The 57,671-nt window shown below is 39.8% G+C and carries 49 protein-coding genes (1 of these 49 running past the window's edge); 15 read left to right on the top strand and 34 right to left on the bottom strand.

Annotation, left to right across the window (positions count from 1 at the left end; translation table 11 throughout):
* A protein-coding gene (locus tag Q0162_RS12735) for a CPBP family intramembrane glutamic endopeptidase (RefSeq protein ID WP_297892410.1) crosses the window boundary here: on the top strand, positions 1-187 show its 3' portion. Its footprint begins 620 nt before the window's first position; only the last 187 of its 807 coding nucleotides appear in the window; its start codon lies off the left edge, out of view; the stop codon is at positions 185-187.
* Positions 188-197: 10 nt separating this feature from the next.
* On the opposite strand, the gene Q0162_RS12730 is transcribed toward Q0162_RS12735, so the two are convergent.
* A complete protein-coding gene (locus Q0162_RS12730; protein WP_297892408.1) occupies positions 198-794 on the bottom strand; it encodes a peroxiredoxin-like family protein in 597 nt (198 codons plus the stop codon).
* Between the two features lie 345 nt (positions 795-1,139).
* Between Q0162_RS12730 and Q0162_RS12725 the strand changes: the two genes are divergently transcribed.
* The 8 genes from Q0162_RS12725 (at position 1,140) to Q0162_RS12690 (ending at position 5,959) form a co-directional block, all read left to right on the top strand.
* A complete protein-coding gene (locus Q0162_RS12725; RefSeq protein ID WP_297892404.1) occupies positions 1,140-1,418 on the top strand; it encodes a hypothetical protein in 279 nt (92 codons plus the stop codon).
* An 82-nt stretch (positions 1,419-1,500) separates the two neighbouring features.
* Complete coding sequence (locus Q0162_RS12720) at positions 1,501-1,821, top strand: hypothetical protein (RefSeq protein ID WP_297892401.1); 321 nt, start codon at positions 1,501-1,503, stop codon at positions 1,819-1,821.
* Between the two features lie 67 nt (positions 1,822-1,888).
* The gene (locus Q0162_RS12715; protein ID WP_297892398.1) at positions 1,889-2,503 is read left to right on the top strand and encodes a CDP-alcohol phosphatidyltransferase family protein; all 615 of its coding nucleotides are present in this window, start codon (positions 1,889-1,891) and stop codon (positions 2,501-2,503) included.
* 3 nt (positions 2,504-2,506) lie between these two features.
* A complete protein-coding gene (locus tag Q0162_RS12710) occupies positions 2,507-3,838 on the top strand; it encodes an NAD(P)H-binding protein (protein ID WP_297892395.1) in 1,332 nt (443 codons plus the stop codon).
* A gap of 4 nt (positions 3,839-3,842) precedes the next feature.
* Complete coding sequence (locus Q0162_RS12705) at positions 3,843-4,709, top strand: NAD(P)H-binding protein (protein WP_297892392.1); 867 nt, start codon at positions 3,843-3,845, stop codon at positions 4,707-4,709.
* A 43-nt stretch (positions 4,710-4,752) separates the two neighbouring features.
* Positions 4,753-5,019, top strand: a complete 267-nt coding sequence (locus Q0162_RS12700) for a hypothetical protein (RefSeq protein ID WP_002679686.1) — start codon at positions 4,753-4,755, stop codon at positions 5,017-5,019.
* Positions 5,016-5,462 carry a PIN domain-containing protein gene (locus Q0162_RS12695; RefSeq protein WP_297892390.1) on the top strand — a complete coding sequence of 149 codons (447 nt, stop codon included), beginning with the start codon at positions 5,016-5,018 and terminating at the stop codon, positions 5,460-5,462. Before Q0162_RS12700 ends, Q0162_RS12695 begins: the two co-directional genes overlap by 4 nt.
* Positions 5,463-5,725: 263 nt before the next feature.
* Entirely contained in the window at positions 5,726-5,959 is a 234-nt protein-coding gene (locus tag Q0162_RS12690) for a hypothetical protein (RefSeq protein WP_002679563.1), read from the top strand.
* 61 nt (positions 5,960-6,020) lie between these two features.
* Here the strand turns inward: Q0162_RS12690 and galE are convergent, their stop codons facing one another.
* The 4 genes from galE to Q0162_RS12670 all read right to left on the bottom strand — a co-directional run bounded on the left by galE (position 6,021) and on the right by Q0162_RS12670 (position 12,428).
* A complete protein-coding gene (gene galE, locus Q0162_RS12685; protein WP_297892387.1) occupies positions 6,021-7,046 on the bottom strand; it encodes a UDP-glucose 4-epimerase GalE in 1,026 nt (341 codons plus the stop codon).
* Between the two features lie 92 nt (positions 7,047-7,138).
* Positions 7,139-8,755, bottom strand: a complete 1,617-nt coding sequence (locus tag Q0162_RS12680) for a DUF6377 domain-containing protein (RefSeq protein ID WP_297892384.1) — start codon at positions 8,753-8,755, stop codon at positions 7,139-7,141.
* Positions 8,756-8,824: 69 nt separating this feature from the next.
* On the bottom strand, positions 8,825-9,982 hold the full coding sequence (locus tag Q0162_RS12675; RefSeq protein WP_297892381.1) for a hypothetical protein: 1,158 nt from the start codon (positions 9,980-9,982) through the stop codon (positions 8,825-8,827).
* Positions 9,983-10,241: 259 nt separating this feature from the next.
* Positions 10,242-12,428, bottom strand: coding sequence for a glycoside hydrolase family 97 protein (locus Q0162_RS12670; RefSeq protein WP_297892380.1), 2,187 nt, complete (start codon positions 12,426-12,428; stop codon positions 10,242-10,244).
* A 213-nt stretch (positions 12,429-12,641) separates the two neighbouring features.
* Between Q0162_RS12670 and Q0162_RS12665 the strand changes: the two genes are divergently transcribed.
* The gene (locus Q0162_RS12665; protein ID WP_297892377.1) at positions 12,642-13,004 is read left to right on the top strand and encodes a hypothetical protein; all 363 of its coding nucleotides are present in this window, start codon (positions 12,642-12,644) and stop codon (positions 13,002-13,004) included.
* A gap of 216 nt (positions 13,005-13,220) precedes the next feature.
* Here Q0162_RS12665 and Q0162_RS12660 read toward each other — a convergent pair whose 3' ends face one another.
* The 14 genes from Q0162_RS12660 to hutH all read right to left on the bottom strand — a co-directional run bounded on the left by Q0162_RS12660 (position 13,221) and on the right by hutH (position 34,819).
* A complete protein-coding gene (locus Q0162_RS12660) occupies positions 13,221-14,960 on the bottom strand; it encodes a glycoside hydrolase family 66 protein (RefSeq protein ID WP_297892375.1) in 1,740 nt (579 codons plus the stop codon).
* Positions 14,961-15,151: 191 nt separating this feature from the next.
* Positions 15,152-16,591, bottom strand: coding sequence for a SusF/SusE family outer membrane protein (locus Q0162_RS12655; protein ID WP_297892373.1), 1,440 nt, complete (start codon positions 16,589-16,591; stop codon positions 15,152-15,154).
* 66 nt (positions 16,592-16,657) lie between these two features.
* Complete coding sequence (locus tag Q0162_RS12650) at positions 16,658-18,142, bottom strand: RagB/SusD family nutrient uptake outer membrane protein (protein ID WP_297892370.1); 1,485 nt, start codon at positions 18,140-18,142, stop codon at positions 16,658-16,660.
* A gap of 87 nt (positions 18,143-18,229) precedes the next feature.
* The gene (locus tag Q0162_RS12645) at positions 18,230-21,268 is read right to left on the bottom strand and encodes a TonB-dependent receptor (protein WP_297892368.1); all 3,039 of its coding nucleotides are present in this window, start codon (positions 21,266-21,268) and stop codon (positions 18,230-18,232) included.
* A gap of 397 nt (positions 21,269-21,665) precedes the next feature.
* Positions 21,666-22,148 carry a hypothetical protein gene (locus Q0162_RS12640; RefSeq protein WP_297892366.1) on the bottom strand — a complete coding sequence of 161 codons (483 nt, stop codon included), beginning with the start codon at positions 22,146-22,148 and terminating at the stop codon, positions 21,666-21,668.
* Between the two features lie 23 nt (positions 22,149-22,171).
* Positions 22,172-23,023, bottom strand: a complete 852-nt coding sequence (locus Q0162_RS12635; RefSeq protein ID WP_297892364.1) for a GyrI-like domain-containing protein — start codon at positions 23,021-23,023, stop codon at positions 22,172-22,174.
* A gap of 347 nt (positions 23,024-23,370) precedes the next feature.
* Complete coding sequence (locus Q0162_RS12630) at positions 23,371-25,653, bottom strand: hypothetical protein (protein WP_297892363.1); 2,283 nt, start codon at positions 25,651-25,653, stop codon at positions 23,371-23,373.
* A 156-nt stretch (positions 25,654-25,809) separates the two neighbouring features.
* Positions 25,810-26,442 (bottom strand): hypothetical protein, encoded by a 633-nt coding sequence (locus Q0162_RS12625; RefSeq protein WP_297892362.1) that lies wholly within the window; start codon positions 26,440-26,442, stop codon positions 25,810-25,812.
* 19 nt (positions 26,443-26,461) lie between these two features.
* Positions 26,462-26,857 carry a hypothetical protein gene (locus tag Q0162_RS12620; RefSeq protein WP_297892360.1) on the bottom strand — a complete coding sequence of 132 codons (396 nt, stop codon included), beginning with the start codon at positions 26,855-26,857 and terminating at the stop codon, positions 26,462-26,464.
* A 339-nt stretch (positions 26,858-27,196) separates the two neighbouring features.
* Positions 27,197-27,604, bottom strand: a complete 408-nt coding sequence (locus tag Q0162_RS12615; RefSeq protein ID WP_297892358.1) for a hypothetical protein — start codon at positions 27,602-27,604, stop codon at positions 27,197-27,199.
* A gap of 113 nt (positions 27,605-27,717) precedes the next feature.
* On the bottom strand, positions 27,718-28,266 hold the full coding sequence (locus Q0162_RS12610; protein WP_297892356.1) for a hypothetical protein: 549 nt from the start codon (positions 28,264-28,266) through the stop codon (positions 27,718-27,720).
* A 210-nt stretch (positions 28,267-28,476) separates the two neighbouring features.
* Positions 28,477-32,364, bottom strand: coding sequence for an AAA domain-containing protein (locus Q0162_RS12605; protein ID WP_297892516.1), 3,888 nt, complete (start codon positions 32,362-32,364; stop codon positions 28,477-28,479).
* A gap of 148 nt (positions 32,365-32,512) precedes the next feature.
* Complete coding sequence (fabG, locus tag Q0162_RS12600) at positions 32,513-33,247, bottom strand: 3-oxoacyl-ACP reductase FabG (protein WP_002681301.1); 735 nt, start codon at positions 33,245-33,247, stop codon at positions 32,513-32,515.
* A 63-nt stretch (positions 33,248-33,310) separates the two neighbouring features.
* On the bottom strand, positions 33,311-34,819 hold the full coding sequence (gene hutH / locus Q0162_RS12595) for a histidine ammonia-lyase (protein WP_297892352.1): 1,509 nt from the start codon (positions 34,817-34,819) through the stop codon (positions 33,311-33,313).
* A gap of 141 nt (positions 34,820-34,960) precedes the next feature.
* On the opposite strand from hutH, the gene Q0162_RS12590 reads away from it, so the two are divergent.
* From Q0162_RS12590 to Q0162_RS12570, 5 genes are all read left to right on the top strand, one after another.
* Complete coding sequence (locus Q0162_RS12590) at positions 34,961-35,689, top strand: YggS family pyridoxal phosphate-dependent enzyme (protein WP_297892349.1); 729 nt, start codon at positions 34,961-34,963, stop codon at positions 35,687-35,689.
* Positions 35,690-35,802: 113 nt separating this feature from the next.
* Entirely contained in the window at positions 35,803-36,225 is a 423-nt protein-coding gene (locus Q0162_RS12585) for a hypothetical protein (protein ID WP_297892346.1), read from the top strand.
* 27 nt (positions 36,226-36,252) lie between these two features.
* Positions 36,253-37,155, top strand: coding sequence for a histone deacetylase (locus tag Q0162_RS12580; RefSeq protein ID WP_297892345.1), 903 nt, complete (start codon positions 36,253-36,255; stop codon positions 37,153-37,155).
* 459 nt (positions 37,156-37,614) lie between these two features.
* On the top strand, positions 37,615-38,910 hold the full coding sequence (locus Q0162_RS12575; RefSeq protein ID WP_297892342.1) for an MFS transporter: 1,296 nt from the start codon (positions 37,615-37,617) through the stop codon (positions 38,908-38,910).
* 88 nt (positions 38,911-38,998) lie between these two features.
* Positions 38,999-39,556, top strand: a complete 558-nt coding sequence (locus tag Q0162_RS12570; protein ID WP_297892339.1) for an RNA polymerase sigma factor — start codon at positions 38,999-39,001, stop codon at positions 39,554-39,556.
* Here Q0162_RS12570 and Q0162_RS12565 read toward each other — a convergent pair whose 3' ends face one another.
* The 15 genes from Q0162_RS12565 to Q0162_RS12495 form a co-directional block, all read right to left on the bottom strand.
* On the bottom strand, positions 39,557-40,663 hold the full coding sequence (locus tag Q0162_RS12565; RefSeq protein ID WP_297892337.1) for an acyltransferase family protein: 1,107 nt from the start codon (positions 40,661-40,663) through the stop codon (positions 39,557-39,559). It abuts the gene before it with no gap.
* A 5-nt stretch (positions 40,664-40,668) separates the two neighbouring features.
* Positions 40,669-41,646 (bottom strand): hypothetical protein, encoded by a 978-nt coding sequence (locus tag Q0162_RS12560; protein ID WP_297892334.1) that lies wholly within the window; start codon positions 41,644-41,646, stop codon positions 40,669-40,671.
* Positions 41,647-41,658: 12 nt separating this feature from the next.
* Complete coding sequence (locus Q0162_RS12555) at positions 41,659-43,017, bottom strand: DUF5016 domain-containing protein (protein WP_297892331.1); 1,359 nt, start codon at positions 43,015-43,017, stop codon at positions 41,659-41,661.
* Between the two features lie 11 nt (positions 43,018-43,028).
* Positions 43,029-44,486, bottom strand: a complete 1,458-nt coding sequence (locus tag Q0162_RS12550; RefSeq protein ID WP_297892328.1) for a RagB/SusD family nutrient uptake outer membrane protein — start codon at positions 44,484-44,486, stop codon at positions 43,029-43,031.
* 12 nt (positions 44,487-44,498) lie between these two features.
* On the bottom strand, positions 44,499-47,735 hold the full coding sequence (locus tag Q0162_RS12545) for a SusC/RagA family TonB-linked outer membrane protein (protein ID WP_297892324.1): 3,237 nt from the start codon (positions 47,733-47,735) through the stop codon (positions 44,499-44,501).
* Between the two features lie 162 nt (positions 47,736-47,897).
* Positions 47,898-49,184 (bottom strand): histidine-type phosphatase, encoded by a 1,287-nt coding sequence (locus Q0162_RS12540; RefSeq protein WP_297892321.1) that lies wholly within the window; start codon positions 49,182-49,184, stop codon positions 47,898-47,900.
* Between the two features lie 156 nt (positions 49,185-49,340).
* The gene (locus tag Q0162_RS12535; RefSeq protein WP_297892318.1) at positions 49,341-50,579 is read right to left on the bottom strand and encodes a porin; all 1,239 of its coding nucleotides are present in this window, start codon (positions 50,577-50,579) and stop codon (positions 49,341-49,343) included.
* 12 nt (positions 50,580-50,591) lie between these two features.
* Positions 50,592-51,368 carry a phosphatase PAP2 family protein gene (locus tag Q0162_RS12530; protein ID WP_203083854.1) on the bottom strand — a complete coding sequence of 259 codons (777 nt, stop codon included), beginning with the start codon at positions 51,366-51,368 and terminating at the stop codon, positions 50,592-50,594.
* A gap of 145 nt (positions 51,369-51,513) precedes the next feature.
* Positions 51,514-51,885 carry a hypothetical protein gene (locus tag Q0162_RS12525; protein WP_297892316.1) on the bottom strand — a complete coding sequence of 124 codons (372 nt, stop codon included), beginning with the start codon at positions 51,883-51,885 and terminating at the stop codon, positions 51,514-51,516.
* A 242-nt stretch (positions 51,886-52,127) separates the two neighbouring features.
* Positions 52,128-53,135 (bottom strand): hypothetical protein, encoded by a 1,008-nt coding sequence (locus tag Q0162_RS12520; protein WP_297892313.1) that lies wholly within the window; start codon positions 53,133-53,135, stop codon positions 52,128-52,130.
* Between the two features lie 20 nt (positions 53,136-53,155).
* Positions 53,156-53,836, bottom strand: a complete 681-nt coding sequence (locus Q0162_RS12515) for a hypothetical protein (protein ID WP_297892311.1) — start codon at positions 53,834-53,836, stop codon at positions 53,156-53,158.
* An 87-nt stretch (positions 53,837-53,923) separates the two neighbouring features.
* Positions 53,924-54,373, bottom strand: a complete 450-nt coding sequence (locus Q0162_RS12510) for a hypothetical protein (RefSeq protein WP_297892309.1) — start codon at positions 54,371-54,373, stop codon at positions 53,924-53,926.
* On the bottom strand, positions 54,361-55,149 hold the full coding sequence (locus Q0162_RS12505) for a hypothetical protein (protein WP_297892307.1): 789 nt from the start codon (positions 55,147-55,149) through the stop codon (positions 54,361-54,363). The genes Q0162_RS12510 and Q0162_RS12505 overlap by 13 nt, the downstream gene beginning before the upstream one ends.
* Positions 55,150-55,234: 85 nt before the next feature.
* Positions 55,235-55,924 carry a hypothetical protein gene (locus Q0162_RS12500; RefSeq protein WP_297892304.1) on the bottom strand — a complete coding sequence of 230 codons (690 nt, stop codon included), beginning with the start codon at positions 55,922-55,924 and terminating at the stop codon, positions 55,235-55,237.
* A 597-nt stretch (positions 55,925-56,521) separates the two neighbouring features.
* Complete coding sequence (locus Q0162_RS12495; protein ID WP_297892301.1) at positions 56,522-57,538, bottom strand: hypothetical protein; 1,017 nt, start codon at positions 57,536-57,538, stop codon at positions 56,522-56,524.
* Between the last annotated feature and the right edge of the window lie 133 nt (positions 57,539-57,671).

The raw sequence follows: 57,671 nt of genomic DNA, 5'->3' as shown, positions 1-57,671 counted from the left end.
CAACTGGCTGTATTACAAATCGGGGCGCAACGTGCTGGTAGCCATATTATTCCATTTGGTAGCCAATATTTCCAACGAAATCTTCGCCACCCACCCCGATAGCAAACTGATACAAACAGGCTTGTTCGCCCTACTGATGGGCTATATATTAGTGAAAGAGAGACGATTGTTTTTTAGTAAAGAGTGAAGATTTTTGTTTACTTCATTTCCTTTAACTTTTTAATAACCTCTTCAGGATTAGCTCTTTGGGTGTAATCGGGATTGACAAAAGCATATTGTATCACCCCTTTTTGATCAATAATGTAAGTAGCAGGCATAGGTAGTTGGTTCAAATGATTACCATTATAAACTGATAAACCAAAACCTTGCTCATAGCGAGTGGCAGTGGCTTCATCTAAAGTGAAAACCAATCCGTAAGAACGCGCAACCTCATTATTAAGGTCCGTCAGAACTTCAAATTGCAAGTGATGTTTTTCTTTGGTTGATAAGCTATAATCAGGAAGTTCAGGGGTTAAAGCTATAAAAATAGCCCCTTGAGCTTTGAGTTCGGGTAAGGCTTCTTGCCAGCTTTGTAACGCACGATTGCAGTACGGACACCAACCGCCGCGATACCAAGTAAGTACCACATTTCCTTTTTTTAACAAAGCAGAGAGTTTTACTTTTTTGCCTAAAGCATTTTTAAGTGTAAAATTAGGTGCTTTATCGCCTACTTTTAGTGCTTTGGAAGCATCTTGCCCATAAATAGGCACTACTGTCAATAGGACAGCAAATAATAGTGTTTTAAGTATTTTCATTAGTTAAATAAAATTAAAAATCTGTAAAATATTATCAAAAATTATGCCGCTGATCTAACTTTCTTAGGTAGATTTTTATCTATTTTATGGCAAATATTTAGCTGAAATGATTTAAATTTTAGTATATTTGCGTATTCATTTAATGTGAGTTGCAATTTAAGTTGTACCCCCACTGGCGCGAGTCACATACTCGCTTGCAGGGACTCAGCGACTTTAGCTCGTGCCTATCATCCCAAGAGCTTGTAGCTCTATTACAAATTTACACTTTAGCTCGCGCTAGCGAAGGAAATAAGCAACATTTTTATCTTGGACTTAAAAGATAAAGATGTATAAAAAATAAGTAATATGAAACCAAAAATAGAAGTAAACTTTAATGAAATAATTAATGACTTCAAAATATTGTTATCTCAATCAGATATGATAATAGATAATGAAGGTAATGAAATTTTATTAAAAGAAGGTTTAGAAATAGATATTTTTGAGCCTGATTATGATGAACAAAATAATAGAGATGATATTGTTGCAAGTGGTTTTGTTACAGAATGCATCAATCCACTTTATAAACAAGTGAAATGGTGTTGTAAAATTGATAAAAAAGGAATGAAGCACATATCAGATGAGTAATGTATGCTGGTGCGAGTCAGTGAGAGAAATCCTTTAGACTTTATACCTAATATAACACACAGAAACAAAAACTATTTTCAATATGACTATTATAGATCTTATAAAACTTATCAAACCTATTCCTGAACTGTTCATTAGAAAACATAGTATATTCAGCCTTGAGGTATTTATTGATGGATGGTGTTACCGTGATATAGAAGAATATATCAAAGAAGAAGCAAAAGAGCAAGTCTTGTACACAGAATTTTATGAATGGCTACAAGAAAAATATAAAGTAGGAGGTAGTGGAGGCTGGGCTGATATCCTTTATTATAAATTTGAAACTGAAGAAAAGGCTTTGGATGAGTTTTTCGTCTTATTCAATACTTTTTATAAAGAAAAATACAAAACAAGTCTATGGTAAAGGGTAATATTTAAAAATGCAACATACTAATACAAAAGATTTCTATTGGCAAAATCGTATTTGAATAATGAAAACACTATTAAAAAAATCCCCCTACCTACTGATATTATTTCGGTTTTTGTTAGCCCCTACTATTCTGTGGGTGGCGTATAAGGCAGAAGAACCCACCGCAAGGCTATGGATAGTAGTTTTTATCGTTTTAGGACTATTGTCGGATATCTTCGATGGGATTATTGCGCGCTATATGGGGGTCTGCACTGTGGCAATGCGGCGAATGGATAGCCAAACAGATTTGATATTCTGGCTGTGCGTGGGCGTGGCTTGTTATCATCTCAACCCCACTTTGATAGCAGCCTATCGGTATGAAATTATTGCCCTTTTTGTAATGGAAGGACTCTGCTATGGGGTGAGTTTTTGGCGATTTGGCAAAGAAACTTGTACACACGCTTTTCTTTCCAAACTGTGGGGCGTATGCTTATTAGTAGCTTTTATCTCGCTCATCGGCTTTGGTTACGGAGGTTTCCCCTTGCCCTTGGCGGTCTATTGGGGACTTTTCTTGCAATTGGACGTCATTCTTATCATTTTGTTACTACCCAAATGGCAGAACGATATCCCGAGTAGCTACCACGCTTATCTGCTGAGAAAAGGAAAAGAAATTAAGAAACACAAGTTGTTTAATTAACAAATGAAAACAGAGAAAATATTATTAGCAGGAGCGACCGGCTATTTAGGTCAGTATATATTGGCTGAGCTCCTAAAAAAAGAATACCCTACCCGTATTGTGGTGCGCAATAAGGCAAAAATAGCACCCGCCCTACTCACGCACCCGCTATTGGAAGTCGTAGAAGCCGAAGTAACCCAGCCTGACACCCTACAAGGAGTATGTAAAGGGGTGCATAAGGTGATTTCAACCGTAGGGATTACCCGCCAAAAAGATGGACTTACCTATGAGCAGGTAGACTTTCAAGCCAACAAGAACCTACTTGATGAAGCCTTACGCGAAGGAGTACGTAAGTTCATATATGTATCCGTATTCAAAGGAGAAGCCATGCGACATATAGCCATTGGAGCCGCTAAAGAACGTTTTGTTGATGCTCTTAAGGCTAGTGGATTAGACTATTGTATCATACGCCCCAGCGTTTTCTATAGTTATATGACTCTATTTTTCAAAATGGATAAGAAGGACATAATACACCTATTTGGCAAAGGACAATATGCCATGAATCCCATTCATGGGGAAGACTTGGCTGAGGTCTGTGTCGCCCAATTGGAGCGTTACGAACGGGAAGTCAATGTAGGAGGAGCTGAGATTTTTACACAAACGGAGATTGCTTGTTTGGCTTTTGAGGTACTTCATAAACCTGCCAATATAAGTTATTTGCCTGATTGGGTACGGCGTTTGATCCTAAAAATGGGCAAATACCTCCTCCCTAAAAGTATCTATGGTGCTATAGAATTTTTCCTTACCACTATGGCGATGGATGTTGTAGCTCCTATGCAAGTAGGCAAACATCGGTTAAAGGCGTTTTTTGAATCTATAAATTCATCAGCTGATAGATATTATCTAAAACGATTAAAACAGAGTGGAGAATTTGAGTATTCTCTAGGGGCTAATGCTGAAGAAATTAAGCATATAGAAGAGGAATTGGGCATCTTGCTTCCTGAAGTATATGTAAATTTTCTTTCAGAATGTGGGTCGTGTAATTATGGAGATGTCTATATCAATGGTATTTACAAAGAAAAAGACTCCATATCTTATCCTGTTGTGGAACTAACTAAACAACTAAGAGACGATTTACATCTCTCAGAGGATTTTATCGTACTAGATTACGAGGTGGACGAGTTCCTAACCTTATATAAAGTTTCTAATGGGGTACGCCTGAAAGATGCTGAGGTCTTCGAAGCAGAGGTTTATTACAATGATAAGGGGGACTTTGAAATCGACGAACCTACGCCTATATTTGATTCCTTTGAGGAATATTTTGAAGACTTTTTAGACTTAGCAGAAGAAGATTAACCCAATGAAAACAGAAAAAATATTATTAGCAGGAGCAACCGGCTATTTAGGTCAGTATATACTGGCTGAGCTCCTAAAAAAAGAATACCCTACCCGTATTGTGGTGCGCAATAAGTCAAAAATAGTACCCGCCCTACTCACTCACCCGCTATTGGAAGTGGTAGAAGCCGAAGTAACCCAACCCCAAGCCTTACAAGGTGTATGCAAAGGGGTGAGCCAAGTAATTTCAACTGTGGGAATTACCCAACAAAAGGACGGACTTACCTGCGAACAAGTGGATTATGGAGCCAACAAAAACCTCCTCGATGAGGCTTTGCGCGAAGGCGTGCAGAAATTTGTGTACGTATCGGTATTCAAAGGTGAAATGATGCGGTATATTGCCATTGGGGCTGCCAAAGAACGCTTTGTCGATGCTCTTAAAGTCAGTGGGATAGACTATTGCATTGTGCGACCCAGCGGTTTTTACAGCGATATGGGTAACTTTTTAAAGATGGCAAAAGGGGGAAAAGTGCGTTTGTTTGGCAAAGGACAATACGCAATGAACCCCATTCACGGTGAAGATTTAGCCGAAGTGTGCGTGGCACAATTAGAAAGTGCTGAAAAAGAAGTGAATATAGGGGGTGCTGAGGTCTTTACGCATACCGAGATTGCGCGTTTAGCTTTTGAAGTGCTGCACAAACCTGTGAAAATATCCTATTCACCCGACTGGTTACGACGTTTTATTTTGAAAATAGGCAAATATTTGATGCCAAAGAGCGCTTATGGTACTGTAGAGTTTGTTTTCACTGTAATGGCAATGGATTCAGTAACCCCTCTAAAGGTAGGGAAACACCGATTAAAGGCGCATTTTGAAGCGATAAAAGATTGTTAATCAAAAAAATAATTGTATATTTGCCAAAAAAATACTGAATATTATGCCTTATACCCTTACCATTACCAATGATAGCCCAACAGCTATGAATTTTGTAAAATATGCAAAAAGTCTTGATTTTGTAAAGGTTACCAAGATAAAAGAACCTAAAGAAGTAGCTCCTATTACAGAGGAGCTTGAGGAAGACGAGTATGGTATTCCTATAAAATTCCGTGAAGAAATAATGGCTATGTCTAAAGAATCCAACAGAAATATTGCACGCCGTTGGAGAGAGGATCTTGCTAAAAAGAAAGAAAAACAAGCGATATGATAGTTATTTCAGATACTAATATTATCTATAGTTGTTTTTATAAACCTGATGGAGCAATCGCTAATATTTTGAAAGACAAAAAGAAGAGAATTCAGTTTATAGCTCCAGATTACCTTTTAGAAGAAATAGAAGAACATTTGCCTAAGATTATGAAAAATAATAATCTTACTAAGAAACAAGCAACAGCTCTTCTAAAAGAATTTATTCAAAACATTACTTTTTTCAAAGTAGATGATATTTCTCAAAAGTATTTAGACAAAGCTGAAGAGATAGCTCAGTTTGTTGACCCCGATGATTATCCTTTTATAGCTCTTCATCTTGAAAAACGACATAAAATATGGACTTGTGATTTTGAACTTATTAAAGGGTTAAAAGAAATGGGGTACGATATATGTGTAACAACAAAAGACCTTAAAGCTAAATGTTATAAAAAGAGTGTCTAAAATAACACTTCTTTAAAACAAAAACCTCCCCTTGCAAATCTTTTGCAAGGGGAGGTTTTTTTATATCTTGAGAATTAATATATTAAAACTATCACTCTAATATTTTTAGAAAAATACTCTAAAAATATTTGTTATTTAGAGATAAAGCCTATATTTTTGCAGGGTTAATAAATCGCAAAAACTATGAATAGATCACCACCTTTTTAGCGTTTCTCTATGTGTTACAATTATTTATAGAATAATCAATAACAATTTATACAACAATGAAAACAACAATGAAATCTAAAGGCAACGGGAGTCGGGAGACTTGCCGTCGCAACCAACTACTGCGCTACCAAGCGGTAATGAATGAGTTCAACGCTCACGATGCGCGTTATATCCCTATTACGGTGATTTGGCGAGAGTTTATCTATCCTAAATTCTTTATTTCACGCAAAACGCTTTATCATATCCTCAATATTGATGTAGAGCAGGAGTTGAAAAATTTAAACCTTTAAACAACAATGGCTGTTCAGTCCTCGCCTGAACAGCCATTTTTCACTTTTCACTTTTAATTTTTCACTTCTCACTTCTCACCTTCTGTTCCCATTGCCAAGCCGAGCGCATTGCATCGTCTAAAGTGCTTTGGGCTTTCCAACCGAGTACCTTATTGGCTTTATCAGTATTGGCGTAAGCAGCGGTGATATCACCAGCGCGACGTCCTACGATTTGGTAGTTCAGTTTTTTGCCCGATACGCGTTCAAAACTTTGGATGACTTCCAGAACGGTACTTCCTGTTCCTGTTCCTACATTGAATACTTCATAGTTTTCGGGATTTTTGCTTTCTAATAAGCGTTGGAGAGCAATTACGTGGGCTTTAGCCAAATCTACTACGTGAATATAGTCGCGAATGCAAGTGCCATCGGAGGTAGGGTAGTCGTCGCCAAAAACGGAGAGTTTTTCGCGCAAGCCTATAGCCGTTTGGGTGATATAAGGCACTAAGTTTTGAGGTACGCCTAAGGGAAGTTCGCCTATTTCGGCTGAAGGGTGTGCCCCTATAGGATTGAAGTAGCGCAAGGCAATTGCGTTGAGCGAAGGGGTAACCTTACAAGTGTCGGCAATAATCTCCTCACAGATTTGTTTGGTGTTACCATAAGGCGATTCGGCTTTTTTCACAGGAGCGCTCTCAGTAATAGGCAACTCGTCCGCCTGACCATATACGGTACAAGATGAACTGAAAATGAAGTGTGATTTAGGCAACTTGCTGAGTTCTTGCAACAGATATACCAAAGAGGTAAGGTTATTTTCGTAGTATAAAAGCGGTTTTTCCACGCTTTCGCCTACCGCTTTAGAGGCAGCGAAGTGTATGAGTCCTTGTACATCGCGATGACGTTTGAAGAAGTCTTGCACATCGGCTTTGTCGCGGAGGTCGAATTTCTCGAAGAGAGGCTTTTTGCCAGTGATTTTAGTAATGTGTTCTAACACGCTTTCTTGGGCATTGGAAAGGTTATCGATAATAACCACATCAAAACCAGCGTTTTGCAATTCTACTACAGTGTGAGAGCCTATAAAGCCCAATCCACCGGTTACTACTATTTTTTTCATTTGTTTATTAATTTCTTCTGGTTGTATTTCTTTATCGCTACAAAATTACAAAAAAGAAAATGATTAGCAATAAAGTAGCTTGTTTTTTTGCGTTAGCGTTTCCCGATTTTCATTACCATTTCTTCAAAAGTTTCTCTCGGTACGATAGCTTTGTTGCGCACACGGGTGCGATAGTTGTAAATCGTATTGGTGGAATAGTGCAAGAAAGTGGCTATTTTAGAACTATCGGTAATGCCTAAGCGGATGAGGGCAAAGATGCGCAACTCGGGGGTCATTTCGTGAGGTTTGGGGGCAAAACGCTCGTCTTCGGCTAATAGAGCGTTGAACTCAGTGATAAAGTGGGGGAATAGATGTAAGAAAATATCGTCGAACAGCTTGTAGAACTCTTTCAGCTCTTGCTCTATCATCTCGGTAGAGCGGAGTACTTTGTTGAGTTCGTCCCAATTGCGGTCTTTTGCCTTTTTGGTAAGCATTTTTTGGTATTTCTCTAATTTGCTTATATATACCGAACACAAGTTGAAAAACTCGCCTATATAGGCTTCTTTTACTTCGTTACTTTCGTTGAGTTGGGTTACTACCTCTCGCAGGTGTTCGTTGAGTTGCTCTAAATCTTGATTTTTGTGGTAGAGTTCCTTGCGTATTTTGGCAATGCGCTTCATTTGGCGGGTAACCAATACTACGGCAATGATGAGGAAAACGGCAAACAACCCGACTAACAGCAGGGCGTTGCGCAGTTTGGTATTCTGACTGTGAATGCGTTCCTGATAGGCTTTTTCGATGATGGGGAAAATCTTCATCACCTCATCGGAACGCAGTTGAGCGTTGCAAAAAGTAGCGTCTTCCATCGCCGATTTGATACAAGTGTAAGCGTTCTCTACTTCGCCTAATTGAAAAAGCGCTGAGGCAAGTTCGAGCATCGAGGCGTTTTCTTTAATAGCATCTTTGATGTCGCAACTCGCCGAAATAGCAAAGTATTCTATTTGTTTAGGGACATTCTTTTTCTTTTTGTAGAGCGTGCCCAGCACATAGCCTAATACGGCTTTTTCGTGTTCATCGGTGTGCATTAGGGCAAAGCGGTCGAGGAGGAGTTTTTCGGCTTCGTCGTAACGACCAGCATCGGTGAGCACACCGGCATAGAGGAGGATATAATGAGTGGAATTCTTATCGACTAAATTGAGGAGGAGGTCGCGATAGGCATCGCTTTTGGCGATATAGGTTTTGGCATCGGGATTGTTGAAAGCGTAGTTGTTGTAGAGGTTGAGGTAGCAGTTGTAGTACTGAATGAGCTGAGGTTCTTGTAGTTGTTCTTTATCAATAGCCCTGAGCAGGTCGGCAGCATCTAAGTAGTTGCCGGAAATGATGTAGAGAGAGGCAAGAGAAAGGCGGGAATCGTTTTGGAGGTCGGGTTTTTGGAGTTCTTCAGCGATGCGGATATTCTCTTTCACGTAGTACACCGCCGAGTCGGAGATATAAGTTTTAAACTCGTCGAAGAGGCGTTGGTTGATAGCATAACGTTGTTCAGCAGAGGCATTGGGCACTCGTAACAAGTCGATAGCTTCCTTTATTTTGCGTTCTTTTTGCTGGGTGTAGTTATCTTTCTGTTTGATAAGTGCGGTGAGGTCGTGAATGAGCGTTTGATTTTGCGCCATTTGCGCCAGAGCGCAGTAGGGGAGTAGTAGGAGGGTTATGATAAGGCTTTTGTACTTCATTTTCAAACATTAATTTTCAGAGGCAAAAGTAAGAAAAATTTGTCAATTTGCCAATTAGCAAATTAGATTTTAGTTTCCTATTCTATATGTTTGATTTCCTATTCTCAATAATTGATATTGCAAATGTTTATGGCTATACAGACTTATCCATCCAAAAGTTTCTATAGTTTCGGTATCATTTTTAAAGTAATAGGTAGGTAGAGTGCGAAGTTCTTCTTGAGATTTTACAGTTTTGAAACGAGTTTTTAGATGATAAGTAAGTGAAGGTTTCACGATATGATAATACAAAATGGTAGTATAGCCAAAGTTATCTCGGTAGGTTTGTACGTACTGCGGACGTATATAGTTGCGAGTTAAGCTTTTTTCTTGTTTAGGAAAACGTTTTTCATCAAATAGCTCAGGGTAATTGTATTGTGTTTTTAGGGTGTCTTTGCCAAAGGAAGCACGTTCTATATCGGTGTAGAAATATTGCCATTTGTCGTCTTTTAAGAAGACGATTTTATTCTGTTTTCCCTTTGTTATTTTAAAACAAGAGGCTTTAGTTTTCACATTGTTTTCAAAAAAGTTTTGTTGCTGTACTGGCGTCCATTTTTTAGATGCTTCGATAAAGGTCATTGGTAGGAAATTTTCATCATCGTTTAGGAAGAATGTGCTATAGGTATTTTTATCTATATTGATTACATAATCATCTAAAATATAAGCAGTTTTTTTATGGTCTCTATCGGTTGCAATACCCATTGATTGTTGATAGCCTAAGGTATCGAATTTCAAAATATAAGAAGACATTCTATCTTCTTTAACCATAACCACTTCATTTCGGCGATTGAGAAAACAACTTGTTAAATCTTCCGATTCATTAGTAGGAACTTCGTAAATACAATTTCCTCCTTCTTCGGCGCAAGTTGATATATCATACTCTAAATCTTTATAATCTCGGTAAGCTATAGGCAAGGTTTTTTCTGCTCTCAGTTTAGAGAAAGAAACGTCTAATTCGTCCATTATCCACGCAAAAAAAGCAATGGTGCAACCTATCGCTATAACGGAGGATATTTTGTGCTTGCAGCAGATAGCATAGAATGTCCATGTCCCTAAAATCAAGGGGATAGGGAGAAAAAGAAACCACGCTTCTGTATATAAACCTGTGGCAAACTGATTGACAAGGAAGATAAAGAAAGCAGAAAAGACAATACCAGCGATTAGTGCAGGAAAAAAGAGGGCTTTTTTCATAGTATTTTATTTTAAAGGCAAAAATAAGGAAAATTAGGAAATTAGCAAATTTGCCAATTGGTAAGTTTGTTTGGTGGTTACAAAAAAAATGTATTATCTTTGCCCCATAAAATAAAAAAGAGATAGGGCGGAGGTGGTCAGACCTCCACCCATTTACCTTACAGTAACCTAAATTTCTTTAAAGAAAATTTAACATTTAAAAAAGCTGCTAAGTACGTCGCTTAGCAGCTTTTTTTTCACTATTATATTACTGTAATTGCTATCGTTTTTTTAATCCTTTGGCTTGTGCCTTATCGGTGAGGGGATACAAGCTAATGGCATAGCCTCCGCCTGCTACTGAGTGCAGGGTGAGTTTGCTCTTGTTGGTCACCAATACTTTTTGAATGGTATAGGCTTGCGGATTGGTTTGATAGTTGGCATCTTTGGCATCGGCGTAGATAGTGGCTACATAAGTAGTTTTGGGCTCTAAGAAACTGAAATGAATCTTGGAGGTAAAATCCTTGCCGGCTGTATTGCCTACAAACCAATTGCGAGTGCCTTTGGCTTTGCGTGCCACAGTGATATAAGCCCCTGGTTCAGCTTCTAAATAGTGGCTTTCGCTCCAATCGAGGGCGACCTCTTTGATAAACTGAAAAGCATCGGGAAAACGACGGTAGTTCTCTGGCAGGTCGGATGCCATTTGTAGCGGACTGCTCATCGTTACATACAATGCCAATTGGTTTGCCAAAGTGGCATTGCAGTGTGAATGGTTGTTGGGGTTGTTCTTGCTGATGTCCATTTCAAACACCCCAGGGGTATAGTCCATTGGTCCGCCAATAAGGCGGGTGAAGGGTAACACGCACACGTGATTGGGCTTGCTACCGCCAAAGGCTTGGTACTCACCTCCACGTGCTGACTCGTTGCCTATAAGGTTAGGATAGGTGCGACACAAACCCGTAGGGCGCACTGCCTCGTGCGCATTCAGCATAATGCGGTAGTCGGCGGCTTTTTTAATAGCATAAAGGTAGTGATTGTTCACCCACTGACTGTAATGGTTTTCGCCTCGCGGAATGATATTCCCTACATAACCGCTTTTTACGGCGGGGTATTCGTATTTGTTCATCAGCTGATAGGCTTTGTCCATAAAACGCTCGTAGTTGCGGATAGACGAGGAGGTTTCGTGGTGCATAATCATCTTAATTCCCTTGCTTTTGGCGTATTGGTGAATAGCTTCGATATCAAAATCGGGGTAAGGTGTTTGGAAGTCGAATACCAAATCTTTGGAATGTCCAAACCAATCTTCCCATCCTATGTTCCAACCTTCTACGAGTACGCCATCAAAACCATTTTCGGCGGCAAAGTCGATGTATTTCTTCACATTTTCGGTAGTAGCCCCGTGTTTGCCGTGGGGTTTGAGGGTGGTGTAATCGGTTTTACCGATATGCACACTGGGCACATCGTAAGTATACGACCATTCTTTCATACCAGTAATCATTTCCCACCATACCCCTACGTACTTCATCGGGTGAATCCACGAAGTATCAGCCAAAGCACAAGGTTCGTTGAGGTTGAGGGTGATATCGGAAGCTAAAATATCGCGGGCATCGTTGCTTACAATTACTGTGCGCCAAGGCGTTTGGGCAGGGGTTTGCATATAACCTTTGGCACCGTTGGCATCGGGGGTAATCCACGATTGGAACACGAAAGTCTTGTCATTCAGATTGAGGTGCATCGCCCCGTAGTTTACTAAAGCAGCCTCGTGCAGGTTGATGTAGAGCCCATCGTCAGTTTTGAGCATCAAAGCAGTTTGTACACCTGTATCCGAAAAGCCTGTTTGTGCTAAATTTGCCTGACGCCCTTTTTGGTTGATAGCGCGTATTTCGGAGAGGCGTGACTGCTGATAGTCGTACTCTTGGGTGTCGTAATCGCCAGGTATCCACCACGCTTGGTGATCACCCGTCATTGCAAACTCGGTGCGTTCTTCTTTAATCACAAAATAAGGCATTTGCTTTTGTTCGGGGAACTCATAGCGGAAGCCCAATCCGTCGTCAAACAATCTAAAACGCAGGTTCATTTCTCGGTGGGTGTCCTTCTGTTTGAGGCTCACCAATAGCTCGTTGTAGTGGTTGCGAATGTTTTGGCTTTCGCCCCATACGGGTTGCCAAGTTTCATCAACGGTTGTATTTTGGGTATTCACCACTTCAAAATTATGGTAGAGAGAGGTGTTTGCCCCCTCTTTTTTGGTGATTTCAGCGCCAAATTTCACTTCATTGGAGCTAAATAGCTCAATGCCTAATCTACTCGGTTTAACTACTTCTTTTCCCTTGTAAAAAAGCGAATAGGTAGGTGTGCCTTCCGCGCTGAGCGAAAAAGAGAGTTTCAGCGCTTTGTTAGGCGAAAATAACTCCTGCGCTACTGCTGTAGCACAGGAGAGGATAGTTATTGTTATGAAAGTAAGAAATCTCATTGATTTGTCAATTTGTGGATTGTCCCCTTATTCACTTACTCACAATTGTTGTGTACATACTCAGTTATGAGCCTTCGCTGGTTTCCCCGAAAGGGAACAATTCTTAAAAGTGAAGGGGAATAATCTCTGAAAATAAAGATTAAAATTTAGTATAAAAATTATATTTATAGAAATAAAACAGTATCTTTGTCTTGAATTTAAAATCTATTCCTTATGAAAAACACTATTTTTTACACACTTATTACCTTGTTGTTTTTGCTTTCTTGTAAAAAAGAAAAACCTGAATTTGAAATTCAAAAAAGCTATCACACTTTTGTGATTGATGGACATTTAGAGGAATGCTCTTTTCGGATGTTTACAGGTGTCTTCGAAACAAAATGTTATAGTGTTACTGAATCTAACAATACTTTCAGGCTCGCTAAAGAATATTTAAAATTCGATACTTATGAAACGGGTTATCGCTATACTGTAAAAGTACTTCGCGAACAAAAAATTCTTAATCGAGAACCCTATCAAGATGAGACATATCTACCTCACTATACTGTTTTAGAGGTTTTAAAGAAAGAAAAACTATAACGATAATTAGCCTATTTTATTAGGAAAGTGTCCGAAAAGTTTTATTTGTGTGGGCGTTTGCAAAACGCCCACACATAACATACTTCAAAAATTGTTGATAATCAGAGTAATCAACTTTGCCAAAGGTTGTAGCACGACGAGTAATTAAAACTTTGGCAAAGTGTAGCGATGCTGTCCTACAAGCCCCTCCCCTTGGGGGAGGGGTTGGGGAGGGGATTAATACTCTATCACCACCATATCCCAATAGCTGAGGGAGGGGAGGGTGAAGGTAATTTGGTTGTTGTTATAGGTAAATTCTACGGCACGAGGAGCACCGCCAAAGAGGTCGGGGGTAGCGAACCACACTTTTTTGGGTTGTGCGGTTACAGCAACAGTAGTTTTAAGGTTGGTTACTGTGGTAGGTTTCTTTTGAGTACCGTTGGTATCACGCCAGTCCATAGAGGTTACTCCGTTGAAATTGATAAGATGCACTATATCCTTGCCGTTCACGGTTTTGGTGAGAGCCGCCACTTTATCCTTCGCTGCAGGCCAAGCCGCTATGGTTGCATTTTCGGCAGTTACCTGAGCTGAGGTATAGCTACCGCCGTCGCGCAATAGGTTTTGGTAAGCCACCAAGAAATCGTAGTAGGTGATGAGCGCTTTTTTGAGGTCGGCTTTCATTTGAAGGTTTTTATTAGGGAAATACTCATTGGCGAGGTAGTGTTCGCCTATCTCTAAATGAGCCCCTCCGAAGGCAAAAATCACTGCATTGGCAAGCAATACGCCAGGTTCGTTTACAAAACCTGCATTCTTAGATTTTTCGTAATCCATATAGGCAGCCAATACCGTTTTGAGTTGGTTGTTGCTACGATTGTAGTTATCAAGGATAATGCGAGCCAATTGGTCGTAGGTTTTTTCGTCCCATACTTCGGTATAAAGAAAATCCACTTTATTGGTACCTGCAATTTCGGTTTGACCGTATTGCCCTACTGCATTCATCACAAGGCGTTTGTTAGGGTGTGCGTTTTTCATCGCATTGATAAACGAAGCGTATTGAGGCAAGAGGTCTACGCTATTGCCATTGTAATCGTACACCGTGCCACGCCCTCCGAGTTGGTCGATATGATAACCATCGAAACCAAAAACGGCATAGACATCGCTGTTGCGCCCTGCTAAGTAGTTTTGCCAGTGCGCATTACCAGGGTTGGTGAGGTAGATACTACTGCGGGCAAAGTCGCCTAACAGGTGTGCATCTTTCTCTTTATGCTGATTGTCTTTGTAGAGAAACCACTCTTTAGCAACCCCATCGGCTTCGGCATTTTTGAGTGCTCCAAAAGCCAAATTGTAGAACATCGCTTTCATACCCTTGCTATGAGCAGCGCTGATATAGCCACGTACAGTAGAAAGAAAAGTGGGACGTTTGAAGAGGTCAGGCCACTCATTAGAAGGGTTTTGAGGGGTGCCAGCCAGTGGTTTGTGGTGGTCGTACATCCAGTCGTAGAACTGAATGCCGTTGATATGACAGCGATTCATAAAGTCGATATTCTTCTCGATAGGTTCGTTTTTGCCGTAAGAGGACAAGAAGCCGTAGCGGGGGAATTTTGTCCAATCGGAAGATACATCCACAGCGATACTGCCGTAAGTATTTTGTTTACCGCCAGCTTCTTGGTAGATTTCCACCAAATAACCTCGATAGTCATCGGCAGGGGTTACCCATTGCCAAGAGGCGCTGGTAAGGGCTTCTTCTTTAATGATTTCGCCTAAGTGAGAGTAGCGCACTTTGTAAGTACCAGAGGGCATACTCGCCAAGGTAAAGCGCACCGTGCTACCAGGGGTGTAGACCGCCTTATCGGTGCTGATATCTATTTTCAAATAAGTTTCGCCGAATGTAATAGGATTGTTGCTAGGCGTATCGTTCTTCTCGCAAGAGAAGAGGCTGAGCGTAGTGGCGAAGAATAGAGTATATAAAGCTTTCATTTTAATTGATTTTTTATCCTCACCCCCTCCGTTCTCCCCCTCCCCGAAAGGGAAGGGGAGGGAATCCGCAAAAGGGAGGAAAGAGGGTTCAACACGTATAAAGATGTTTGTTATTAATACTTGGATTTTGAGAAAATATAACGAATCGTAAGCTATGACAATTCAGTTACTTTTCTCGGATTGTTCCTTTCTTACATTTTCTTAATTACTACCGTTTGGGTAAGTTGGTTGAGGGTAATTTTGTAGGTGCCTGCCTCGCTGATTTTCCACTTGTTATCGGGGTTAGAGCCGTGGGCGCTGAAAATCATCGGTTCTTCCACACCGGCGGGAGCTTTATCGGCTTTAGAAGCTAAGAACCAGTCGCCACCCCAATCGCTTTTCTTGTCGCAAGAGAATTTGAGTTCGCCTGCTTTCAAGTCGCCTTCCCACATAAAGACATTAGGATTGCCACTATCTACAGTCATAGCGATAGGATTGTTGATATCCCAACCTGCATCGGTGGCACTACCAATCATATACATTCCTGCATAAGGAGTGAAAGGCACAATGTCAATCTTCATTGTACGAGTGTTGAGGGTAATCTTGTAAGTGCCTGCTGCAATTTTCCATTTGTAATCGGGGTCGCCTGCCCATTTCTTCACAGGGAGGTCGCTACCTTCAGCCGTATTATTTTCTTTCGGACGGAAAAATACTGCTGACCAATCGCCTTCTTTAGTACCTATTTTGAACTCACCTCCATTGCCTAAATCGGCATTGTAGTGGAACACAAATGGGTCGGCAGGGTCTACGGTCATTTTCTTGAAGCTCCAACCGGTAGGTTCACCTACGAACCACAACTCGGTATATTCAGGCGCTTCGCCTTTGGTGATGCTTATGGTGAGATTGATGAGGTTCACTTTCACGGTATAGACACCACTTTCGGCAATTGTAAATTTCTCATCACTGGTGTCGGCATCGGTTTTGCGGAAATGCAACTCACTATTATTGCTACCTTTGCCATACGATGGTATAAACTGACCTTTGGTAGTGATGAACTTGATTTCGCCAGCAGACAATCGTCCTGACCATGCAAAGGCTTTAGGAGTACCCTCAACGGGTTTCATCTCTTCGGCTTGATCGGCACTCCAACCGTGAGGGGCGGCACTACCGATGATATAGAGCGTATTGCTGATAGGGGTATGCGTTTTGAAAACGATGGTTTTTACATTGGTATGTTGTTTCATTCCCTCGCCAGAGGCTACTTGGGCAATGATGCGTACTTCCATCGTAACTTCGGTGTCTGCCGCAACTTTGAAAGTATTGAGCAATAGATTGTTGAGTTCCTCATTTTTATACACTCTCTCATAGGCTTCACGACCTACATTCTCGCTGATACCTCCCGCAAAGTTGTTGCCTTGCACATCCATTTGGAAAGTATAGGTGATAGCGGCATTGGTGCCGTGATTGGAAGCTGCCGTCCAAGTGAATTTGACCGCTTCTTGTTCGGGGTTGGCAGCGTCTAAGGCTACCATTTCTTTCTGGGCTTTCAATTCAAAAGGTTTTCCCTCTTTGAAGAGCTCCATATAGTCCTCTTTTTTACATCCCGTAAGGAGCAGTAAGAGGAAGGCGATGTATAAATGGTATGGTTTCATATTAGTTAAAAGTTAAGAGATAAGAGATAAGAGTTGTTGTAATTCGTAATTCGTCACTCGTAATTATTACCAACCAGGGTTTTGGGTGAGGTTGGGGTTGGCGTCGCGGTCTTTTTGAGGGACGGGCAAGAGCAGGTGTTTCTCGCGGGCGTTGGTTTTGCCTATGGAGTGCAAGAAATTGAGTGCATACTGACCGTTGTCCCAGCGAATCATATCAAACCAACGATGCCCTTCAAAAGCGAGTTCTATACGGCGTTCGTGGCGTATTTTCTCACGCATTTGCGCTTGGGTGAGGTTCTCTATATCGGCGCGATGGGTAAGACCCGCGCGGGTGCGCACTTTGTACAAAGGCACTTCAGCTTCCGTAGTGCGACCCAATTCGTTGAGAGCTTCCGCTTTCATTAGGAGTACATCGGCAAAGCGGAGCGCTACAAAGTTGGCAGGGTTGGTATTGAAATCGGGAGACTGACTTAGTGGCACTAAAAACTTGCGCACGTTATACCCCGTGTTAGACATTGAAGCGCGATACGCATTCCCTTCAAAATTAGGGCAACCCTCATAGAGAATCGTCTTATCTTTGCGGAGGTCGCCCGCCTCATATTGGTCTACAAACTCTTGTGTAGGCTGATTCCAACCATAAGCACCACCTACCCAACCGCTGTTGCGAGGACCCATAAAGGTACTGAGCCAAGAGGCTTGGTTTTCTTCGCCCCAGAAATCGTCTTTGGTAAGTCCGTAGTACTGAATTTCAAAGATAGACTCGGCAGTGTTTTTGTTGCGTTCGGCAGCGCCAAAACAATCGGAATAATCAGGATTAAGGGTATAACCGAGGTTTTCGACAGCGTTGCACATCTCAAGGGCTTCGCTATATCTACCCAAAGTGAGGTATACTTTGGCAAGCATACCCGCAGCAGCCCCTTTGGTGGCGCGACCTTTATCGGCATTGCTATATTGCTCGCGTGTAGGCAATAGGTTGAAAGCCTCTTTGAGGTCGGGGATAATCACCTCGTTGTATATCTTCATTTTGCTTTGGCGGAAAGGCGTTTTGTTAGTCAAACTCTCTTTAGGGTCGAGCTGAAGAGGCACATCGCCAAAGAGTTGCACCAAAAGGAAATAGTAGTGCGCGCGGAGGAATTTGGCTTCCCCAATACAGCGGTTTTTGATATCCTCAGGGATATTAGCAGAAGGCAAAGTTTTCAGAGCCGTATTGCAATAGAGAATACCAGGGTTACAACCGCGCCATATTTCGAGCGCCAAAGGGTTATCGGCAGTTGCGTTGAAGTTGGAAAGAGTGATGGTTTCGAGTCCATCGGTACCTCCTCCAGCGCCTACGATGCTGTTACCTGCTACGATGTCGAGCGTCCAGAGGCGCATATTGTAGAGGTTAGAGCGTTGCAAGGGTTTATAAGCCGAATTGGTAAGGGCAATAGCCGATGCCGCATCGCTTATGTTTTCAGCACTTGAATCTTCATAAGGGGTCTTGTCCAAAAACTTAGAACAAGCCGTGAAGAGCGGAAATGCTAATAGGGTGATGTATAATATCTTTTTCATAATTAACAATTCATAATTAACAATTAACAATTTGTAGTGATTCTTTTGTTACCTATTACCTGATGCCTGACACCTGACACCTAGCACCTAAAACTGCACGTTTAATCCAAAGCTAACTGTGCGGGTTACAGGGTAAGTACCACCATCAACGCCACCAGTGCCTACTTCCGGATCCATACCGCTGTATTTGGTGAAAGTATAGAGGTTTTGGCAAGACAGATATATGCGCAACATATCGGTGTGGAATTTTTGAGTAACCTCTTTAGGGAGCGTATACCCCAAAGTTACGTTTTTGATGCGCAAATACGAACCATCTTCTACAAAGCGGGTAGAGTGACGCGCATTTTGGTTGGGGTCGCCATAGATAGCACGCGGAATGCTATTGCTAGTGCCCTCGCCAGTCCAACGGTCTTTTACTTTGGCAATTTGGTTTTGTGGCACCGACATTCCCTCTTGCCATATACGGTTGGCATTGTAGATGTCGTTGCCTGCTACGCCTTGTAAAAATATTTGTAAATCGATGTTTTTGTAGTTGAAATTGTTGTTCATAGAGAACGTCCATTCAGGGAATGGATTGCCGATATAAGTACGGTCTTCGGCATTGATGACCCCATCGTTGTTGAGGTCGCGGAACTTCACATCACCAGGGGCGGTACCGTTTTCCACTTGGGTAGCATAGTTGTCTACCTCGCTTTGGTTTTGGAAAAGTCCGTTCATTACATAGCCATAGAAAGAATTTACAGGGTGACCCTCGGAGAGGATTTGCAATTTGGTGAGGAACGCCTCAAAACCAGTGAACAAAGGCACCCCATCGTTCATCTTCACAATTTTGTTGCGGTTGAAAGATACGTTTACATCAGTATTCCATTGGAAATCTTTTTTATTTACATTCACTGATGACACCGTAAGCTCTACCCCTTTGTTTTCCACTTTACCGGCGTTGATACTCGGTACCGCAATATCCGAATAGCCAGAGCTTACTGATACCGCCATTGGCACCAACATATCGCTGGTGTTTTTGATATAGGCATCGAAAGTGAGGTTCAAGCGGTTTTTGAGTAGCGCGAGGTCAATACCCCCGTTGAATTGCTCTACGGTTTCCCATTTCACATTAGGGTTAGGCATTACGTGAGGATAGAGGGTAGACACCAAATTGTTGTTGAACACATATTGCCCTGTGCGCAATTTGGTAAAATAAGCATAGTTATCAATACCACCTTGGTTACCCGTCATACCGTAACCCACACGCAATTTCACATCGTTTACATAGTCGTTTTTAGGGAAAAAAGACTCATTTGATGCGCGCCAAGCCAAAGAGAATGAAGGAAAAGTACCCCAGCGGTTTTCTTTGGAGAAACGCGAAGAACCATCGCGACGTACGGTAGCAGTGAGCAAGTACTTATCAGCATAGGTATAGTTGAGTCGCCCGATGAAGGAGAGGATAGCCCAATCGTTCATCGTACCGTCTACCGTAGGGTTTTCCAAGCCTTTGCTGAGTTGGTTTTGCTGGTCGCTCAAGAAGTTGCTCACACTCGCATTGATTTTGCTATACACGTTGTTTTGTGCACTGGTGCCCACCATCACATTGAGGAAGTGCTTTTGGGCAAAAGTATTGGTATAAGTGAGTGTGTTATCCCATAGGAGGGTAGTGCTCTTATTAGCATCTTGGTAGAGATTAGAGAGCGGATTAGGTATTGGTTTCCAGTTGTACTTAGGAGAGAAACTGCGATTGTCCCAATATTTGAAGTCGAGCCCCCCAGTGGTTTTGAATACCAAATGTTTTACAGGAGTAATTTCGGCAAAGATATTCCCCAAAATGTTATAGCCTTTGGTAGTGTTTTGTCCGTTGATAAGGGCAGTACCTATCACGTTGCGGATATCGCTGTACTGATGGGCAGGCGAATCAGGACCTGAGTAACTACCGTCTTCATTGTAAATAGGTTGTGTAGGCAAAGAAGCCATTGCCATACGGATGTTGTAGTCGCCAGATTTCTTTTCGTCGTGGCTGAGGGTGAGGTTGTTGCCAAACTTAATCCACGGTTTTACGCGCGACTCGCCGTTGAACTGCACTGTATAACGGCGGTAAGAAGTGTTGAGGATAATCCCATCTTGGTCGAACACACCCCCTGATACGTAGTAATTGCTCTTGTCGTTACCGCCTGAATAAGAAAGCGAATAGTTGCGCATAAAAGCAGGACGGAAGAGCGCTTTGAGCCAGTTGGTGCCTTCCCCCCAGTCCTCAGGATTGGCGAAATCAGGGCGTTGTGTAAGCGGACTTACCCCAGGGGTGCGGTTGTAGTTGGCAATCATTTCGTTGTGAAAAGAAGCAAACTCGCGGGCGTTGAGCATCACAGGTAAGTTGGTAGCTTGTTGAAGGGCTACATTGGTGCTAAACGACAGTTTGCCGTCGCCATTTTTTCCTTTTTTGGTAGAGATGAGCACCACCCCATTAGCACCACGAGAGCCGTAAATGGCAGTTGCCGAAGCATCTTTTAGCACGTCGATATTTTCTATATCATCTACGTTGAGGGCGTTGATACCGAGGTCGGTAGGTACCCCATCGATAACCAGTAGCGGTTCGCTGTTGTTAATTGTACTGATACCGCGAATGCGAAAAGACACGTTGTCACCAGGTTTTCCCGCCGAGGTTACTTGCACCCCAGCAGCACGCCCTTGGAGCGCTTCCCCAGCGTTGGCAATAGGTTTCTCTTTGAGAGCTTTGTTAGACACCGAAGTAACCGCTCCCGTAAGGTCTTTCTTGCGGACAGTACCATAACCTACCACCACTACCTCGTCTAACTGCTCTTGTTCTTCTTTGAGCACGATAGTGAGTTGGTTTTGGTTGCCTACAGCTACATTTTGGGTGTGATAGCCAATAAATGAAACCGATAGCGTGGCTTTAGCAGGTACATCTATCGTGAAATTCCCATCGAAATCGGTAGTAGTACCCTTAGTAGTGCCTTTCACCACCACCGATGCCCCCAGCACGGGCTGGTGTTTTTCATCGATTACCTTTCCGCTAATCTTTTTGTTTTGGGCAGAAAGGGCGGTAGAAAGCAAGCTAAAAAGTAGTAGCAAGGCGAGCTTGCCAATACTGTTTAATAAAGTTCTTTGTTTTCCTTTCATTTTAGTTAAAAGTTAAGAGGTAAGAGGTAAGAGTTTGTGCCTGACGCCTGACACCTGACACCTGTCCCCTAAGACCTAATTCTGCCGCAAAGATAAAATGTTAAAAATATACTAAAACACTGGATAGTAAAAATATAGACAACTAAAAATGTAGCAGTTTGATAAACAACAGAATAAAAAGAAAACAAGAGCGAAAAATATAGAAAGAATGTAAGGAAATTACGAGTGATGAATTACGAATTAGTTACTTTACTTTAGAAAAAATCCCTTGCAGTGCAAACTGCAAGGGATTTTTTACTTTTGAATAAAGTCGGTTTTATCAGAGTTATCCGACGAGTCTGAGTAGTCTGACAAGTTTGACAATGAACCGAAAGGTCTAATAAAACCTTATAGCATTTTAAGGCGTCATTTGTAACAAGTTACTAATTTCCTGGGCGTGGGTGCGGCAGTAGTACATCACAAAAGCGATGTAAGGCATAAAAAACAGTATGCTCCACAACAAGCCTTGTGCAAAACCTTTGTAATCACTGATGCGGTAAAGGGTGTAGCCTGCCCATAGCAAGTTGAGTGTCATCGTGATATGCGACAGTTGGGCAAAGATATTGGCGCCACTCCACGTGAATGTAAAGAGTCCCATAGTGCCGAAATAGTACATCGGCAGGAAGGCAAGGGGCAGCCAAAAGCTCTTTTTGGTGAGCCAAAAGGCGATAAAGCAAGCTAAATACACTAAGCTGCTGGGTGAGCAAGCGTTATAGGCAAGCCATTGCACAAAGTTTACTTTCAAAGTGAAGAAGAAATAACCACTCCCTGAAAGTGTGAGCAATAATAAGAGGATTGCCAAAACAATCCCTATGGTTTTTTCAGTTTTTGTAAGAATCATAATGTTAAAAATTAGCAAATTAGTTAATTAATGGGGATATAGATTTCTGTTTTTAGTTTTTCTTCAGGGGTGCGGCGAGCGTCGTTGAGGTATTTCTCGAACATAGGCTCATCACGCAGTTCGTATTCACTTTCTACTACCCAGCGCATTGCAGCATCGCAAACGGCAGAGAGCTGATTGTAACTGCCTTGATAAAAAAAGACGGCATACTTGCCTCCTGCTAAGGTTTTGCAACTCACCTCTCCTTCAGGGAGCGCAGGTTTGTGAATAGCCAAACTTACTTCCGAACGTTGGAGGGAGGCTTCGGTAATTTTAGGGTCATCGTACGATACGCATATCGACTCGATGCCTTTGGTAAATAGCTTTTGCGATTTTACAACCGCCCATAATTGTTCGTAGGCTTTGCCGTAGTCTAAAGAGCCATATCCGCCAGTAAGGGATACATAGATGAGGTTTTTAGGTTCGAGTTCCATTATTTTAGGAGCTTTGAGAGCCAAATTGGGATTGATGATTTCTTTTTTCATAATGTAGATATCTTTATTAGTTCTGTACTCGGTAGGGGTAATGCCATATTGGTTTTTAAAGGCTTTAGAGAGCGATGCAGGGGTTTCATAGCCTATATTGAAGGCAATTTGCTCTATAGGGAGGGTAGAGTAGCGCAGCAGTTGGGCAGCGGTTTCTATGCGCAAACGAGCGATAAAAGCGATAGGCGATTCACCTTTCAGCACTTTGAAAATCCTACAAAAGTGAAAATGCGACAAGTGGGCTATATTGGCTAATGTTTTCAGTTCGATGGGCTCATCGAGGTGACGGTTGATGTATTCAGCCACTTTGTTGATGCGCTGGGTGTAATCGTTATGAGTGATAGATTTCATAGGGTGTAATTTGAATTTCTGGTGCAAAGATACAGCAGCTTTCTCAAGGGGACTTTTCCTATATTGCTTTATTGTTTGTTATTACAATATAAGTTGGACAAGGTCAGACAAGGTCAGACAAGTCAGATAACTCAGACAACTCGGACAAGGCTGTCAAAAGTATCCTATAACCCCTGACCCCTGACCCCTAATACCTAACCCCTAATGTAGTGCCAAAAAAGAAAGTATCTAAAAAGTGAATTGATGCACTTTTTAGATACTTTTATTTTATAGACTTTGCCAAAGGTGCGAGCCGCACGGGCAATTAAGGACTTTGACAAAGTGTTCTGAAACCTGAAACCTAAAACCTAAATCTCTCCTTTCTTCATTTTTTCAAAATTGGTTTGAATTTCTGATTTTTCATCATCGCCACCATCTTCGGCTTTAGGGAGGTTTTTAACGGCTTTTTCTTCTATTTCTAAGGCTTTTTGCTTTTCACCACGTGCGTACAAAAGGTGGGCAAAAGTGTCTAAATAATAAGAATTTTCGGGTTCTAATTGTACTGCCGAACTCGACCATTGGAAAGCCTCATTCAATTTATCGGGGTTTTGCTTGTGCTCTTCAAACACTTTCCAAGCAATGTTATTGGCGCGGTTCGCAAAACGCATTTTGTAGTATTTCCAACTGTTCTCATCATTACCTTCGGAGAAAGCCTTGTCTAATGCAACGATGAGATTGCCGTCTTTTTGCAATAGATTTTTGTAGTACTCACCGAAGTACACTGCGGCTTCATCTACATTGTTATCATAGAGAAAATCGATGTAGTTGTCATCAGAGAAGAGTTTCTTTTTCAAACCTTCTTTATAAACAGTTTTTACGGGGTCAAAGAGTTTTTTGTCGTTGAAAGTGATATGCTCGAGCTGGTTAGAGAGCTCTCCGTAATTTACTTCTATGATTCCTTTTTCTAAACGTTCGTTATAGCCCATATAATAATCCTCATTACCATCAATTTTTTTGTTGTAGGCTTTGATTTCATCGGCGAATTTCACCAAATAAGCGATAGCATCTATATCGGCGGTAGTTGTGGGTTTTTCGGCGTTGAAAATGCGGTAGTAATAGTTAGCTTCGGCATTGTTGAGCGAGAGCAAGAAAGCGTACTCAGGGTCGAATTTGGTATCTTTTTTATGAGCGTTTACCACGCGTTCCCATTGGGCGATTGCTTGATCTGGGGTGAGTCGCATTTGGTAGATACCATTAGGGTTTTTAAGGTTAGAGAAATAATCTTCAGCTTCTTGTGCAATATAGTCAAAAGCTTCTTCCTCATTGCTGTCGCCTGTTTTTTGCTCTGGACGATTCTTTGCCAATAAATACACACGCTGACTGTCCTTTTTGAGGAAAGTAGTGAAAATAGCTTGTATTTCTTTTACTGATAGTTTGTTGTTGCTCAAGGCTTTGTCGAGCGCACACGCCATTGCCATAGTGCCAAATTGGACAACATTTGCGTTAGAGCCAAACAGTTCATCGTTTACAATTTCTTCGATAGTAGCAGGTTGTGAATAGATGAGATTGCCTGCAACATCTAACAAAGCCAATTGGTTACCCGCAGGAACCCCTTTAGCTTTGAGGGTTTTGAGGTCTTTGGCAGTAGCCAAATAGAACTCGTAAGGATAGATAGGAGATTCATTATCCTCTTCGTAGTTATAACCTATGCCTTCTTCTTTATATTTAGCAAAGAAGTTGTTAAATTCTTCTTTAGCTTTTGGGTTATCAGGTTGCTGGAACACTACCACCAAACGACTTTGCTTATCGGCTGAAGCGAGGGCAGCATTGAGGTTTTTAGGCACCGAAACCACAGCTTTAGCTTTTTCTTTGGTGTTTTTATCGGGGTCGTATCGAGGGATATCGCGTTCTTTTTCAAAGTCGATAAAGTGAGTCCAATGGCTTACACTTTCTTTAGAAGTGAAAGGCACTTGGTTAGGGTTAGGCTTGTCGTTAGCTTTGCTAAAGAGGATTGCATTGCTGCTATTGCCTTCTGAAACCGAAATGGTTTGTTTATCAGGATTGTAGGTACCATTGAGATTAAAGGTGCCATTTCCTACTAAAACGGTTATTTCTGCAGCATTTGTGTCTTTGCCAATAGGGAATTTTTGGATATTTACTTCCTTGTTTTTGCTGTAGGCAGCTTGGTGAGCATCAACTAAGTAGAGATTGGCAGTGCGGGGCACTTCAAAACTTTCGAGCACATAGTAAGTTTCGCCATTGCTATCCTTTTTTTCTTCAATATTCTCTAAAGAATCGATTTTGTTATAAACGCACACGTACTCCACTTCTCCTTTGGCGTTTTCATACCCTATGTAGAGATAACGCGGATCGACACCGGTGCGAGGCGGTGTTTTGAGGGTGATTTGCAATTGCTGACTGTCGCTTTGTTTTTTCTCAACAACAAAAGAAGAGGTTTGAGGTTGGAAAAGTATTTTTTTATCTTTGAGAACGTACTCACCCAAGGTAGCAATCAGTTCGTAAGTACCGTTGGGGAGGAATCTCAATTCTAAAGCGTTACCAAGTGAATTGGCTTTATAATTTCCTGAAGGAACGGGAGTTTGCGCAGCCAAAGAGAGGGGCAAGAGCGCTAATAAGGGGAGTACTTTCATTTTTAGATATTAGTTAATAAGTTAAGAGTTAAAAGATAAAAGAGTCTATCAAAAAGTGAGCCAGAGCATTTGGTGTTTGTTGTAAAATTTTGTATAATTGATTATAATTGAATTGCGATGTTTGCAAACCAAATCCAACTGTAATTTATGCTTTAACTAGAGTTTTACTTTATATTTTGCTACTAATGTTTCGAGATATGGGTATAAACTTCTGTTGATAAACAAAGTTGTTTTCTCAGGGTGCCATATCCCTATAGTTATATTTTTTCCTCGATGTTTTAAGAGAATTTCCATTTTTTCAATGGTTTCTAAAGAAATTTCAACAATTGTGTTGAATTTAAAGAGGTATAACTTTTCTTGGCATAATATGAAAGGAGGAGCATAGGTTAGAGAGCGGTTCCTTATCTCATTAAAAAAATACCAATCTTTCTCACTCATTTGCTCTAAAAGCATTCGCTGTGCTTTAGTGGTAGTTTGGGTAGCGCTGCGTATGAGATAGTAAGATCCTATCAAAAGAGGTGAGAACACTGCACAGGCATAAAACCAAAAGATAAATAGGGTATAGTAATATTGGCTATCCATATTCCTCACAACCTTAAAATCTAAACCCAATATCATAAAGAGTAAAGGTATCAACGAGAAGATGACCACAGTAACGATGAGTAACCTACGGATGAACCTTTTGCGTTTGCTGAAATAGAGTTCTCTTTCAGCAGGCAATGATTTGAGTGGGGTAAAGGATTTTAAACGTTCTTTAAAAGAATAAGGGTTTTCAAAAGAGAAATTCATATTTTTTGCAATTGATTTATTATTTTCTTCTGTTGGAATGCGTATTTCGCCACTTTTCAATGAGAGTTAGTATTAAAATTGAACCTTTTTGTAGTCCTTTTTTAAGCAGAAAACATATACCCCACCACAAACAACCCGCTACGAGAGCTCCTATACTAAAAAGAATATGATCAATAATTGGAGGAACCCCTTCTTTATTGGTTACAAAAGAAAGTGCTATGCTTAAATATCCAAAGGTATAATAAAACAAATATCCACAAGCTAAAGAATTGTTGTTTGTATGACATTCTTTTGATAAGTACCAAAAAAAGTCAAGCGATTTTCCATTTACAATGATTATTATGGTAGTAACAATCACTATAAACACTAAAAAATAGTATAAAATATTTATTATTTTATTTATTTTCTTTTCCATTTTCTCTTTTTGAGTGTAGGTCATGCGGTTTGTCAATTAGGTTGTTGTACTGCTTAGAATTCAACAAGGTATTTGATACATTACCCCAAATCTAACTAACTTTCAATGTTTCTATATATTAAAGCTGCTTAAACAAAAACAAATAATAACCCTTTAACAAGAAAAACAATATTCTACCTCTAATTATTTATTCCTTCTTAAAAGTTCATCATAATGTTCTTTAGACATAGTGCGATAAAACACTTCTCCATTTTCATAAACTTCATAATCACCTATCCTCTTAATAAACTTACCTAAATTAAGTTCTTCAACTAACTTAGAAACGAACTCTTTTCTTTATTAATTCACATAATATAGCTCTTTCTCCATTTCATAAATAATTATTTTAATAAAGTCAAGTTCTTCAAGTCCTAAATCATATTTTTCCCAAGGAGATAGAATGTCTTTATTCTTTTCAATATAGAATTTTATTAAATCTAATATGTATGGACGATTCTCAATTCTTTCATTATTATAATTTATAATTCGCTCTTGTTCCTCTTTGTTATTTATAACATTATACAATGAAAACAATTGCTTTTTAAAATTGTTTTCCCCAAAGAACACAATAGATTCCTCAAGAGAATAATCATTAGATGTTAATATGATATTAAACATTGGAGAATATTCATCATATTTTTCTCCCCAATCCATCGTTTTTTCTTTAATTAAACAAAAAGGTTTGGTATTTCTTTCTATTTTAATCATATTCTTTGTACTTCTATTTTAAACCATCGACCAAATAAATTTTTACATTTGGAAACATATTTGAAAAATCTTGAATAACTCTTTGACAAGAAATGTAATAGTTTAAACCCTAATCATCTATTCTTTTCATATTCCCACCGTCCCAATTCTTTTCTCTTTTCTAACTGGTGCAAAGCCAATTCCTTTATTTTTATATCATTAGTCTCAGATGCCAATTTTTCTAAAGCTAAAAGACTCTCAGGCTGTAGTTGAGCTCCTATAGCATAAATGATTTTTCGTATATAAGGATATTTAAAATCTTCTGGCTCTAAATACTCAGGGATATTATCTATCGCTTTTAATAGAAAAGGTATATTTTCGGTACTATTATTCCACATTGTTTGAAATAAATCAACAATATCTTCGTGGGAATTATGAAAATTCAATAAGAGTAATCTCCTTAAAGGTTCTTCGTTAGAGGGGTTAAAACAATTTAACAACCACCCCGTTAGGATAACATTCCGAACATCTTCCAAACTTTTACCATCTTCCAATAATAAAATAGCTTCGTTAAAATCTTCAATATTTATACTGTTTTTTAACATTGTTAATCTTTCTTCTCTTGTAATTTTTTTTGAGTAATACAAATTGAATATATTTGTAATCTTGTTTATATTTCTCATTTCATTGTTATTTTTTAATTTTTTTTACAAACCTAAACTCTAAGATAACGTGAGTCCGACGTAAGTAATTGTTTAACAATCAGCAAAATATTTTTAATCTCCCACAAAGCCAGCGAGGGTTCACAGCTAGGTATGTGAAACACGAATTTACATAATGAAATACCTCTCGTCCCTCGTCATTCGTCTCTCGTCTCTCGTCATTCGTCATTATCATTTCGCCCATTTTCTTTTGTAGTCAAAGCCGGCGTTGAGCAATATTTTTTCCTTGTGTAGGTCTTCTAAATAGGCTAAATCGTTGTTGTAAAGGGGTTTGCTAAGGCATTCTACAGCTACGGGCTTGCCTTCCTTGGGCTCTAACAAAATATCGATAGTATAACCGCCAAACTCGTAGTCCATTGTGATGCGCTGGTCAGGGTATTTTTCTTTGAGCTGACGGTAGGTTTGTTCTTTAAAAGCACTTTTACTTTGCTGGTCGATATCGGTGTGTTTGTGTCCATAGAGGTCGAGTTCCGATAGGATTTCACGGCGGAGGGCATCATTGCCGTCGCTTACAGCACGGGCGTAGGCGAGGTAGGCGTAGAGCACAGCGCGGCGGTTGTTAGCACCTTCTTGCGCTAAAGCCTCTTTATAGGTGGCTAACAATTCTTCGGGGATAGAGTTGCACACGTATATCTGTTCCTTGGCGCGGGTGATAATCACATTCAGCAGTTTGTAGCCTTTGGAGAAGTTTAGCGGACCAAAACTCTGTACGAACTTGCCGCCTTTCTTCTTGCCATAAGTTACCGATAAGATGATGATATCGCGCTCGTCACCTTGTATGTTCTCCAAGTTCTTAATAAAGAGTCCTGCTTGCTCTAAGGCGTTGATTTTCTCGCGGAAAGCCGTTTGCGTAGGGTCGTTTTGCTTTTGGAGTATCTGTTTGCGTATGTAGTTGCGCTGGGTGATGTTGAAGGTCGCAATCCCCACCGATGGGTAACTACCGTCAGAACGAGGTTCTATTTGTGAGAGGATACGCAATACTTCGGCAGCTTCCTCACGGTTGATATGTTCATCAAAAGTGCCATTTACCTGAGTGAAATGGATAGGGGTACGGCTTTCGGTGCTGGGTAGCGGACGCAATCGGGCGTTGTAGAAAGCGTGGTTAGAAAAATCAATCAGATAAGGGTGTTTAGAACGATAGTGAAAATCTAAATGGTTCTTACTGAATTGGTATTCCAAAGCGTAATCCAAAAGCGACTCTATGTTCAGCATCGCATTTTTGTAGGTGAGCACTTCATCTTCTTCCTCGTTATCGTCGTCATCTTCGGCAGTACCGTCGAATACTTTGCTAAAGTAGTTAGACGGCGGCATTTGGTGTTCATCACCTGCGATGATAATCGTTTTACCTTTGAGCATAGCCGGCAGGTTGTCTTCAAGTTTCAGCTGACTTGCCTCGTCAAACACTACATTGTCGAAATAGAAATTCTTGCCCTCAAACAGATTGCAACAAGCATCGGGGGTGGTGAGGATAATAGGAAAGAAACTCGTAAAGAGGTCGGTGTCCTTCATTGCTATTTGTCTCAAGGTAAGGCGGTTGTGTTTTTCACTTTTGCGCTTGTTGTAGAGGTTCGCCACAGTGAGTTCCTTGTTTGCTTCTTCAAAAGTTTTTACTGCTTTGCGTTGCTGGGCATTCCAGTATCCCTCGATAAAATCTTTTTGGGAAGAGGCAAAGTAGTGTACTTTCTTTTTAAAATCGGCGTAATCGCGCTCGTTGAAGTTTAGCGTATCATCGGCATTTTGTTGTAAGAGCAAGCTGTAATAGGCGTGGAGGAAGGAGGCTTCCCAATGGGTTACTTTCGTAAGTGATAAAACGATGCGCTCTTGGAAATCGTTGAGCGATTGGAAGAATGCAAACCACTCGTACTGAGCTACCAAAGGTTGTGCAGGGTCGGCTTGATAGCTGTTGTAGGTCGCCAAACTACGGGTGATAAAGGCTTCAAAATCGGCAAAGGTATTGCCAAAATTGAGGGAGTCGAGCCAACTATCAGCTTCTATGCGGTTTTTAAGCGATTTTACTTCGCTTGTGAGCTTGTCTAAATCGGCATTTGCAAACGAGCGATCGTAGTAATTCAGCAGGTCTAAGGCTGCGAAATCAGCATTGGATTTGCTGTCAAAATCGGTTTGTGCTTGGGCAATGGCAGGAGTGTACTCGGCGATAACAGTTTTGTTGAGCAATAAGTTATCCGAAATAGCAATCGATGAAAAATTGCGGTGTAAACTGAGCGCTTTAATCGCAGTGCAGAGTTCTTGCAAACGTTTTTGGGTTTTCAGCACCTGCTTTTTCTCGGTAGAAAAGAGTGCTGAGAGCTTGTAGAAAAATCCTTTGGTGACCTCTGGTTGATACACAGCTGAAGTAGGGGGGAGCGTAGCGGTAATGAGCTCATACTCATTGCGGTATTGCGCTAAGGTATCCAGCTGTTGTGTAAATTCTTCTTTTCGTTTGTGCAAGTAATAGGCTTTATAAACAGCTATTTGTTGCTGGATAACCTCCCACTGTTGTACGTATTGCTTAAAGGCTTCGGCTACTTGTTGCTGGGTGTTAAACAGATTGGTAGCGGTGAGTTTTTTAGGGTTGAATAGATGATTTTGAGCGTAAGGCACATAGCGCTGATAGAGCGGCTCACCTTGTTGCCAAAGGGGTGCGAGAGAGGTAAACTCTTCATTGGTAAACTGAAAAGAGAAAGCCGAGAGGTCGAGCTCTTCTCTATCTGTTTCGTAGCGCATTAGCTCCGCCATTACATCTGTCCACGACAGTTGGTTGAGGAGCGGTTGGTTGAGTTTGTGGTGAATAGCATTGATATCTGTTGTGATTTTGCGCATTGCTTGCACTTGTTCAGCAAGGAGATTTTCGGGGAAGGCAGGTGTTTCTTTTTTAAACTCGGCATTATCAATATGGTTACGCACCGCATCAACAATGAGCTTTCGGTCGGCAATGGCATCTTTTATCATTGTGCAATACCTACCCAAACCTTTGTTTTGGAGGGCGTTGTAGAGCACTTCGAGGGCAGTTTGCTTTTCACAGACTACTAATGTTTTCTGTTTGTTTTCCAAAGCATTGATGAGAATTGCCGTGAGCGTTTGGCTCTTGCCTGTCCCTGGAGGACCTTGAATAAGAATTTTCTGCTGACTTTTCAGCGATTCCAAAATCGATTGTTGAGAGGGGTCGGTTTCAATAGCGCTCAGCGATTGGAATTGTTCGTTGGCTGTTGCCTGCAAAGGTACAAATTCCTTTTTCAGCGATTCGTAATCGTTGATGATGTTCTGTTTTTGGACTTCAAATAGGGAGAGGATACCGCATTTTTCTATAAAAGCATCACCTTTGTTAGGCAAAAGTTCCTCGTACTCCGCTTTAGTTTTTAGGGGGAGAATTTCGGTATAGTTGTTCAGCAAGAAATCCAAGTTTTGGGTAACTTTCAGTTGGTTGAGGATATCCGAGCAAAGAGAGTGCAGTTCGGGTTTATCGATTTTGCCGTCTTCCAGCATCTCATCGGGGATAGGTTTGAGGCTTACGCCCGAATCGTTTTGTAGGTGGTTGGTGAGCACCTCGTTCAGGTAGATAGGGTCGTCCTCATTGCGGCTTATCACCCACGTATTCATTTGGGTAGCTGGCTTTATCTTCACCGACCAAATTAGGATAGGAGCTGCTGTGAGCTGTCCGTCGCCCATATCGCGGCGCAACAGTATAGGGAAGCCAAAACCGAGCGTGTTCACCCCTTTTTCGGAAGTGATAACCTCGCTTTGGAACATTAGGTTTTCGATGCTATCTACGAGTTTTTCGAGGGCAGGATTGCGTTCAAAGCTGTTGTTACGGCTTTCGGAAGAGGCGCTACGGCGTTCTATATCAGTACTTTCGGTATCGTGAATAGAAAACGAAAAGTTGAGGTTGCGCAGGGTAAGGAGGTCGAGGATAAAGCGTTCGGGCAAGCTTTTGAAGATAGCCGAAAGTCGTGCAATATCAAATTTATAGCGCGAAGCAGCGGGAATAGCGTTGAGATGCACGCCGCGGCGATTGCCTACTTTGAGTTTGTTCTGTAGAGCAGTGAAGATTTCTTTCATAATTGCGAATGACGAGTTACGAATAATGGGGCAAAGGTAGTTTATAATTAGCAGATTAGCAAATTAGTAGGTTAGTAAATTAGTAGGTTAGTAAATGAGAAAAACTGTCCAGCAGGATGGTGGACAGTTTTTTTCACTATTCGCTTTTCACTTAACTATATACTCCCCCGTTGATATTTATCACTTCTCCGGTGATATACGAGGCTTTTTTAGACACTAAAAACGATACGAGGTCGGCTACTTCTTCAGCTTCGCCAAAACGCCCTACAGGAATCAGTTTTACGAGGTCTTCTTCGTTGAGAGAGGAAGTCATATCGGTGCGTATAAACCCAGGAGCAATAGCATTTACAGTGATATGACGTTTAGCCACTTCTTGAGCTAAGGCTTTAGTAGCAGCAATGATAGCCCCTTTAGCAGCCGAGTAGTTAGTTTGCCCTGCAGTTCCCTTTACCCCCGATACCGATGAGATGTTGATAATACGTCCGTAGCGATGGCGTAACATTTTTTGGATAAAGAAGTTCGTTACGTTGTAGAAGCCATCGAGGGTAGTAGAGATTACTTTGCTCCAATCCTCTTGGGGCATCCACATAAAAAGTCCGTCGCGATTGATACCCGCGTTGTTCACAATCACCTCTACCACAGCATCTTTATTGTCGTGTTGCCATTTAGTGAGGGCTTCGGTAGTGCTTTGGTGATCAGAAACGTCAAAGCGGATAATCTCTCCATCACTCCCTAATTTTTTGATGTGATTAAGGGTTTCAAGGGCAGCTACCTCATTGCTTTGGTAAGTAATGAGTAGGTGATAATCGGTGTCTTGCGCGAGTTTTTCGCATATAGCGCGCCCTATGCCTCGCGAACCGCCTGTAATGATAGCGTACTTTCTCATTTTGTTTTTTTATTTAGTTTTTCCTGTCTGATAAGTCTGACTTGTCAGACTTGTCTGATTATTCTATTTTTTTAACCACGATACCATATCCTTCAAATAAGGATAAAACACCAAGTCTTCTTTGAAGAACGGAATAATACTTCTTATTTCGTCATACCATTTTTGGGTAGTGCTTGAAAGCTCGTCATAACATCCCAAAATATCGATAGCCTGAGCAATAGTAATCGCTTCAATAGCAAGCACTTGAAAAGCGTTCTCTATCACCTTTCGGGTGAGCGTTGCGGCATTCGTTCCCATACTCACGATATCCTGATTGTCGTTATTATTCGGGATACTATGCACATACATAGAGGTAGAGAGGGTTTGGCACTCGGCAGTGGTGGAGGTAGCGGTGAATTGCACCCCTTGCATACCGAAGTTAAAGCCGAGTTTGCCCGCATTTACAAATGGCGGTAAAAGCTCGTTGATTTTAGGGTTCAATAGGTAGTTGAGTTGTCGTTCGGCAAGCATTGCCATACGGGTAACCACGAGTTTGAGCTTGTCCATTTCAAGGGAAATATAATCGCCGTGGAAGTTCCCCCCATGATATACCTGCTGGGTAGGCAAATCTACGATAGGGTTGTCGTTAGCCGAGTTGAGTTCTTCTTCAAAAATGCGCTGAGTGTGTTGCAAAGTGTCTAACACAGGACCTAATATCTGTGGTACACAACGCAAAGAGTAGTATTCTTGAACTTTTTCTTTGAAAACAGTCTCGTTGTGTTCTCCTTGGTAAAGGTGTTCTGCGCGTTTGCGGGTGCGCTTGCTGTCGGCGAGAAACTCACGCATTAGCTTAGCGATATCCTGCTGACCGGTATGCTGTTTGGCGTTGTTCAATTCAGGTGAAAAATGGTCGTCATAAGTCTGCACCAGTTCATTGATAGCACAACTGAATTTTACTGTCCAGTCCAATAGTTTTTCGGCGTAATAGAGATTCACCCCTGCCAAGCCCGTCATTACCGAGGTACCGTTCATCAGCGAAAGTCCTTCGCGCAAGTGTATTTGTAGCGGTTTGATGCCTACTTCGGCAAATACTTCAGCCGTTGGTCGGCGCAAGCCTTTGTAGAACACTTCGCCTTCGCCTATGAGTACTAAGGCGAGGTGAGCCAACTGCACGAGGTCGCCACTAGCGCCTACTCCGCCGTGCTGAAAGATAAGCGGGGTAATGCGGTAGTTCAATAGGTCGCGCATCAGCTCAATAGCCTCTATATGCACCCCCGATTTACCAAGAGAAAGACTGTTTAAACGGCAGAGAATCGCTGCGCGTACTGTTTTTATATCAAATACTTCTCCACAGCCTGAAGCGTGGCTACGGATGAGGTTATACTGCAATTGCAATTGGTCTTCAGGCTCTATGCGATATTGTGCCATAGGACCAAAACCAGTATTTACGCCGTAGATAATTTTATCGTTGGCAAATTCTTTTAGAAAGTTATAACTCTCCTCAATCAAATGTTTAGCTTCTTTGCTAATCGCTACTTGTTTTTTGTGAAAAACAATGGCTTTAAAATCTTCGTAAGTACGTAGTGTTTTCAACTGGAAAAAATTTTAATATGAGCGACAAAGGTAGTAAATAATTGGTAAATTAGCAAATATGAGATATTTTTACTACTTTTGTCGCCATAGTCTGGTTTATCAGGCAACTTTTTATTTTTTATAACTTTTCAACCCTTGATAATGGAAAACATTCTGCAAAACATCGAATTAATACAACAACGCATTGCCAAAGCCTGTGCTAAAGCAGGTCGCAAACCCGAGGAGGTAAAACTCCTCTTAGCCACCAAAACCGTAACTCCTGAACGCATCAAAATAGCACTTGAGGCAGGATATACCCTCATCGCCGAAAACAAAGTGCAGGAACTCAAAGAAAAATACGAAGCTCTGAAAGATACTCCCCATACGAATCATTTTATCGGTCATTTGCAAACCAATAAAATCAAAGAAATATTGCGCTATGAAGTGAGTTGTGTAGAATCGGTAGATCGCCTTGATTTAGCCCAAAAACTCCACAATCGCCTTGCTAGTGAGGGCAAAGAACTCGATATCTTTATCCAAGTGAATACGTCTAATGAGGAAAGTAAATTTGGTGCTGACCCTTCCGAAGTGCTCGACCTTGTAAAACAAGTGGCAACCCTGCCTACCCTCCACATCAAAGGACTGATGACAATAGGCTTGTTTAGTGCCGAAACCGAAAAGGTGCGCGCCTGCTTCCAACTCCTCAAACGCATCCAGCAGGATATTATTGCCCTTAACCTCCCCAATGTAGACCCCAAAGAGCTTTCAATGGGAATGAGCGGTGACCTCGAAACCGCTATCGAGGAAGGCGCTACTATCGTGCGCGTAGGTACCGCTATCTTTGGTCAGCGCATCTACCCCGATAGCTACTACTGGAATGAGAAGGTATAGGTTTTCAGGTTTCAGGTGTTAGGTTTCAGGTGTTAGGTTTCAGGGGTCAGCGTCTGCCTTGTCTCACTTGTCCGCCCCGTCCTATGAATTTCTTTGTTAATTTTCTAATTTATATGAAATACTTACTCATACTATTTATTTTATCACCCTGTGCAGTTGTAGCTCAGGATTTTGGCTATTGGGGTGCAAGGATGGGCTATACCCATACCAATCGCTCTCATAACCTAATTTTTGCGGGGGCTTCTCTAAACACCAAACCCGATTTAGGAGGGATATCCTTGTATGGGGGTACGCATATAGGCTTTCATAGCGATATGCCTTCAAAAGTGCAAATTATCCCCGAAGTAGGTGCTGAATTTTGTGCGCTCCTTTTAGGTGGAGGTTTCGCTATCAACACCCACGCTATAGAACCTCATATAGGACTTTCGGTTTTCAATTTTGTTGATGCTAAAATAGGCTATGCTGTTCCTTTTAGAGAAAATCCCATTTTTGAAGGATTTACACTTAGACTCGCAATTAATTGTTTTGGCAAATGAAATACTTAATCTAATCTCACTCCCCTAATGTATATCGCCTATCACCCATTATACAATCATCCAGTGCCCGAAAACCATCGTTTTCCGATGGAAAAGTATGCCCTCTTGCCTCAACAACTCCTCTATGAAGGCATCGCCAGTGCGTCCAACTTCCACACCCCCGAAAAAGCTACACAAGCTACAGCCGCTTTGGTGCATACGCAACCTTACTTACACAATTTCTTACACTTAACACTTTCACATAAAGAAGCATTGCCCATTGGTTTTGTACAATGTCAGCAGTTAGTAGATCGCGAACTTACCTTGGTGCAAGGCACTGTAGAAGGCGCTTTGTGGGCATTGCGTACGGGAGAAATCGCCTTTAATATAGCAGGAGGCACCCATCACGCTTTTTCAAACCGCGGGGAAGGCTTTTGTATGCTCAACGATCAAGCTATTGCTGCCGCTTATTTGCTACATCACACAGCGGTGAAAAAGGTGCTCATAGTAGATTTAGATGTACACCAAGGCAATGGTACTGCCGAAATTTTTAGAAATACCCCCGAAGTTTTCACCTTTTCAATGCACGCACAAGCTAATTACCCTTTTGAAAAGGAACAATCGGATAAAGATATAGCCCTGCCCAATGACACAGATGACAAAACCTATTTAGATATATTGCGCAGCACTTTGCCACAGCTCATAGAAGCCCATCAACCCGATTTTGTGTTTTATCAAGCAGGGGTAGATGTGCTAGCAACCGATAAGTTAGGTAAGTTATCCCTTACTGTAGAAGGTTGCGGTGAACGCGATCGCCTTGTTTTTGAAACGTGTCATCGGTATCAACTGCCTGTACAATGCTCAATGGGAGGAGGGTATTCCCCACAACTCGCCTCGATTCTACGAGCGCATACCCAAACCTTTGCCATAGCGAGTAGTATTTACGAATGATTAAGTTTCAGTGTCAGACTTATCTGCCCCGCCCGCCTCACTTCACCTATTTAATTTCTAATTTAACAAAACACTGATTTTACAATTGTATTTGCATCATAATTTATGTAAATTTGAAAGCTATTTTTACTATTATTATCATCCTCTGTTTTTATTAGGGAAACCCTAGATAATACCACAAACTGACAAATAGAATGTTTTTAATTGATAAAAAATTTCAATTTTATTTCATCTCCTACCCTCTGATTCCTAATGCCTAATATGTATTTCTTTAAAAAAATCATAAATAAACCTTAAAAAAGTCTTCGTTTTTGTTGCGTTTTAATTTTGGTTTATTTACTTTTGCCGTCAAAATTAGGTAACAGGTGTCAGGTGTCAGGGAATAGGTAACACATTCTTATCTCTTACCTCTTATCTCTTACCTTTTTTCAACTAATTAAAAATAAATAATTAAAAATAATGGAACACCAAAATCAACAAAACAAAAGTTACGTATTGCCTATTGCAATGATGTTCGCTCTATTCTTTATGATATCATTCGTAACAGGCTTGCAAAACCCATTTGGGGTTATTGTAAAAAACCAATTTATGGCGAGCAACCTCGAGTCGCAATTGGGGAACTTAGCCAACTTCATCGCTTATGCCTTTATGGGTATCCCAGCAGGGAAAATGTTACAACGCATTGGCTATAAAAAAACAGCTTTAACCGCTATCGTGGTAGGTTTTACTGGAGTATGCGTTACATTCCTATCAGGTATTGCGGGTAGTTTTGCGGTATACCTCACAGGAGCTTTTATTTCGGGCTTCTCTATGTGTATGCTCAATGTGGTAGTAAACCCAATGCTCAACACTCTTGGTGGAGGAGGTAAAAAAGGTAACCAACTCTTGCAGTTTGGAGGGGCTATCAACTCTATCGGGGCAACCATTGTACCTGTATTGGTAGGTTACCTCATCGGTACTATTAGCGCCGGTACTTCAATTGCCGATGCTAACCCTGCACTCTTCTTAGCGATGGGTATTTTTGCTTTGGCATTTATCGTGCTTTTCTCTATGCAAATACCCGAACCTCACGCGGCTCAAGCCAATGTAAATGCTGTAAAAGACACACATAGCCCTATGTCGTTCCGCCACTTTATCTTAGGAGCGATTGCTATTTTCCTCTATGTAGGTATTGAAGTAGGGATTCCTAATATTGCCAATTTATTTATGACCAGTGGTAGTGAAGCCAATGGTTTAGGTATTGATACTACTACTGCAGGTTCGGTAGTAGGAACTTATTGGTTTTTGATGTTTATCGGTCGTTTGACAGGAGGTTCATTAGGAGCTAAATTCTCAAGCAAAGGGATGCTTACCTTTGTATCTGCTTTAGGAATTCTTTTTGTAGTTTTAGCGATATTGACTCCTACTACTCAAGTGGTGAATATGCCAGTATTTAAAGCTGATATATCTTTTGGTTTAGCCGAAGTGCCAATGAGCATTATGTTCCTTGTACTTTGTGGTTTGTGTACTTCAGTAATGTGGGGTGGCATCTTCAACCTCGCTACCGAAGGATTAGGTAAATACACTGCTGCCGCTTCAGGTATCTTTATGGCGATGGTTTGTGGTGGTGGTATCTTGCCAGCTATCCAAGGGGCTGTAGCCGATGTGGTAGGTTACATAGAAAGCTACTGGGTGATTGTACTTGCTCTTGCTTTCCTATTGTTCTACGCTCTTGTAGGTAGCAAAAACGTAAATACCGACATCAAAGTAGACTAACGAATGATTGACTATAATATATAAGAAACTGCCCAAAAGTACCTCAATAAGGTTTTTGGGCGGTTTTTCTTTAAACAACCATATACCAATGAACGATTTTGCAACATATTACGCTTCTTTGCACCAGCGTATACAACAAGGGGATAAAACTGCCTTTCAAGAACTTTTTGATAGGCTGTGGAAACCTCTATATGTATGGGCGCAATCGGTGGTGATGGATGAAGATGCCGCTAAAGATATCGTTCAAGAGGTGTGGATAGACTATTGGAAACGCTGCAAAAATATACAAAATTACGCTATTGATGCCTATTTGCGGCAGGCGGTGCGTTATAAGGTGTATAATTATCTGCGTGACCGAAAATTCAACACTATACAAATAGAAGTTATACAAGAGCTTCTTAGCGATGAACTCGCTGTAGACGAACCTATAGAGTTGCAAGAAAATCTTACTGCTACTCAAAACAAACTCAACAAGGTATTGAAGGGTCTCCCTAAGCGTTGTAAAGAAATCTTCTGCTTGAGTCGCGAAGAGGGAATGAGCAATAGCGAAATCGCTATGCACTACGGTATCTCCAAACGCACTGTAGAAAACCAAATTACCTTTGCCTTGAAAAAACTAAGAGAAGTGCTGGGCGTGTTTTTATAATTACAATTTGATGTAAATACGCTTTTTGTACAACAAAAATCCTACTGCCCATAACACAGCTATGAAAGCAAGAGCATATACTAATGAGCTTAGGAATACATCGCCTATAATAGGTGTTAAAACAGACTGATATAGGTATTCTTTAAGACTTATATTCCCTATGGGAATTCCTTCGATTATTGTAGCTAAAACTCCAGCTAAAACATATATAAACAGCGGATTTACTCCAAACACTTCAAAGAAAGGAGTCCACTTTTTGCGATGCTTAACATCTATAATTTCGATAAGGAGGGACAAGAACAAAGCGCCTATTCCACAAGAAACTAACACATAAGTAGGCGACCAAATCTTTTTGTTCAAAGGGAGGGCATAACTCATTAGAAAACCAATGAACATAATAGTTGTTCCTATGCTAAAAAGCTGAAGCATTCGTGAGCTATTCTCTTTAGTTTCTAAGAGTATTTTTCCTATCCAAAAACCTATGAGAGTATGAGCTATACAAGGGATTGTACTCAAGATGCCTTCAGGATCTAATCCGTACTCCACGAACATATGTGACAAGCCTAAAAAATGCTGATCGGTTGCTGCTAATATATTATAACCTTCCGTAGCATAACCATTCCCTAAAAGCAGCATAAAAGCATAAATTACTAATAATACGGCTATAAGTGGAGGAATGTATTTGTGTTTTACAAAAACAGCTACCAAAGCCGTTACAGCATATACTATTGCCAAACGCTGCATTACCCCCAAAATTCGCACCTCTTGAAAATTGGTAAAATCTCCTGTTTTTACAACTACTGAAAACCATGATAATCCTATCCCTACTACGAATATTAGGACGCTTCGTTTGGTGATTTTTCTCAATAACTGAGGGGAATACCGGAAGTCGAATTTTTTGAGGGCTATAAAGGTAGCAACTCCCATAATGAACATAAAGGAGGGGAATATTAAATCGGTAGGGGTAAGTCCGTTCCATTGTGCGTGTTGTAATGGAGCATATATATATTCCCACGATCCGGGGTTGTTTACCAAAATCATTGCGGCAATGGTAATTCCTCTCAGTATATCAAGGGCTAATAGACGTTGTTTCGAGGTTGTTTCCATTGTATTTATTTTTCGATAAACACACAAGCACCTAATTCGTTTTTATGGGTATTGATTTGAGGGTTGTACTCGTTCATAGAGAATACCTCACCCGATACCGTATTAGCGATATACAAATCGTATCCGCCTAAGCTACCAGTTCGAGTGCTTGAAAGGATGAGCCAATCTTTATTTACGGGGTAGGCATCGGAGTAGTTACCATCTAAGGCGTTAAAAGGTAGGCGTTTGCTCTTTAGTCCGCTCCAGAAGCCGCGGTACACTTGGTCTAAGCGGTTGTTTTCGGCATATCCTACAGAGTAGTAGAAAGATTTGTCATCGGCATTGATGGGGTAGTAATCTTGTACTTTTTGAGCGTCGTATAGGGGTTTTATACTTCGTGTTTTCAAGTCGATTACTGCGATAGAAGATGTAGGGCCGTCGCTTTTGGAGCATATTAATTTTGTGCCCGCATTGTTGTAGTAAGGCATAGAATAATCGGCTGGGCTGAGTTTAGTAACTTTTCCTGTAGCTAAGTTCATTTCGGCTATTCTAAAATCTTGTTTAAAAGCAATGCGTTTGCCGTCGGGGGAGAATTTAGGGTCTTCATCTCTAGTTCCGCCGTTAGGGGTGAGGTTCACAGGGGGCGCACTAGTAGTGAGGTCAAACAAAAATATGTCCCAAGTATTGGTATCGTTTCCTATTCCCATAAAGGTAATTTTTTTACCATCGGGAGAGAAGTGAGCATTCATAGGGTTTCGGATGTTCCATTGTTCACTGATAAGGGTTAATTTGTGAGAAGCGAAATCGAACAAGTACATTTTAGAGTCGTCGCTGGTATAGGAAGTATAATTGTGGTATACTAATTTTCCTTTTAGCTGAGGGGCTTTAACCTCTTTAGAAGGTTTTTCGTCTTGTTTAGGTTTTTCGTCGGGGGTACATCCTGCGCATATAATGTTCATAGCGATGAATGTTATCAGTTGGATGTTTATAAAAGAGCGTTTCATAATTGGGGGATTTTATAGTTTTTTAAAGGTGAGTTTTGCATTGTCTAAACCGTCGGATATATCTAAGGTGATTCGGTAATAACCTTCGACAAAGTCATCGTTACTTACCACATCGGCTTTATCTCGACCAGCTGCTTGGAATCCAGTTTTGTCGCCATAGAAACGATCGTCGCTAAAGATAGCTTGCTTGTAGTCGTCGCTATTTAGGCTTGAGTATATTTTCATATCGAGTCCCCATTGAGGTTTATTGGAGAGATATACATCGGCTTGGTATTGGTTAGGGCTAATGCGGCGCATATAGGAAAGTTGTTTGATATCAGTCCAAGACCATCCTATATCAGTAAAGTCGTTATGCCAACGAGGTACAGAGGTAAATCCTTGTCCTAATATCCAATAGGCTTGAGGGGCTATATCTTTTGTTTTGTTGACCCAAATATAGTTGTAAGTAGGAGAATAGTACACATCCCAGTTGCCTGTTTCGGCTAAGAATTTATATTTACCTGTTGCGGGGTTGTACTCAAAGAAGTCTCGGTTGTATGCTTGAGCAACGTTGTCGAGGCCTTCGATGGTAAATTCTTCACCTTGTTTAAAAGGTACTTGAGCGTATAGGTATTCGTCAGAAAGTCGCAATAGGGTATTGTTTACTTTTATAGCGAGGCGTAATCCTTGGACATCTAAATTGAAAGAATAGGTATCGAAGATGATTTTTTTTACGATCCAATTGTCGTACGAGAATTTCACATCAGCGCCAAATTCTTTTCCTAAGGTAGCGATATTGTCGTCGGTAGATCCATTCCAGATATATTTAGCATCGGTGAGGTTTTGGTTTGATGTTATTTTAGCACTGAAAGAGCTAGGGTAGTTTCCTGTTGACGATTCGTATAAGTATGGGTTTTCGGTGCTTTTGTCAAGAGTTATCACAGTTTTATCGGTGAGAAGGAGGAAGAGTTTATCAGGGAGTTCTGGTCGTTGGGCTTTTAGGACTTTTTGCTGATGAGTTTCGGCTCCATCTACATTGATGAGGGTGAAGTTGAGTACTAAGTTTTCACCTGTAGCGATATAGGGGTTAAAAGGCACGAATAGAGAGATGTTTTTTAAATCGGCAGTCATACCTTTGGTTCGGATAGATTTTTTATCGAGTACAATCTCATTGGCGGTAAGGGTTACTTCGAGTGTAGAAAGGGGTCGTTTAGGGTCGTTTCCTTTGATGTCGAAGTAGAGAGAGTCGTTAAGTATTATATTTCCGGTTGTTTTTACCGTAAGAGATTCGATAATGGGTGTAGAGCTAGGTTTTATGTCTTCTTTTTTTTCACAAGCGACGAACGAAGTGATAAGGAAGGCGATTGCTGGGATGAATTTACGTGCTTTCATAGTATAATAGATTAATAACCTGGGTTTTGAGTAAGGTTTTTGTTAGAGTCTTTTTCACTTTGAGGGATAGGCCACAATTTGTGGAAGCTAGCGAGGGTAGGGAAAAGCAATCGTCCGTTGCGGTCGGTATGTTGAGTCATAACGGCGATCATTCGGTCGTTTCGCAAAAGGTCATACCATCGTTGTCCTTCTAGGGCTAATTCTAATTGACGTTCGTTTTCAACAGCTTCTTGGGCTTCGGTTTTAACCATAGAGGTAGAGAGGGGAGCTAATCCAGCTCTGTTTCGGATGGTGTTTACGATGGTCATAGCCTCGCTTGTTCTGTTGAGTTCAACTAATGCTTCAGCTTTTAGCAAGAGCACATCGGCCAAGCGCATCAATATGATATTGCCATCTTTTTGGCGTATTTTATTGGCAATAGGGTATCTATTGGCGGGGAAATAGGTGTCGTAAGGTACGCTTTTGTAGGCAATAGTTGAATCAAAGCGCTTATCGGCAGAGGTGTATTTAGCGATGAGGTTATGGGTAGGGGTGCAATAACGTTTCCAAGTAATACTGCCATCTTCTTCGCTAAAGAGTACCCAGAAAGCCCAGTTAGGTGAAGTAGCGTCGTAATAGACTTCAAAAATGCTTTCGGAGGTAAATTTATTAGCAGGATTCCAAAGGTCATCGAAGTTGTTTACTAAGCTATAGCCATCGGCGATTACGTTGTTACAAAGTTCTACTACTTTGTTGTAGTTTCGCGCTGATTTTGCTCCTTGGGTAGCGTATACTTTTGCCAATAAGGCATTGGCAGCGCCTTTGGTAGCTTTGAAGGCTCCTTTGTTAGAGCTTTGCAAATAAGGGATAGCTTCTTCGAGGTCTTTGATAATTTGTTCGTAGATTTTGTTTTCGGGGGTTCGTGAAGGGTATAGTTTAGGGTATATTTTGGTAAGGTTGTCGGAGGTGATGGGAGGGATGAGTTCAACCATCAAAGGGGCGTCGCCCCAAATTCTAACGATATCAAAATAGGCATAAGCGCGGATAAATTTAGCTTCGGCGATAATTGATTTTTTAGTAGCATCGTCTATTCCTTGTCGCATCAGTTTGGCGTTTTCGATCACGGCAGTAGCAGCGCCTCCCATTTCGTAATATTGGCTCCATATGAGTTTTACTTTAGAGTTCAGCGAGCTAACTTTTACGGCGTCTATTTCTTCTCCAGGGACACCATCGCCACCAGCATAACAATTATCGGATTGTATATCGCCATAGCTAAAGTTTTCGAATTGGAAAATATCTTGTTTGAATTTGTCGTAAGCACCTTTCAAAGCCGATTGGGCATCGGTTACCGATTTGTATTGAGATTGTAGGCTTATGGACTGCTGCGGTTCTCCTGTGAAATCGGAAAGAGGTTCGTTGTCTAAGAATTTATTACAAGAAAGGCTGCTGAGCCCTACTCCTAGAATGCATATTTTGATGTAAGATTTCATAATTGTGAGTTTTTAAAATTCTACATTGATACCAAAGATGATTGTTTTAGATTGCGGATAAGTTCCGTAGTCAACCCCTAATTCTACGGCGCTAGCACCATAGGCATTTACTTCGGGGTCATAACCGCTGTAATTAGTGAGTGTCCAGAGGTTTTGGGCAGTGAGATAAGGTTGTAGTTTCTTGATGCTGTTCTTTTTCAAGAAATCTAATTGAGGGCTTAGGTTATATGAAAGGGTAATGCTTTTTAGACGCAAGTAAGAGCCATCTTCTACAAAGCGAGTAGAGTTGTAAATGTTTTTGATGTTCCCTGGGCGGGGTACATTAGTTTCCATTCCTGGGCGTTTCCATCGATTGAGTACTTCGGTAGATTGATTTCTGAAGTCCATCATACTGGTCATATCAATTTTTGAGGCGTTGAAAATATCGTTGCCATAAGAACCTTGGAAGAAAAGAGATAAAGCGAAGTTTTTGTAGGCTAGGTTATTGGTAAGTCCAAAAACGAATTTAGGTTGAGCATTACCTATTTCGGTTCTATCTTCGGGGTCAATAATTCCGTTTTGATTTCTATCTTCGTAGATTACATCGCCTGTTTCGGGGTTGATACCTTTGGCTACATAGCCGTAGAAAGATCCTAAGGAATGACCTTCTTTTAGGATAATAGCGGATTGCTCGGTAGTGTAGGTAGTGGCGTAGTAATACACTTTGTTCAATCCTAATTTTGTAACTTTATTTCGGTTGAAAGAGATGTTAAAATCGGTATCCCATTTTAGTTGTTGGTCGATATTTTTAGAGGAAATATTGAATTCTATTCCTTTGTTTTCCATTTCGGCGTCGTTGCGTACGATTCCCCCTGGGATATTGGTATAATTGGGCAGATATACGGTAAGGAGCATATCTTTAGTGTATTTGTAGTAAGCGTCGGCGTTGAGGGTAAGGCGGTTGTTAAACAGGCTTAAATCGAGGCCAACGTTTGTTTGAGAGGTTTTTTCCCAAGTGAGTTCTCTATTTCCTGGGGTTTTGAGGTACAGAGAGAGTCCAGGGAGGGTGTTTAAGGTAGTAGGGGGTACTTTGCCAGCCGAATATTGGGCACGCCAAGAGTAGTTGCCAATGCCTTCTTGGTTACCATTGAGGCCATAACCAGCACGGAGTTTCATATCTGAAACTACTTTGTTAGCAAAGTTCATAAAAGGTTCAGCTGAAATACGCCATCCTACAGATACAGAAGGGAAGACGCCCCAACGTTTGTGAGGAGCGAATTTAGAGGAACCATCGGCACGGATATTGGCGCTGAGAAGGTATTTACTTTCGTAATCGTAGGCGATACGACCTAAGAAAGAGACCAAGCTCCATTGAGAAGCGCCGCTCCAAGTAGCATCTTTATCAATGATATTGGCAGCAGAGAAAGAGCGTAGGTTATAGGTATCTAGCAAATCATATCCTGCTAAGTTACCTGATTCTGATTTAGCTCTTTGTAGGGTAGTGCCGCCTAATAGAGATAGGTTGTGTTTGTTTGCGAATTGGTTTTGGTAAGTGAGGATATTTTCCCATAGCCATTCAAAATCTTTGCTGTTACCTTCTTCAACGCGTCCTTTGGTAGAGCGGCCATCGGAAGTGGAAATGGGGTCTAAATAGTACAAACTTCTAGAATTGGTTTCGTCTATTCCTAAACTCACTTTGTAGTTGAGGTGTTTTGAGAGGCTGAAATTCAAGAAAAGAGATCCTAAGAGTCTACTTCTGTTATAGGTTTGGTCGGCAGCATTTGCAGCAAACGGGCTGAGGATGCGAGAACCATAGGCAAACTCATCGTATTGTTTAGGATTTTCGGAATCCCATACTTGCATATAAGGAGGGGTATTGATTACCGAAAGTATAGATCCTGCGCGGAGAGAGCTTCTGTTTTCATAGACTGTTTGTCCTTTCATTTGGGTATAGGCTACATTGACACCTATTTTGAGCCAATTGGAGGGGGAGGCGTCTAAATTGGTTCGGAAGTTGGTTCGGTTGAATTTAGATTTTTTGACGATCCCTTGTTCGTCTAGGAATCCACTAGAGACGAAATATTTCAGTTTTTCACTACCGCCAGAGAGAGATAGTTGGTAGTTTTGGTTGCTGCCAGTTCTGTAGAAAGCATCAGTCCAATTGGTATATCGGTTTTCTTCATCGGGGATTGTAATAGGGGCATCGGTATATTTGTTTAAATCACTGATGTAATCTTTATACTGAGAGGTATTGAGGGCTTGTATTTTATTGCCTAATTTGGAGAATCCTGTATAGGTATTGAAGTTGATGGAAAGTCCGCCTTCTTTGCCTCGTTTGGTAGTGATGAGCACGACTCCATTGGCGGCTCTTGCGCCATAGATAGCAGCAGAAGATGCGTCTTTTAGAATTTGCATGCTTTCGATATCTTCGGAGCTCAAATTAGAAATGGTAGACATAGGCAATCCATCTACCACATATAGAGGTTCGTTGCTAGCTTGTATAGAGGTAGCCCCTCTAACGCGAATAGAGAGCCCTGTGCCAGGTTGTCCTGAGGGTTGTACGACTTGTACCCCTGCGGCTTTTCCTTGTATTACTTGTGCTGCCGAAATGACGGGTCGCTGTTGTATATCTTGTGTAGAGACAACGGCTACGGCTGTAGTAAGGTCTTTTTTCTTAACGGTATTATAGCCTATAACAACGACATCGTCTAGCTGTTGTACATCTTCTTTTAGAATGATTTTTAAATATTGTTTGTTAGTTATAGCTATTTCTTGGGTAATATATCCGATAGAGGAAATTACGAGAGTGGTAGCGCCTTTAGGGATATTTAGGCTAAATTTTCCGTCGAAATTAGTAGCTGTTCCGATGGTAGTGCCTTTCACGACTATAGCCACCCCAGGGAGAGGCGTACCTTTTTCATCGATAACGACCCCTGTGATGGTGGTAGGCTGTTGTGAAGTTTTCACTCTGATAGAAATAGTGCGATGCATTCGCTGGAAATCTAAGGAAAATTCTTTAGACAGCGTTTTTAGCACTTCGTCTATAGAGGTGTTGAGCTTGATGTCTATTTGTTTTCGGACGTTTTTCAAATCGTCGCTGTAAACAAATGTGAAATCGCTTTGAGCTTCTATGGATTTTATAATGTGCAAGATAGAAGCATTTTTTAAATCTAATTGTATTTGTGTAGGTTGAGAGTCGTTGTTGGCGGCAAACAACGGGAATGTACAAATACATATCCATAGCAGAAATGTTTTGTTGATTAAATTCATAAAGAAAAAAGATTATAGGTTAATGAATTCTTTTTATTATGATTGATTTTTTTCTTTCACTTATAAATACCAAAAAAGAGGCTGTACACACATAATAAATAGAAAAAAATAGAAAGGCTATCCTGAAAAAGGATAGCCTTTTTATGAAAAATTTAGAAAATATTACTTTATTGCTTCATACGCGCGAATAGCTTTGTCAAAACGGTTGTTTACGCTTTCTAAGGAGTAAAGTCCATCGGCATTAGCTTGTACGCCTTTGAGTTTTAGTGGGAATACCACGGGTGGATTCTCTAAATCGAGGAGCTCTACTCCACGCAATTGTTCGGTGGTTTGGTATACAATATTTACTGCTACAAACTCTTTACCGCTGTTGTCTACCCATTTTTCAAATACGAGTTTGCTACCTATTGGGGTTTTCTTCTCAATAGATTTTGGCAAGCTGTATTCTTCTACTTCCAAGGCGGCATTCACGCTGGCAATGTTAGAGTCGTGACCACAAAGAAAGGTGAATTTGCGGTTTTTAGCGTTCAGCTCGTCTTTCATATACACTAATAGTGGGTGCGCTACGTTCACAGCTACGATAGGAGCGGTGAAAAGTACATCGCCATAGACATCTTTTACCTTAGCGATTTTTTCCCAGTCGGAGGTGCTGAGGTTGTTGCCAAAAGCGGCTTGCATAGGGTCTTTATCTTCGTAATATTGCAAGATAAAAGCATCGGAAGCGGAGTTGGCTAACTTTAGCGAACCTTTCATATTGGGTTCATCACCTTTTTCGAGTATCAGTTTGGTGTTGTAATCGTTGAAAGCACACACTTCCCCTGATTTACAAGCGGGTGAGTTCTTCAAATCGAGTACTTTTTCCAAGAGTTGGTAAGACTCTTTCAACCCCTCGTTGATGCCTACAATACCTTTTTTACCGCCCATAGCAGCGATTTCTTTCATTGCTTGTGCTTTGAAGGTATCACTGCTTTTGGTTAGCGCAGGGAAGAACACAGGGTCCATCTTGCTGGGGGTAAAGCGGTGGTTGATATGCAAATTGGCTACGGGCATAAATCCTGAGGAGAAATATTGCGCTGTCGCAATGGTGCGTTGCATACTGTTGGCATAGAAATTCACTTCATCAACAGTGGGAACGACATTCTCAGCAAAAAGTCCTTCGGCTACTGTCCATTTGCGGAAAAACTGACCCATAATGGTTTCAAGGGCTCCTCCGCGAAGGGTGAGTTCACTGGGGGCAGCGCTCCATTTTATCCACTCGTGAGGCGTCATTTTTTGCAAGGTACTCCCATTCACTGATAGTGAGGAGCGAATGTTATGACGACTGAGGATCACCACTTCTTTGAGTTTATACTGACTTTTAAAACTCTCAGAGCGGTTGAGTTGTGCCATCGCTAAAAGCGGACACAAGAGAAGTAGTAATGCTTGTAGAGTTATGATTCTTGTTTTCATACGGTATTTTAATTAGAAAATTATATTCTTTAACTTTGCCAAAGTTTCAATTGCTTGTCGTGCTACGACCTTTGGCAAAGTTTCAATTGCTCGTCGTGCTACGACCTTTGGTAAAGTATGTGATGTAAAAGTAATTGCCCGTGCGGCTCGCACCACTTAGAATTTGATTTGCAAACGCATTTCTATAAGTCCTAAATTAGTATTTGGTATATCTCTATTTGTTCCATTAGGCACATATTCTTGACGGTAAGTAACCCCAGTATAGGAAGCGCGCACACGCCAAATCATATACTTATTGATATAATAGTTGAAGGTAAGCGAATAGTCGTTGAGGCGACCACCCAAAATACCCGCTTTAGGGTCGGATAAATCGGTGTAGTTATAGCCAGCAACGAGTTCTAACGCTCCTGGTCTGGGGGTGGCGATACCTCCGTCGATTTCATTATACTCATAAGGATTTCCTTTCACAATAGCGCGGAACATTCCATACGCACCACTTGCTTTGAAATTCTCAAATCCACTCTTGCGGTTTACGTTCACATAGTAATATTGGGCTTCTACGCCTAAACGACCCCGTGCAAAGAGCAATTCAGGAGAGAATTTGTAGAGGAAAGTAGCGTTGTCAATAGTTGCTTGTTGGGCGGTTACTTTGGCAATACGTGTTGGGAAAGGGGTTTTGAGTATATAAGAACTGTGGTTAAGGGCAGCTTCTTTGTTGTAGCGTGGAGTCTCAAAAGCTCCTGAAAGTCCTACGTGAAAAATCTTACCTTCTTCGCGTTGTGGACGATAGAGCAAGCGCGACATCATTCCCACTCCTTGGTCACCTGTAGCATCAGAACTTTGCTTCATCGATTCTCCTTCGGCAAAGAGGCTAAGCGTACCCATAAAGTCGTCTTTTTGGTGCAAGAGCATCAACCCCATCAAACGAGAGTTGAAAAAAGCCTCGTTGCTTTGGGGTTCTTCCATCGATATTTTGAAAGAAGAACTGGTAGCGCTTTGCATCCCAAATTGATGTACGAAATAACCTCCGCGCAAGAGGGTGTGCTTGCTAAAGCCGTACTCGATAAAGATATCCTTAGGAGAGAGTTTTCCGTAGGCATACCCTATATCTACTTTGGCTTTCCAATTGCCATAGCGCACGCCCAAGCCCGCGCGAGCATCGGGGATGGCTACCCCACTTACGAACTTGTCTTTTTGTTCATTGGCATTGAAATAGCCCGCATCTATCAAGATACGCCCTGCGGGTTTCACTTCTATTTTAGGCTCTGGTTTGGGAGCTTCTTGTGCAGGAGCAGGTAGCAATTCGGTGGTTTCTGTAACGGTAGTAGGCACTTCTTGGGCATAGGTGTAGCCCACAGCCATCAAGCTGAGTGCTATAAAATGTATCTTTTTCATCGTTTTAGCAGTTTATTTGGTCATACGTTCACTTTTCTTCACTTTGCCTTTTTTCACAAGACTTTCAAACTCTTTTTTAGCTTTTTCGAGTTGTTTCATAAAGGCATCATTGGCGTGGAGGCGCGCTACTACGGCGCTGGCTACAAGGCGTGCCGCATCTACATCACTTTGGAAGTGGTACCCGCAAATCACGCGACTTTGTCCCATTTCATAGCCGCGTTTGAGGATTTCGTTTTGTCTGTCTACGTTGATTTCGGCAAGCACCAAAGCAGTAGCCCAGCCAATAGCGGTGTGTCCTGAAGGATAAGACCCATTGGTAGAAAGTTCTTGTTGTTGCTCGGGGTTGCAAGTAGTTTTTTCGTAGAAAGCAAACGGACGTACGCGCATATAGTGCTCTTTAGCAGCACGAGTAGCGAGGTCACCAGCATCTTCGCGCATATTTACCACGAGTTTGAAGATTTCGGGGGTAGTTTCTTTAGAAATCTTGATACCAAAGGCTTCAGAGAAAGCGTTAGGCACGCCAGCTCCATCTACACGAGCATCGGATACGGCTTGGTCGCCACGAGGGGTACGGCGTTGCATTAAGCCCCATTGGTATTGAGCTTCGTCGTTGAGGAAGAGGATACTACCAGGTTGAGGTGGCGGAGGTAGGAGTTCAAGGCTGTTAGCCACCTCACCTATTTGTAAGAAATAGAGGTCGGGTTTAGTTCTTACGTCTTTAATTTTTTCTTGTGCGAATGTAGTTGCCATCACCGATAGCAAAGCTACGAATAAAAGTTTTTTTCTCATTGTAATTATGTGTTTAAAATAAAATTAAGATATTTTTTATTTTTCTCGCAAATATAAAAAAACAATCGTAATAAACAAATTATTTCGTAAGAATTTTACATAAAAAAAACAAGAAGTAGAAACTAAAGTGATGATATATTGTTTTTTAGAGGTGTAATTTAGAGGCGTTTTCCTCAAAAATAAAAGCGCCGGCGATTTCGCATACAAAGCGATTGTTATTGGGTTCTCTCAACCTGTAGACTATGAGAATTTGTTTATGGCAATGCGGACACTCAACAATGGTATATAGCGTAGGCTCTACTTTGGTTGCTAATAGCGTTTGTTGGCTCAAAATGCCTTTTTTGTATAAGTCGTTAAAAAGAAATGCCTCTGTGCCATAGTGCAAATCAAAAGTGTTGAAATTCTCGCAAACACATTTGAATTTTAGATGAGCAGGTTTTTGATCAAATTCTTCAAAAACATACTGATACAGCTGTAAAGTATCAGTAATAACAATGGGGTTGCTTAATGTTTTCATAGGTGAGTATTGATTTTCAGATAAAAGCCAAACGTCTATTGTTTTATTGGGTGATATTTTGATACAAATGTATGTGGTTTGTTCAAATCTAAGGGCATAATATGACTTTTTGCTTATTCTTTTTATAAATCCTACTTGCTATCTGACCATAAATTCTCCATTTTATTTGAGAAACATCAGAGGCATTGAACAAGTCACGTTCTATGAATTGTTCTTTTATAACTTTTGCTGTTACGCAATTTTTACTTTGCTTCAATATCTTGTTTTTCAAAGATATAAAGATTATCGGAACATCTGATAGCTACTAAATTATCATTTGCTTGAATATCATTGATAAACATTTTGTTTTTCTCATCTTTCTTCTTCTTAGGATTGATAAACATATCTTCACGATGTTCAAACAGTTGGGTTTTAAGATTAAAAATCACCCAAATATTATACACATCACTTCCTTGCCCACGGGCTAATGTGTAGAGTTTATCTTTGTAAAAGAAAACAGTGTGATCGTCTAAAAATATAGATCGCTCATCACAATAAGCAGAAACATCTATTGTTTCAATTTTTAAATTTTTAGGGTCTAATATTTTAATTGCTTTTCGCTGTATTTGGTAAACAAAATCATTGTAGGTTATTAATTTCATACCCATTTCCTGAGTAGTAAAAAGCACTTGTCCCGTTTGAGCATCTAAAACAAAAGTGGCGTAATTGCTCCAATCTTCAGTATGAGCGAAAAAGATGATTTTATTGTTTGATACTAAAACTCTGCCTTCCATTATTTGGGCAGGTTGGTGGAAATAAGTTTCTGCATTAAATAAAAACAAATCTACATTGTCAATAAAATTAACAGACTTGATGAAAGGTTCATTTATATCAGAAAAAAATACTTTATTACTACCAAAGACTTTCAATCTCGAAAAATTTTCTATTTTATTTCCATTTATAAACAATTCTTTTGAATTATCTAACTCAAAATAAACGATATAATTACAATTATTTTTAATGTAATATCTATTCTCTTTATTAAGAAAACTTCCAGTATTTACATCTAAAATAGTAGTATATTCTCCTTCATAAATAATAATTTTTGTGCCACAAATGAATTTATTGCCTGTATTTATATATTTTTTCTCCCAAATAATTTCCTGATTTTCATTATATCTGACTATAAATTCATTTTCTCCTTTTATTTTAGAAATTATGACATCATTTTTTAGAAGTCCAATTATATTAGCATTTTCTATTTTGTTCATATAGTTTAATTTAAGTAGTTTTAATTGAATATTTTATTATAGTAAGTATTAGAGAATATTTTAATTTGTTCATCTGAAATGAAAGATTGTCCTTCTTTCAAATCAAACCATTTTTCTATATTAGATTTTGATTTTTCATTTTTCAATAAACTTTTTATTGCTTCTTTATTTTCTTTCAAGAATTTCTCAAAATCTTGTTTGGTAAAATTCTGACCGTAAATTCTCCATTTTATTTGAGAAACATCAGAGGCATTGAATAAGTCGCGTTCAATGAATTGTTCTTTTATAACTTTTGCTGTCACACAATCTTGACAATTTTTCACCTCTACACGGAATAAAGTTTTTCTGCTACCATCTAAAGCTTCTATTTCAACTGTTAAGTCTTCCGCTGAGAGTTTTTTAGTTGAACGTGCATTATCTACTTGTTTTTCAAATCTTACAATTTTTCCTTTTAGTAAGTTGTCGAACTCATCATCAACAGCCTTAAGAACACCTTCTGCACCTATCCTTTGTGAGTTGGTTGCTTTGCTGTTCTTCTCTAACTTATATATTACCTTTTCGTAAAAATCTTCTATGGTGGTGTTAGGATTGTCTTCTATTTTCTTAGCTATACTCAATAGCTTATCTAATATTTTTTCATACGAAAACTCACCTTTACCTGAAGCTCTTAAACTGGCTAAAATTTCATCTGTAAAGCCCAATTTTTTGAGTATGGGATTATTACGCGCTTTTGTACTTCAGGGTTTCTAAAGAGAGTGTTGCTTAATATTTTAAATAATATGGAATTATTAGAAATTGTCAGATCTTATATAATCAGAATAATCTGTATTATTAAAAATAATATCCAAAAAGAACGCTATTCCGATTAAATCAGCATTTCTAGGATATAAGAACTTATTATTCTCATCTAACATTTGAGAAGGACTTACATAGAAGAACCTATTTTGATCAAAACATTTATCAAAATAATATAGAAAACGCATACAATTCTTTTTTTCACCTTCTACAAAAAAAACATAACCCTCATTATAGAATTTAATATTCAATGACTTTTTATCTGGTGAACATAGAAGAATATAATCTTCTTTTTGTTCAATATAAAAATTAAATTTACTTTTTTTATTCAATTCGGAACAAAAAACATATAATTCATCTGCTTTTATTAATTGTTCTTCACTCCATATATAGAATTCAGTGCTATTTATTATTAGTTTTTTTGTTTTAATTATTCGTTCCATTTTTCTAATATAACTTTTGTTTTTACATTGAACTTTTTCCCTAAGTATTCAAATAGTTTTACACTATCATTGTTCTCTTTACTTATATATATTAGTAATTCATCAACAGGAGTTGAAGGATCATTAATGACTGCGGCATATCGTTTAAATTCATTTTCTAAATCTCTATATAAGAAAGTTTTTTTGTCATAACTTTCCTTAGTATAAAAATTTCCAGGGTTATGCTTTGCATCAATAACTTTATTTTCTTTTATTTTTATACCATCAGCCCATATCTTTTCATTTCCCCCAACTATTTCGTATTGTATATCATCTCCCGTAACATACTTTTCAAACTTTCCATCTGGTAAATCTTTTCTAGGATTAATTTTAGTTCTTAAACTTTTTAACCATTTACCAATATCAATTTTAGCTGTTTTTTCAGCGGTATCTTCAGCGGTGTGCGCTAATCTTGCATTTGTATCGCCACCTATAGGCGCTGTTCTACCATTGAATAGTTCTTCGGCTACATCTTCAGATACGTCCTCAAGTCTTTCGGTATTGTTTACTAATACACGTACTCTGTACAAGCCGCTTTCTAATCGTTCGGCTACTTTGCCTGTTGCATTTCTAAAGACTATCAGTAGTTTGCCTGAAGCATTCTTTATATAACGAATGCTTATGCCCATATAACGGAAGGGGTCGCCTATGCGGTCGCAGAATTGTAGGGCTTTTAGGGAGGTACTTCCTATTTTGGCTAAAACACTTTCGCCTGCAGCGACATCACCGAAACACAATACTATAATAGGACCTGCTATTGAACCTATAAACTCATTTTTTTTTGCAAGGATTGTCTTTGCTAAATAATTTATCTATCTATTTTTACTCCTCTAGTTCTTTTTCAAAGATATAAAGATTGTCGGAACATCTGATAGCTACTAAATTATCATTTGCTTGAATATCATTGATAAACATTTTGTTTTTCTCATCTTTCTTCTTCTTAGGATTGATAAACATATCTTCGCGATATTCAAACAGTTGGTTTTTAAGGTTGAAAACGACCCAAATGTTATACACATCACTTCCTTGCTCTCTTGCTAATGTATAGAGTTTATCTTTGTAAAAGAAAACAGTGTGATCGTCTAAAAATATAGATTGCTCATCGCAATAAGCAGAAACATCTATTGTTTCAATTTTCAAATTTTTAGGGTCTAATATTTTAATTGCTTTTCGCTGTATTTGGTAAACAAGGCTATTATGCTCTACTAATTTCATACCCATTTCCTGAGTAGTAAAAAGCACTTGTCCCGTTTGAGCATCTAAAACAAAAGTGGCGTAATTGCTCCAATCTTCAGTATGAGCGAAAAAGATGATTTTATTGTTTGATACTAAAACTCTGCCTTCCATTATTTGGGCAGGTTGGTGGAAATAAGTTTCTAAATCGTATTGCCAAAGAATTTTTTCTTGAATATAATCAAAGGCTGAAATAGTAGTATCTTTTCCTAATATTATAGCATATTCATTGATAAAACAATATATTGTTCCATAAATTGTAAATGAATTTAAATTCATTTTTCTTACTAATTGATTTTTTGCAATATCATAAAAAAATATATTTGTTTCGTTATTAAAAGTAACAATATTTTTATAATAACGCCTTCTATATTGAAAATCATCATTTATAAATATTTGATAATTTTCTAAATTGAAGTCATATACTTTCTCAGTATCAGACAGTATAAGGTTTTCTACTGAATATATATTGTTGGAGTTTATATTGACAAAGTTATTATTAACATTTGAATATATTTTTTTGTTAGAAACAAAATATAAACTATTTTTTAACAAAAAACTACTAATGTTCTCCTTTTTCTCAATTAATAAATATTTTCTCATAACTATCTAATAAGTGATTATAAATTCTATTGTACATATTACTTTGTTTCAATCCTTCTTTCATAGATTCTGGTAGTAGTTTTTCAATTCTTCCTATTTCCAATTTTTCTATTGCTTTTCTATTCTCCTTTAAGAATTTCTCAAAATGCTGTTTGGTAAAATTCTGACCATAAATTCTCCATTTTATTTGAGAAATATCAGTAGCATTGAATAAGTCACGTTCTATGAATTGTTCTTTTATAACTTTTGTCGTTATGCAATCCTCACAATTTTTTACTTTGATTCAACATCTTGTTTTTCAAAGATATAAAGGGAGAATCCTGTTGTTGATACAGCTAAATATTTATCATTCATTTGCATTTCTTCTATTTGGCGCCTATTTTCATTGTTTGAGGGTTTGCTCTCATTGTGTAAGATTTCCTTACGCCAAATAATTTTTCCTGTATTGGTATCAAAAAGTAAAACTAAACTGCGAATACTATCTCTCTCAGGTTTGGCACTTACAGCAATAATTCCGTTGTGGTAAGCCATTGTTCTGTTGTCTATTATTTCAGTAGGCAGGTCTTTTGTTAAATCATAGTGTGTGATTTCAAAAGTTTCAGGATTCATTTTTGCAAAACCTTTATCTTTTTTTTGCCATAAAAAGCCATCAAACAAGTACATTTTGCCTCCAAAAATAGTTTCTTTTGGATTATTTAGCACTTGTCCCGTTTGAGCATCTAAAACAAAAGTGGCGTAATTGCTCCAATCCTCAGTATGAGCGAAAAAGATGATTCTATTGTCTGAAACTAAAACTCTGCCTTCCATTATTTGAGCAGATTGGTGGAAATAAGTTTCTAAATCGTATTGCCAAATAGTTTTTTCAGTATTGAAACATACTATTTTATTGGAAATATCATAAAACAAGTCTCCTATGATAAATGAAAAATTAATATTCTCAAGGATCTCCTCATAATTTCCTTCATTATATTCTAATAGTGTAATAATGTCATTTTCTTTATAGGTTATATAGTACTTTTTTTTAGAAGAATATACATCTTTAATAGGATAAGTGTCATTATTATGTTTTTTTAAAATAGAATTATTAATGTCAAAAATTAATTTTTCATTATTATTCCATAAATAAATAAACCCTTTGTAAAGATAGTTTATAACGCATTCACCTTGCAATATCTCAATATTTTTATTACAAAATGAGTTTTTAAGATTTATAAAAAAGATGTTATCATCAATAAGATAAAATAGTCCATATTTTATCTTATATAAGTTTTTATAAAAATATTTGTACATAATTTTTTTCAATTAGTTCATTTATCAATTTATCTGTGTAATTTTCAATAGTCATTTTCAAATCCATTTTATTTTCTTATAAAATTGAAACTACTTTTATAATCTATTTTAAATAAAGAAGATACAGGAATTA

Origin of the sequence: uncultured Capnocytophaga sp. (assembly GCF_937936315.1) — a bacterium.
Lineage (GTDB): Bacteria > Bacteroidota > Bacteroidia > Flavobacteriales > Flavobacteriaceae > Capnocytophaga.
Note: the sequence above shows the minus strand (reverse complement) of the source record. Positions and strands in the feature narration are given on the sequence as shown.

Coding starts and splice junctions, on each gene's coding strand:
- Q0162_RS12660 (WP_297892375.1), bottom strand. CDS start 14,960: ATGAAAGCTTTATATACTCTATTCTTCGCCACTACGCTCAGCCTCTTC.
- Q0162_RS12530 (WP_203083854.1), bottom strand. CDS start 51,368: ATGAGAAAAAAACTTTTATTCGTAGCTTTGCTATCGGTGATGGCAACT.
- Q0162_RS12590 (WP_297892349.1), top strand. CDS start 34,961: ATGGAAAACATTCTGCAAAACATCGAATTAATACAACAACGCATTGCC.
- Q0162_RS12730 (WP_297892408.1), bottom strand. CDS start 794: ATGAAAATACTTAAAACACTATTATTTGCTGTCCTATTGACAGTAGTG.
- Q0162_RS12615 (WP_297892358.1), bottom strand. CDS start 27,604: ATGATTAAAATAGAAAGAAATACCAAACCTTTTTGTTTAATTAAAGAA.
- Q0162_RS12500 (WP_297892304.1), bottom strand. CDS start 55,924: ATGAATTTAAATTCATTTACAATTTATGGAACAATATATTGTTTTATC.
- Q0162_RS12495 (WP_297892301.1), bottom strand. CDS start 57,538: ATGTACAAATATTTTTATAAAAACTTATATAAGATAAAATATGGACTA.
- Q0162_RS12570 (WP_297892339.1), top strand. CDS start 38,999: ATGAACGATTTTGCAACATATTACGCTTCTTTGCACCAGCGTATACAA.
- Q0162_RS12520 (WP_297892313.1), bottom strand. CDS start 53,135: ATGAACAAAATAGAAAATGCTAATATAATTGGACTTCTAAAAAATGAT.
- Q0162_RS12525 (WP_297892316.1), bottom strand. CDS start 51,885: ATGAAAACATTAAGCAACCCCATTGTTATTACTGATACTTTACAGCTG.
- Q0162_RS12620 (WP_297892360.1), bottom strand. CDS start 26,857: ATGGAAAAGAAAATAAATAAAATAATAAATATTTTATACTATTTTTTA.
- Q0162_RS12630 (WP_297892363.1), bottom strand. CDS start 25,653: ATGAAAGTACTCCCCTTATTAGCGCTCTTGCCCCTCTCTTTGGCTGCG.
- Q0162_RS12625 (WP_297892362.1), bottom strand. CDS start 26,442: ATGAATTTCTCTTTTGAAAACCCTTATTCTTTTAAAGAACGTTTAAAA.
- Q0162_RS12700 (WP_002679686.1), top strand. CDS start 4,753: ATGCCTTATACCCTTACCATTACCAATGATAGCCCAACAGCTATGAAT.
- Q0162_RS12655 (WP_297892373.1), bottom strand. CDS start 16,591: ATGAAACCATACCATTTATACATCGCCTTCCTCTTACTGCTCCTTACG.
- Q0162_RS12510 (WP_297892309.1), bottom strand. CDS start 54,373: ATGGAACGAATAATTAAAACAAAAAAACTAATAATAAATAGCACTGAA.
- Q0162_RS12565 (WP_297892337.1), bottom strand. CDS start 40,663: ATGGAAACAACCTCGAAACAACGTCTATTAGCCCTTGATATACTGAGA.
- Q0162_RS12585 (WP_297892346.1), top strand. CDS start 35,803: ATGAAATACTTACTCATACTATTTATTTTATCACCCTGTGCAGTTGTA.
- Q0162_RS12545 (WP_297892324.1), bottom strand. CDS start 47,735: ATGAATTTAATCAACAAAACATTTCTGCTATGGATATGTATTTGTACA.
- Q0162_RS12695 (WP_297892390.1), top strand. CDS start 5,016: ATGATAGTTATTTCAGATACTAATATTATCTATAGTTGTTTTTATAAA.
- Q0162_RS12680 (WP_297892384.1), bottom strand. CDS start 8,755: ATGAAGTACAAAAGCCTTATCATAACCCTCCTACTACTCCCCTACTGC.
- Q0162_RS12690 (WP_002679563.1), top strand. CDS start 5,726: ATGAAAACAACAATGAAATCTAAAGGCAACGGGAGTCGGGAGACTTGC.
- Q0162_RS12640 (WP_297892366.1), bottom strand. CDS start 22,148: ATGATTCTTACAAAAACTGAAAAAACCATAGGGATTGTTTTGGCAATC.
- Q0162_RS12575 (WP_297892342.1), top strand. CDS start 37,615: ATGGAACACCAAAATCAACAAAACAAAAGTTACGTATTGCCTATTGCA.
- Q0162_RS12540 (WP_297892321.1), bottom strand. CDS start 49,184: ATGAAAACAAGAATCATAACTCTACAAGCATTACTACTTCTCTTGTGT.
- Q0162_RS12535 (WP_297892318.1), bottom strand. CDS start 50,579: ATGAAAAAGATACATTTTATAGCACTCAGCTTGATGGCTGTGGGCTAC.
- Q0162_RS12725 (WP_297892404.1), top strand. CDS start 1,140: ATGAAACCAAAAATAGAAGTAAACTTTAATGAAATAATTAATGACTTC.
- Q0162_RS12715 (WP_297892398.1), top strand. CDS start 1,889: ATGAAAACACTATTAAAAAAATCCCCCTACCTACTGATATTATTTCGG.
- Q0162_RS12720 (WP_297892401.1), top strand. CDS start 1,501: ATGACTATTATAGATCTTATAAAACTTATCAAACCTATTCCTGAACTG.
- Q0162_RS12580 (WP_297892345.1), top strand. CDS start 36,253: ATGTATATCGCCTATCACCCATTATACAATCATCCAGTGCCCGAAAAC.
- Q0162_RS12705 (WP_297892392.1), top strand. CDS start 3,843: ATGAAAACAGAAAAAATATTATTAGCAGGAGCAACCGGCTATTTAGGT.
- Q0162_RS12670 (WP_297892380.1), bottom strand. CDS start 12,428: ATGAGATTTCTTACTTTCATAACAATAACTATCCTCTCCTGTGCTACA.
- Q0162_RS12665 (WP_297892377.1), top strand. CDS start 12,642: ATGAAAAACACTATTTTTTACACACTTATTACCTTGTTGTTTTTGCTT.
- Q0162_RS12555 (WP_297892331.1), bottom strand. CDS start 43,017: ATGAAAGCACGTAAATTCATCCCAGCAATCGCCTTCCTTATCACTTCG.
- Q0162_RS12675 (WP_297892381.1), bottom strand. CDS start 9,982: ATGAAAAAAGCCCTCTTTTTTCCTGCACTAATCGCTGGTATTGTCTTT.
- Q0162_RS12610 (WP_297892356.1), bottom strand. CDS start 28,266: ATGAGAAATATAAACAAGATTACAAATATATTCAATTTGTATTACTCA.
- fabG (WP_002681301.1), bottom strand. CDS start 33,247: ATGAGAAAGTACGCTATCATTACAGGCGGTTCGCGAGGCATAGGGCGC.
- Q0162_RS12550 (WP_297892328.1), bottom strand. CDS start 44,486: ATGAAATCTTACATCAAAATATGCATTCTAGGAGTAGGGCTCAGCAGC.
- Q0162_RS12560 (WP_297892334.1), bottom strand. CDS start 41,646: ATGAAACGCTCTTTTATAAACATCCAACTGATAACATTCATCGCTATG.
- Q0162_RS12710 (WP_297892395.1), top strand. CDS start 2,507: ATGAAAACAGAGAAAATATTATTAGCAGGAGCGACCGGCTATTTAGGT.
- galE (WP_297892387.1), bottom strand. CDS start 7,046: ATGAAAAAAATAGTAGTAACCGGTGGATTGGGCTTTATAGGCTCTCAC.
- Q0162_RS12635 (WP_297892364.1), bottom strand. CDS start 23,023: ATGAAATCTATCACTCATAACGATTACACCCAGCGCATCAACAAAGTG.
- Q0162_RS12645 (WP_297892368.1), bottom strand. CDS start 21,268: ATGAAAGGAAAACAAAGAACTTTATTAAACAGTATTGGCAAGCTCGCC.
- Q0162_RS12650 (WP_297892370.1), bottom strand. CDS start 18,142: ATGAAAAAGATATTATACATCACCCTATTAGCATTTCCGCTCTTCACG.